The sequence below is a fragment of the Spirillospora sp. NPDC049024 genome, assembly GCF_040649235.1.
Taxonomy (GTDB): Bacteria; Actinomycetota; Actinomycetes; order Streptosporangiales; family Streptosporangiaceae; genus Spirillospora.
This window is the reverse complement of record NZ_JBEZFD010000021.1, coordinates 56,399-111,905: the sequence shown is the minus strand read 5'-3', so window position 1 is coordinate 111,905 and position 55,507 is coordinate 56,399. Positions and strand designations below refer to the sequence as shown.

At 72.1% G+C, this 55,507-nt stretch carries 55 protein-coding genes (2 of these 55 cut by a window edge); 32 read left to right on the top strand and 23 right to left on the bottom strand.

The genetic code is table 11. The annotated features are described in order from the left end of the window. Positions 1-742 carry the 5' portion of a helix-turn-helix domain-containing protein gene (locus tag AB0C21_RS32435; protein WP_500209384.1) on the bottom strand. Its footprint begins 125 nt before the window's first position, so only the first 742 of its 867 coding nucleotides appear in the window; it begins with the start codon at positions 740-742; its stop codon lies off the left edge, out of view. A 318-nt stretch (positions 743-1,060) separates the two neighbouring features. Between AB0C21_RS32435 and AB0C21_RS32430 the strand changes: the two genes are divergently transcribed. Then, positions 1,061-1,678, top strand: coding sequence for a hypothetical protein (locus AB0C21_RS32430; RefSeq protein WP_500209382.1), 618 nt, complete (start codon positions 1,061-1,063; stop codon positions 1,676-1,678). A 67-nt stretch (positions 1,679-1,745) separates the two neighbouring features. Here the strand turns inward: AB0C21_RS32430 and AB0C21_RS32425 are convergent, their stop codons facing one another. Next, positions 1,746-2,519 (bottom strand): GAF and ANTAR domain-containing protein, encoded by a 774-nt coding sequence (locus AB0C21_RS32425; protein WP_500209380.1) that lies wholly within the window; start codon positions 2,517-2,519, stop codon positions 1,746-1,748. 237 nt (positions 2,520-2,756) lie between these two features. On the opposite strand from AB0C21_RS32425, the gene AB0C21_RS32420 reads away from it, so the two are divergent. Then, positions 2,757-3,146, top strand: coding sequence for an STAS domain-containing protein (locus AB0C21_RS32420; protein ID WP_149264984.1), 390 nt, complete (start codon positions 2,757-2,759; stop codon positions 3,144-3,146). 42 nt (positions 3,147-3,188) lie between these two features. Beyond that, positions 3,189-4,001, top strand: a complete 813-nt coding sequence (locus AB0C21_RS32415) for a SigB/SigF/SigG family RNA polymerase sigma factor (protein WP_500209378.1) — start codon at positions 3,189-3,191, stop codon at positions 3,999-4,001. 4 nt (positions 4,002-4,005) lie between these two features. Here AB0C21_RS32415 and AB0C21_RS32410 read toward each other — a convergent pair whose 3' ends face one another. Then, a complete protein-coding gene (locus AB0C21_RS32410) occupies positions 4,006-4,773 on the bottom strand; it encodes an SDR family NAD(P)-dependent oxidoreductase (protein ID WP_500209376.1) in 768 nt (255 codons plus the stop codon). 179 nt (positions 4,774-4,952) lie between these two features. Between AB0C21_RS32410 and AB0C21_RS32405 the strand changes: the two genes are divergently transcribed. Next, the gene (locus AB0C21_RS32405; RefSeq protein WP_500209374.1) at positions 4,953-5,855 is read left to right on the top strand and encodes an RNA polymerase sigma-70 factor; all 903 of its coding nucleotides are present in this window, start codon (positions 4,953-4,955) and stop codon (positions 5,853-5,855) included. Positions 5,856-5,874: 19 nt separating this feature from the next. Here the strand turns inward: AB0C21_RS32405 and AB0C21_RS32400 are convergent, their stop codons facing one another. Further along, the gene (locus AB0C21_RS32400; RefSeq protein ID WP_500209372.1) at positions 5,875-6,390 is read right to left on the bottom strand and encodes an HAD domain-containing protein; all 516 of its coding nucleotides are present in this window, start codon (positions 6,388-6,390) and stop codon (positions 5,875-5,877) included. Positions 6,391-6,419: 29 nt separating this feature from the next. Further along, positions 6,420-7,016, bottom strand: coding sequence for a TetR/AcrR family transcriptional regulator (locus AB0C21_RS32395; protein ID WP_500209370.1), 597 nt, complete (start codon positions 7,014-7,016; stop codon positions 6,420-6,422). Between the two features lie 87 nt (positions 7,017-7,103). On the opposite strand from AB0C21_RS32395, the gene AB0C21_RS32390 reads away from it, so the two are divergent. After that, on the top strand, positions 7,104-7,514 hold the full coding sequence (locus tag AB0C21_RS32390) for an organic hydroperoxide resistance protein (protein ID WP_500209368.1): 411 nt from the start codon (positions 7,104-7,106) through the stop codon (positions 7,512-7,514). Positions 7,515-7,581: 67 nt separating this feature from the next. On the opposite strand, the gene AB0C21_RS32385 is transcribed toward AB0C21_RS32390, so the two are convergent. Next, positions 7,582-8,376: an SAM-dependent methyltransferase gene (locus tag AB0C21_RS32385; protein WP_500209366.1), complete on the bottom strand. Its 795-nt coding sequence runs from the start codon at positions 8,374-8,376 to the stop codon at positions 7,582-7,584. Between the two features lie 142 nt (positions 8,377-8,518). On the opposite strand from AB0C21_RS32385, the gene AB0C21_RS32380 reads away from it, so the two are divergent. From AB0C21_RS32380 to glgX, 4 genes are all read left to right on the top strand, one after another. Continuing rightward, a complete protein-coding gene (locus AB0C21_RS32380; protein WP_500209364.1) occupies positions 8,519-9,319 on the top strand; it encodes a hypothetical protein in 801 nt (266 codons plus the stop codon). 54 nt (positions 9,320-9,373) lie between these two features. Further along, a complete protein-coding gene (locus AB0C21_RS32375; RefSeq protein ID WP_500209362.1) occupies positions 9,374-9,949 on the top strand; it encodes a DUF4262 domain-containing protein in 576 nt (191 codons plus the stop codon). 65 nt (positions 9,950-10,014) lie between these two features. Next, the gene (locus AB0C21_RS32370; protein WP_500209359.1) at positions 10,015-10,596 is read left to right on the top strand and encodes a GNAT family N-acetyltransferase; all 582 of its coding nucleotides are present in this window, start codon (positions 10,015-10,017) and stop codon (positions 10,594-10,596) included. A gap of 90 nt (positions 10,597-10,686) precedes the next feature. Then, on the top strand, positions 10,687-12,795 hold the full coding sequence (gene glgX / locus AB0C21_RS32365) for a glycogen debranching protein GlgX (RefSeq protein WP_500209357.1): 2,109 nt from the start codon (positions 10,687-10,689) through the stop codon (positions 12,793-12,795). A gap of 10 nt (positions 12,796-12,805) precedes the next feature. Here the strand turns inward: glgX and AB0C21_RS32360 are convergent, their stop codons facing one another. Then, complete coding sequence (locus AB0C21_RS32360; RefSeq protein WP_500209355.1) at positions 12,806-13,207, bottom strand: hypothetical protein; 402 nt, start codon at positions 13,205-13,207, stop codon at positions 12,806-12,808. 166 nt (positions 13,208-13,373) lie between these two features. Between AB0C21_RS32360 and AB0C21_RS32355 the strand changes: the two genes are divergently transcribed. Next, entirely contained in the window at positions 13,374-14,093 is a 720-nt protein-coding gene (locus tag AB0C21_RS32355; RefSeq protein WP_500209354.1) for a pyrimidine reductase family protein, read from the top strand. Here AB0C21_RS32355 and AB0C21_RS32350 read toward each other — a convergent pair. After that, a complete protein-coding gene (locus tag AB0C21_RS32350; RefSeq protein WP_500209352.1) occupies positions 14,075-14,770 on the bottom strand; it encodes a dihydrofolate reductase family protein in 696 nt (231 codons plus the stop codon). The two genes, AB0C21_RS32355 and AB0C21_RS32350, sit on opposite strands and share 19 nt — an antisense overlap. Before the next feature lie 64 nt (positions 14,771-14,834). On the opposite strand from AB0C21_RS32350, the gene AB0C21_RS32345 reads away from it, so the two are divergent. Continuing rightward, positions 14,835-15,926: an ATP-dependent DNA ligase gene (locus tag AB0C21_RS32345; protein WP_353819651.1), complete on the top strand. Its 1,092-nt coding sequence runs from the start codon at positions 14,835-14,837 to the stop codon at positions 15,924-15,926. A gap of 86 nt (positions 15,927-16,012) precedes the next feature. On the opposite strand, the gene AB0C21_RS32340 is transcribed toward AB0C21_RS32345, so the two are convergent. Beyond that, positions 16,013-17,704 carry an alkaline phosphatase D family protein gene (locus AB0C21_RS32340; RefSeq protein ID WP_500209350.1) on the bottom strand — a complete coding sequence of 564 codons (1,692 nt, stop codon included), beginning with the start codon at positions 17,702-17,704 and terminating at the stop codon, positions 16,013-16,015. Between the two features lie 216 nt (positions 17,705-17,920). Here AB0C21_RS32340 and AB0C21_RS32335 point away from each other — a divergent pair, with 216 nt between their 5' ends. Next, positions 17,921-20,332: a HelD family protein gene (locus tag AB0C21_RS32335; RefSeq protein WP_500209349.1), complete on the top strand. Its 2,412-nt coding sequence runs from the start codon at positions 17,921-17,923 to the stop codon at positions 20,330-20,332. Here the strand turns inward: AB0C21_RS32335 and AB0C21_RS32330 are convergent. After that, entirely contained in the window at positions 20,315-21,010 is a 696-nt protein-coding gene (locus AB0C21_RS32330; protein ID WP_353819649.1) for a FadR/GntR family transcriptional regulator, read from the bottom strand. The two genes, AB0C21_RS32335 and AB0C21_RS32330, sit on opposite strands and share 18 nt — an antisense overlap. A 307-nt stretch (positions 21,011-21,317) precedes the next feature. Here AB0C21_RS32330 and leuA point away from each other — a divergent pair, with 307 nt between their 5' ends. Then, positions 21,318-22,994 carry a 2-isopropylmalate synthase gene (gene leuA / locus AB0C21_RS32325; RefSeq protein ID WP_500209490.1) on the top strand — a complete coding sequence of 559 codons (1,677 nt, stop codon included), beginning with the start codon at positions 21,318-21,320 and terminating at the stop codon, positions 22,992-22,994. Here the strand turns inward: leuA and AB0C21_RS32320 are convergent. Then, the gene (locus AB0C21_RS32320; RefSeq protein WP_500209347.1) at positions 22,981-23,178 is read right to left on the bottom strand and encodes a DUF4236 domain-containing protein; all 198 of its coding nucleotides are present in this window, start codon (positions 23,176-23,178) and stop codon (positions 22,981-22,983) included. The genes leuA and AB0C21_RS32320 overlap by 14 nt on opposite strands. A 249-nt stretch (positions 23,179-23,427) precedes the next feature. On the opposite strand from AB0C21_RS32320, the gene AB0C21_RS32315 reads away from it, so the two are divergent. Then, a complete protein-coding gene (locus AB0C21_RS32315; protein ID WP_500209345.1) occupies positions 23,428-25,362 on the top strand; it encodes a Xaa-Pro dipeptidyl-peptidase in 1,935 nt (644 codons plus the stop codon). Positions 25,363-25,434: 72 nt separating this feature from the next. Here AB0C21_RS32315 and AB0C21_RS32310 read toward each other — a convergent pair whose 3' ends face one another. After that, on the bottom strand, positions 25,435-26,520 hold the full coding sequence (locus AB0C21_RS32310; RefSeq protein ID WP_149264867.1) for a DNA polymerase domain-containing protein: 1,086 nt from the start codon (positions 26,518-26,520) through the stop codon (positions 25,435-25,437). 64 nt (positions 26,521-26,584) lie between these two features. Here AB0C21_RS32310 and msrB point away from each other — a divergent pair, with 64 nt between their 5' ends. Both msrB and AB0C21_RS32300 read left to right on the top strand, forming a co-directional pair. Further along, positions 26,585-26,986: a peptide-methionine (R)-S-oxide reductase MsrB gene (msrB, locus tag AB0C21_RS32305; RefSeq protein WP_500209342.1), complete on the top strand. Its 402-nt coding sequence runs from the start codon at positions 26,585-26,587 to the stop codon at positions 26,984-26,986. Between the two features lie 45 nt (positions 26,987-27,031). Then, positions 27,032-27,691, top strand: a complete 660-nt coding sequence (locus AB0C21_RS32300; protein WP_500209341.1) for a TIGR04222 domain-containing membrane protein — start codon at positions 27,032-27,034, stop codon at positions 27,689-27,691. Here AB0C21_RS32300 and AB0C21_RS32295 read toward each other — a convergent pair. The 3 genes from AB0C21_RS32295 to hemG are packed head-to-tail and all read right to left on the bottom strand — an operon-like array spanning position 27,688 to position 30,452. Beyond that, positions 27,688-28,263, bottom strand: coding sequence for a hypothetical protein (locus tag AB0C21_RS32295; RefSeq protein WP_500209340.1), 576 nt, complete (start codon positions 28,261-28,263; stop codon positions 27,688-27,690). The genes AB0C21_RS32300 and AB0C21_RS32295 overlap by 4 nt on opposite strands. Positions 28,264-28,323: 60 nt before the next feature. After that, positions 28,324-29,022 (bottom strand): hydrogen peroxide-dependent heme synthase, encoded by a 699-nt coding sequence (hemQ, locus tag AB0C21_RS32290; RefSeq protein ID WP_500209339.1) that lies wholly within the window; start codon positions 29,020-29,022, stop codon positions 28,324-28,326. Beyond that, positions 29,019-30,452 (bottom strand): protoporphyrinogen oxidase, encoded by a 1,434-nt coding sequence (gene hemG, locus AB0C21_RS32285; RefSeq protein WP_500209337.1) that lies wholly within the window; start codon positions 30,450-30,452, stop codon positions 29,019-29,021. The genes hemQ and hemG overlap by 4 nt, the downstream gene beginning before the upstream one ends. Before the next feature lie 129 nt (positions 30,453-30,581). Between hemG and AB0C21_RS32280 the strand changes: the two genes are divergently transcribed. After that, positions 30,582-31,697, top strand: a complete 1,116-nt coding sequence (locus AB0C21_RS32280; protein WP_500209335.1) for a hypothetical protein — start codon at positions 30,582-30,584, stop codon at positions 31,695-31,697. Positions 31,698-31,794: 97 nt separating this feature from the next. Then, complete coding sequence (locus tag AB0C21_RS32275; RefSeq protein ID WP_500209333.1) at positions 31,795-32,772, top strand: DUF4349 domain-containing protein; 978 nt, start codon at positions 31,795-31,797, stop codon at positions 32,770-32,772. On the opposite strand, the gene hemE is transcribed toward AB0C21_RS32275, so the two are convergent. After that, positions 32,769-33,785, bottom strand: coding sequence for a uroporphyrinogen decarboxylase (gene hemE, locus AB0C21_RS32270; RefSeq protein WP_200842458.1), 1,017 nt, complete (start codon positions 33,783-33,785; stop codon positions 32,769-32,771). The two genes, AB0C21_RS32275 and hemE, sit on opposite strands and share 4 nt — an antisense overlap. A gap of 226 nt (positions 33,786-34,011) precedes the next feature. On the opposite strand from hemE, the gene AB0C21_RS32265 reads away from it, so the two are divergent. The 4 genes from AB0C21_RS32265 to efeU all read left to right on the top strand — a co-directional run bounded on the left by AB0C21_RS32265 (position 34,012) and on the right by efeU (position 37,326). Then, complete coding sequence (locus AB0C21_RS32265) at positions 34,012-34,224, top strand: hypothetical protein (protein WP_200842454.1); 213 nt, start codon at positions 34,012-34,014, stop codon at positions 34,222-34,224. 160 nt (positions 34,225-34,384) lie between these two features. Next, a complete protein-coding gene (locus AB0C21_RS32260) occupies positions 34,385-34,951 on the top strand; it encodes a DUF3000 domain-containing protein (protein WP_500209331.1) in 567 nt (188 codons plus the stop codon). A gap of 220 nt (positions 34,952-35,171) precedes the next feature. Beyond that, positions 35,172-36,371 carry an HRDC domain-containing protein gene (locus AB0C21_RS32255; protein ID WP_500209489.1) on the top strand — a complete coding sequence of 400 codons (1,200 nt, stop codon included), beginning with the start codon at positions 35,172-35,174 and terminating at the stop codon, positions 36,369-36,371. 91 nt (positions 36,372-36,462) lie between these two features. After that, the gene (gene efeU, locus AB0C21_RS32250) at positions 36,463-37,326 is read left to right on the top strand and encodes an iron uptake transporter permease EfeU (RefSeq protein ID WP_500209330.1); all 864 of its coding nucleotides are present in this window, start codon (positions 36,463-36,465) and stop codon (positions 37,324-37,326) included. Between the two features lie 6 nt (positions 37,327-37,332). On the opposite strand, the gene AB0C21_RS32245 is transcribed toward efeU, so the two are convergent. The 5 genes from AB0C21_RS32245 to AB0C21_RS32225 form a co-directional block, all read right to left on the bottom strand. Further along, positions 37,333-37,695, bottom strand: a complete 363-nt coding sequence (locus AB0C21_RS32245; protein WP_149264855.1) for a hypothetical protein — start codon at positions 37,693-37,695, stop codon at positions 37,333-37,335. Between the two features lie 79 nt (positions 37,696-37,774). Beyond that, complete coding sequence (locus AB0C21_RS32240) at positions 37,775-38,956, bottom strand: ABC transporter permease (RefSeq protein WP_500209329.1); 1,182 nt, start codon at positions 38,954-38,956, stop codon at positions 37,775-37,777. Beyond that, the gene (locus AB0C21_RS32235) at positions 38,953-39,663 is read right to left on the bottom strand and encodes an ABC transporter ATP-binding protein (RefSeq protein WP_149264853.1); all 711 of its coding nucleotides are present in this window, start codon (positions 39,661-39,663) and stop codon (positions 38,953-38,955) included. The genes AB0C21_RS32240 and AB0C21_RS32235 overlap by 4 nt, the downstream gene beginning before the upstream one ends. Further along, complete coding sequence (locus AB0C21_RS32230) at positions 39,660-40,697, bottom strand: peptidoglycan-binding protein (protein WP_500209326.1); 1,038 nt, start codon at positions 40,695-40,697, stop codon at positions 39,660-39,662. Before AB0C21_RS32230 ends, AB0C21_RS32235 begins: the two co-directional genes overlap by 4 nt. Then, the gene (locus AB0C21_RS32225) at positions 40,694-41,026 is read right to left on the bottom strand and encodes a hypothetical protein (RefSeq protein WP_500209324.1); all 333 of its coding nucleotides are present in this window, start codon (positions 41,024-41,026) and stop codon (positions 40,694-40,696) included. Before AB0C21_RS32225 ends, AB0C21_RS32230 begins: the two co-directional genes overlap by 4 nt. A 482-nt stretch (positions 41,027-41,508) precedes the next feature. Between AB0C21_RS32225 and AB0C21_RS32220 the strand changes: the two genes are divergently transcribed. From AB0C21_RS32220 to AB0C21_RS32210, 3 genes are all read left to right on the top strand, one after another. After that, the gene (locus AB0C21_RS32220; RefSeq protein WP_500209323.1) at positions 41,509-43,119 is read left to right on the top strand and encodes an MACPF domain-containing protein; all 1,611 of its coding nucleotides are present in this window, start codon (positions 41,509-41,511) and stop codon (positions 43,117-43,119) included. Positions 43,120-44,206: 1,087 nt separating this feature from the next. Continuing rightward, positions 44,207-44,581, top strand: a complete 375-nt coding sequence (locus AB0C21_RS32215) for a hypothetical protein (RefSeq protein WP_500209321.1) — start codon at positions 44,207-44,209, stop codon at positions 44,579-44,581. Positions 44,582-44,638: 57 nt separating this feature from the next. Beyond that, positions 44,639-45,343: a hypothetical protein gene (locus tag AB0C21_RS32210; RefSeq protein ID WP_500209320.1), complete on the top strand. Its 705-nt coding sequence runs from the start codon at positions 44,639-44,641 to the stop codon at positions 45,341-45,343. Positions 45,344-45,413: 70 nt separating this feature from the next. On the opposite strand, the gene AB0C21_RS32205 is transcribed toward AB0C21_RS32210, so the two are convergent. After that, positions 45,414-46,088: an HAD family hydrolase gene (locus AB0C21_RS32205; RefSeq protein WP_500209318.1), complete on the bottom strand. Its 675-nt coding sequence runs from the start codon at positions 46,086-46,088 to the stop codon at positions 45,414-45,416. 184 nt (positions 46,089-46,272) lie between these two features. Here AB0C21_RS32205 and AB0C21_RS32200 point away from each other — a divergent pair, with 184 nt between their 5' ends. From AB0C21_RS32200 to AB0C21_RS32185, 4 genes are all read left to right on the top strand, one after another. Continuing rightward, entirely contained in the window at positions 46,273-47,175 is a 903-nt protein-coding gene (locus AB0C21_RS32200) for an NADP-dependent oxidoreductase (protein ID WP_500209316.1), read from the top strand. A 69-nt stretch (positions 47,176-47,244) separates the two neighbouring features. Then, positions 47,245-47,847 carry a TMEM175 family protein gene (locus AB0C21_RS32195; protein WP_500209314.1) on the top strand — a complete coding sequence of 201 codons (603 nt, stop codon included), beginning with the start codon at positions 47,245-47,247 and terminating at the stop codon, positions 47,845-47,847. A 51-nt stretch (positions 47,848-47,898) separates the two neighbouring features. Further along, the gene (locus AB0C21_RS32190; protein WP_500209312.1) at positions 47,899-48,561 is read left to right on the top strand and encodes a response regulator transcription factor; all 663 of its coding nucleotides are present in this window, start codon (positions 47,899-47,901) and stop codon (positions 48,559-48,561) included. After that, positions 48,555-49,739 carry a sensor histidine kinase gene (locus AB0C21_RS32185; RefSeq protein ID WP_500209310.1) on the top strand — a complete coding sequence of 395 codons (1,185 nt, stop codon included), beginning with the start codon at positions 48,555-48,557 and terminating at the stop codon, positions 49,737-49,739. Before AB0C21_RS32190 ends, AB0C21_RS32185 begins: the two co-directional genes overlap by 7 nt. Before the next feature lie 216 nt (positions 49,740-49,955). Here the strand turns inward: AB0C21_RS32185 and AB0C21_RS32180 are convergent, their stop codons facing one another. Continuing rightward, positions 49,956-51,731, bottom strand: coding sequence for an AMP-binding protein (locus AB0C21_RS32180; RefSeq protein WP_500209308.1), 1,776 nt, complete (start codon positions 51,729-51,731; stop codon positions 49,956-49,958). 233 nt (positions 51,732-51,964) lie between these two features. Here AB0C21_RS32180 and AB0C21_RS32175 point away from each other — a divergent pair, with 233 nt between their 5' ends. From AB0C21_RS32175 to AB0C21_RS32165, 3 genes are all read left to right on the top strand, one after another. Beyond that, positions 51,965-53,167 carry a thiolase family protein gene (locus tag AB0C21_RS32175; protein ID WP_500209306.1) on the top strand — a complete coding sequence of 401 codons (1,203 nt, stop codon included), beginning with the start codon at positions 51,965-51,967 and terminating at the stop codon, positions 53,165-53,167. Next, the gene (locus AB0C21_RS32170; protein WP_500209305.1) at positions 53,164-55,245 is read left to right on the top strand and encodes a 3-hydroxyacyl-CoA dehydrogenase NAD-binding domain-containing protein; all 2,082 of its coding nucleotides are present in this window, start codon (positions 53,164-53,166) and stop codon (positions 55,243-55,245) included. Before AB0C21_RS32175 ends, AB0C21_RS32170 begins: the two co-directional genes overlap by 4 nt. Before the next feature lie 210 nt (positions 55,246-55,455). Next, positions 55,456-55,507, top strand: the start of a protein-coding gene (locus AB0C21_RS32165; RefSeq protein WP_500209304.1) for an amino acid permease. The gene runs 1,442 nt beyond the window's last position; 52 of the gene's 1,494 nt are visible here — the first part of the coding sequence; its start codon is at positions 55,456-55,458; its stop codon lies beyond the right edge, outside the window.

Below are 55,507 nucleotides of genomic sequence, written 5' to 3'. Positions count from 1 at the left end.
ACTGGACGCTGTCGATGAAGAGGACTTCCGGAAAATTCACGTCATGGGCGGGCAAGAAGTTGAGGATCGTGAAAGATTCGTTGAAAACCGGTACGTGAGCGGCCTTCAACGGGTGTATGCGTAGTTCGATGTTGGGCCTCTCCGCCAACTCGATCAACTGCGTCAACTGACGTCGCATCGTCCCGCGATTTCCAATAGCGCGCATCAGCACTGATTCATCGAGGACGCTCGAGAAGTGCAGCGGCTGCTCACGATACAAGATCTGCTGGCGACGCATCCTCACTTCGACGAGTCGGTCGGCCTGGGCTTGGGAAATGCCCTGAAACGCACTCCTTCCGCCTTCTATAATGTGATAGGCGTACTCTTCTATTTGCAGAAGCCCCGGGATGTTGTAGGTGACATGGTTCGCCGCGGAGTCGGCCTCGTCTTCGAGCGCGACATAGGCTGCGAACTCCGCGAAGATCAGGTCCTTCGAGTACCGCGCCCACCAGCCCCGCCGGGTGGCGGCATCCGCCAGCGCCAGAAGCTCGCTCTTGTGCTGTCCCGCGACCCCGTAGAGTTCGAGCAGGAGGCGCACGTCGGAGACGCTGATGCCGATCTTGGCCGTCTCCACCCTGCTGATCTTGGACGTGGACCAGTCCAGCAGGGCGGCGACCTGATCGGCGGTGAGGTCACGTTGGGAGCGAAGCCGTCGGAGTTCGGCACCCAGACGACGCCGTCGGACACTCGGTGCCGCTGCCACGATGCTTCCACCCTCCAGTAGCATGCGCTCTTGTCGACTACCTCAATCCTCGTGGGCGGCTTCGGCGATTGCAACGCAAGTTGCACAAATCAGAGAGAGATTCTCAGGCCTCCTCCACAGGGGCTCATTGCCGACATACCAGCACTAAACAGGCATGTTTATGGCTACGGGTGTCAGAAGTCGCAGCCACGTCAGATAGGTGCGCCTTGCCGTCCGGATCCTTCCACGACGTGCATGTTGCACACTCCGGCCTCCGTACGGACACTGGGATCGACGTCCTCTGCCGGGAGGACACGGGGTGTGAATGGGAGCGGCTCAGTGACCAGCCATCCGGTGCACAGGAGCATCCTCGCCCTCGATATCGAGAGTTCGACCGCCCCGCTGCGCACCAACCCGATCAAAAAAGAGTTGCGTGACCTGCTCTACGGGTTCCTGATCCAGGCGATGGAGTACGCGGGCGTGGGCGAGGAGCGCCATGATCCCTTCGACGACCGCGGCGACGGGATCCTCCTGCCGATACACCCGGTGGACGATGTACCCAAGACCTTTCTGCTGTCCCGGCTCGTGCCGGAACTGACTCGGCAGCTCACCGACTACAACCTCGGACTGGCCTCTGTCGAACGCATGCGAAGGGAACTGCGCGTACGTGCGGCCATACACGCCGGAGACATCCTGTGCGACGAAACGGGCTGCATAGGGGAAGCTGTGGACGTCGCATGCCGCATGCTGGATTCCCCGAAACTCAAAGCGGTCTTACGCTCCGTGCCGACGCCGATGGTCTTAGCCGTTTCCAGTGAGATCTACTGGGGGATCGTCAGGCACGAGTACGTTGGCATCGACGCCAGTGACTACCGCCCCCACTACAGCGTCCTGGTCTGCGGCCGGCGCCAACAAGTGTTCGTGCACGTACCGTCACCGCTCGTCCTCGCGTCCTGAAGCCAACGAGGCTCGGGCATGCACCACCGCCGTCGAGCGCGCCGTCCCGAAGCGCGGCTGACGGGGCTCAGAGGTCGTCGGCGGTCTCGGGGGTCGAGACGATGCCCTCCGCCAGGCTGCCGATCCGGACGTTGAGGTTCTGCGACGTGCGGGACAGCAGCTCGAACGCCTTGGCGGCGTCGAGGCCGCGGCGGGCCATCAGGATGCCGGTGGCCTGGCCGATGACGGTCCGGGTGTCGAGCGCCGTGCGCAGGTTCGCCATCTGGTTGTCGGCGTCGGCCCGGTCGCGAGCGCCGTCGGCGGCCGTCCGGACGGCGGCGAGGGCGAGGGAGGCGTGCGTGGCCAGCAGCAGCGCCGTGTCGCAGGCGACGCCGTCCAGCGTCCCGCGCTCCCGCGAGTACATGTTGAGCGCGCCGACGGCCTCGTCCGACTCCGTGGGAAGCAGCAGGGCGGTGGCCAGGACGGACGCGTAGCCGTAGGAGGCGGCGGCCGGGCCGAACTCCGGCCAGGCGGGCTCGGCGGCCAGATCGCCGCTGCGCGCGAACGCGGCGCCGGCGGGGTCGGCGGCGTCCAGGCACGGCCCCTCTCCCAGCCGGTACTGGAGCCGGTCCAGATCGATCGCCGCCTGGTCGCTGTGGAACGGGGTGCGCAGGTCGCCGTCCCGGTCTCGCAGCGTGATGCTGGCCATGTCGGCGTCGGGGACCAGGATCTGGGCGGCCAGCAGGATGCGCCGCAGGACCCCGGCGACCGTCTCCGCGTCCAGAAGCGAGCGGGTCAGCTCGACCATGTGGCCCGCGGAGTCCGGGAAGCGGTCGGAATCCGATTCGAGCCGGTCGGTCACCAGGTTCTCCCTCCACTCGGCGGCTGACGGCCGCAGTGTCCCCGATGAGAGCCACCGCAATCGCATGTATTGCGTAACTCCTGCGTACCGGACGGCCCAAGGCCGAGGCCACGAATAACCACCGCGCCTGTTTGAAGTCGCCTCGGCGGGTAGATGGGAGGGGAAGACCGATTTCTTCCCCCTCGGAGTCCAACAGCGCGGCTCCGCCTTCACTTCGACGTTCCGAGTGAGGTGGTCATGCGCACTCCCTTCACGACCCCGAGCGGCATCTCCGTGGAGTTCACCGGACGGCACGCGCTCCTGCGCCTGCCGCCCGACCCCCGCCCCGACGACTCCGACGACCTGCGCGAGTGCTCGCGGCGGCTGCTGGACGACGGCGTCCCCGCCATGGTCCTCGACCTGACCGGGTGCAGGTCCTGCGACCCCGACACCGCGGGCGCGATCCTGCGCGTCCACGTCCACGCCGCCGAGGTGGACACTCCCCTGACCGTGCGGCTCCCGCCGTCCGGCACGGTGCCGCGCGTCTGCGCCACCACGGGTGTGAGCCGCCGCGTCCCCGTGGAAGAGCCCGAGACCGCCGCCTCCCGCGGCCCCCGTCCGCATCCCCAGAGGCGGTTCCGCCGCTGAACCGCCCACCGCGCCCGCACTCCGCCCCAGGAAGGGGTCTTTGTGACACATGCCCAGGCACCGGTGAGGGACGGCGCGCTCGCCGCCCGCCGCGCGACCGAGCCGCCCCCCGCCGAGGTGCTGCTGGACGAGATGAACCGCCCGGAGACCGCCCCCGGACGGCGGAACCGGCTGAGAGCCGTGCTCGTCGAGAAGCACGCCGCCATGGTCGAATCGATCGCGCGGCGCTACGCGCACCGCGGCGAGCCGCTGGAGGACCTCCGGCAGGTCGCCTACCTCGGCCTGGTGATGGCGATCAACCGCTTCGACCCCGCCCGCGGCGACAGCTTCCACGCCTACGCCTACCCGGTCGTCCTCGGCGAGGTGCGGCGGCACTTCCGGGACAGGACCTGGGGCATCCGGGTCTCCCGCCGCATCCAGGAACTGCGGCCGCGGCTGGTGGACGCCACCCAGCGGTTCTCGCAGGACAACGGCCGCTCCCCCACGCCCCGCGAACTCGCCGACCTGCTCGGGCTCAGCCTGGAGGAGGTCACCGAGGCCATCATCGCGTGGGACTCCTACAACCCGCTGTCCCTGGACGCGCCCGCGGAAAGCGCCTCGGAGACCGACACCAGCCTCGTCGTCGACCACCTCGGCGCCGAGGACCCGGACCTCCAGCACGTGGTCGAGCGGAAAGCCCTGTGGTCCCTGCTCAGCGAGCTGCCCGAACGCCAGCGCACCATCGTCCTGCTGCGCTTCTTCGGGAACCAGACGCAGACGCAGATCGCCGAGCGGTTCGGCATCTCGCAGATGCACGTCTCGCGCCTGCTGAGCAAGTCCCTGCTCCAGCTACGCCACGGCATGCTCCCGGCCTGAGGCCCTACCAGGGCAGCGGGCCGTCCTCGCCGAAGAAGCCGGCGGTCGGCCCGTCCGCGCCGAGCGTGGCCAGGCGCACCACGACGGCGGCGCCCTGCGCGGGGGTGAGATACCCGGTGTGGGCGTTGCTGTCGGTGTCGACGAAGCCGGGGGCGACGGCGTTGACGAGCACTCCGTCCTTCCGCAGCTCGTTGGCGTACTGGACGGTCAGCGCGTTCAGCGCCGCCTTGGACGGCGTGTACGCGGCCGACGGGAGCAGCGCCGTGAAGGGGCCGTCCGGGTCGCTGGTGAGCGACAGCGACCCGGCGTGGCTGCTGACGTTGACGACGCGCGCCGCCGGCGACCTCCGCAGCAGCGGCAGCATGGCGTTCGTCACCGCGATCACGCCGAAGACGTTGGTCGCGAACACCGCGCGGACCATCTCCAGGTCGACCGAGCTGGGGATCTGGTCCACGGCGTCCTGGGGCGCCACCTGCCCCGACCCGGTGATGCCCGCGTTGTTGACCAGGACGTCGAGGCGCCCGTAACGCTCCTCGACCCACTTCGCGGCGTCCTGGACGGTGGCGTCGTCGGTGACGTCCAGGAGGACGGAGTGCACGTCGCCGCCCGCCGCGCGCAGCGCCTCGGCGGCCTCCTCCCCGCGCCGCCGGTCCCGCGCACCGACCAGGACCGTCATGCCCCGGCCCGCGAGGTCCTCGGCGACCGCCCGGCCGATCCCTTTGTTCGCCCCGGTGACCATCGCGACCGTCCGGCGCCCGGCGTCCTCGTTCATGTGGATCTCCCGTTCTCGTGGCCCGCGCGGGCTCTCCACGCGGCTCCGGACACGAGATGACGGCGCCCCCCGCTCCGTGACAGAGCGCGCTTGTGACGTGCGCCACTGCCCCTTGATGTCACACACGGACGGGGCTCGGCGTCCTGTGCACGTCAAGTGACGCGCTACGGGAGAGGGCCATGGACGGACGAACAAAGGACGCGACCGGTGGCCGCATGGACGCCGCCACCGAGGCGTTCGTCGCGCACCGCAACCTGCTCTTCACCGTCGCCTACGAGATGCTCGGCTCGGCCGCGGACGCCGAGGACGTCCTGCAGGAGACCTGGCTGCGGTGGACGGGCGTCGACCTCGAAGGGGTCCGGGAACCCCGGGCGTACCTGGTTCGGACCACCACCCGGCAGGCGCTCACCCGGCTGCGCACGCTGCGCCGGCGCAAGGAGTCCTATGTCGGGCCCTGGCTGCCCGAGCCGCTGCTGACCGCGCCCGACGTGGCCGAGGACGTCGAACTGGCCGAGAGCCTCTCGATGGCGATGCTGCTGGTGCTGGAGACCCTCGCACCGACCGAGCGGGCGGTGTTCGTGCTGCGCGAGGTGTTCGACCTGGACTACACGGAGATCGCCCAGGCCGTCGGCAAGAACCCCGACGCGGTCCGCCAGATAGCCCACCGGGCCCGCAAGCACGTCGCCGCGCGCCGGCCCCGCGAGACCGCCTCCCCCGCCGACACGCGGGCCGCGCTCCGCGCCTTCCAGCAGGCGGTCGAGACGGGCGACCTGCAGAACCTGCTCGACGTCCTCGCGCCGGACGTCGTCCTGCTGACCGACGGCGGCGGCGTCGTCCGCGCCGCGCTGGCGCCGGTCGTCGGGGCGGGCAAGGTCGCCGACCTGCTGGGCAGGCTCTCCGGTGCGGTCTCCCTGCACCCGACGCGCGTCAACGGCCACCCGGCCCTGCTCCTCACCCGCGACGGCGAGCTCGACACCGTCCTGGCGACCCGCATAGACGACGGCCGCGTCACCGGCCTCTACGCCGTCCGCAACCCCGAAAAACTCTCCCGCATGACCCAAGAAACCCTCCTCCACCGCTGACGGAAGGCTCGTCCCGCACTCACACGACGAGCGCGCGCAGCCACTCCCCCAGCACCCGGTAGTCGGCCTCGGTGATTCCCATGGCCGGGTCGACCCGGTGGAGGAGGGCCGGTCCGCGATGCCGTGCGGCGACCCAGGCGCGGTCCCGGTCGGTGATCTCGTCGTCGACCCAGGCGAAGGGGCGTCCCGCCGCGCATGCGACGAGGGTGCGCGTCTTCCAGTGCAAGCCGCGCCGCTGGTCCTGCTCTTCGGCGTCGGGCTCGTCCGGCCATTCCACCGTCGCCAGCCGCGGCAGTCCCAGGAGCGGTGCGACGCACTCGTTCGCGTCGTCCATCCAGGTGGTGGCCCACACCAGCTCGCAGGGCAGCGCCGTCAGCCTGGTTCCGTGCCCGGGATCGAGACGGGCCAGCAGCGGGTTCGACTCGGCGTGCGGCGATGAGGCCGACCGGTAGGTCGGATGCTCCCGTGCCCCGAAAGGGATGAGCGGACCATCGACGTCGAGAAAGAGCAGCGGCCGCTGTGGGGCTCCGTTCACGGGCGCACACTAGCGGGAGTCGCGGGCGGTCAGGGTGCGGCGGGCTCCGGCGGAGGGGGTGGGGCGTCCAGGAGGCGGGTTACGGTTTCTTGGACGGCGGCGCGGACCTGGTGTGGATCGTCCAGGTCGAAGCCGACTGCCAGGCCGTCCTTGAGGAGCATCAGGGCCTGCGCGGTGCGGTCGGGGGTCGGGTGGCCGTCGGCGGCCAGGAGGTCACGGAACAGGGTCCGGAGCCACTCGCGGTGCTCGTCGATGGCGCGGCGCACCGGGTGGGCGGGGTCGGGGTACTCGGCGGCGGCGTTGATGAACGGGCAGCCGCGGAAGGCGGGGTCGGCGCCGACCCGGCACATCCGCTCGAACGCGGTGGTGACGGCCTCACGGGGGGTCGCGGCCTCGGGCACGTCGGCGAGGCCGCGCTGCCGCCGGCTCTGCTCCACGATGTAGGCGCGGACGAGGTCGTCCTTGCTCGGGAAGTGGTGGTAGAAGGTCGCCTTCGCCACCCCGGCCTCGGCGATGATCCGGTCGATGCCCACGGCGTGGACGCCCTCGGCGTAGAACAGGCGCATCGCGGTGTCGAAGACGCGGGTCCAGGCCGCGCTCCGGCGCGGGGGCGAGCTCGTGGTCACGCCTTGACGCTACCAGACAGATCGGTCTAGTCTCCTGGGCACGGAGGCAGACAGAACTGTCTGTCTAGCTAGGAGAAGAGGCAGCTCATGAGGCAGTACACCGCCACCGCGACCGCGACCGGGCGGGACGGGCGCGCGTTCACCCCGGACGGGCGGCTGGACCTCCAGATGGCCCTGCAGAAGGAGCTCGGCGGCAGCGGCGACGGCACGAACCCCGAGGAGCTGTTCGCGGCCGGCTACGCCGCGTGCTTCGCCAGCGCCATGCAACTCGTGGCGCGGAAGCAGAAGGTCGACGTGTCCGGCCTGTCGGTCACCGCCGAGGTCGGCCTCAGCTCGAACGGCGCGGGGGGCTTCCAGCTCGACGCCGTCCTGCGGGTGCAGCTGCCCGACGCCCTCGGCGCGGAGACCAAGGAGCGGCTCATCGAGGCCACCCACCAGGTGTGCCCGTACTCCAACGCCACCCGCGGCAACATCCCGGTGGAGCTGGTGGCGCTCTGACCGCGCGGCCGACCGGGCCGCCGGTGGCCTCATCCGGCCGTCGGCCCGGTCCGGCCGCGCCGCGGGGTCAGGGCTTGCGCGCGACCCCGCAGAGGGTGGAGGTGTTGGGCGTCTCGCCGAACGGGCTCGGCTCGGGGCGCCACTTCTCGCACGCCACCACGCCGGGCTCGATCAGCTCGAAGCCGTCGAAGTACCCGACGATCTGCTCCGGGCGGCGCAGCCGGTACGGGACGGCGCCGGTGTCGTCGTACTCCTGCTGCGCCTTGTTGTGGGCCTCGTCGGTGTCGGTGTCGTCGTAGAGGGCGAGGTAGCTGCCGGAGGGCAGGCCGCCCATCAGCGTCCGGATGATGTGCAGGACCTCGTCGTAGGAGTCGATGTGCCCGAGGACGCCCATCAGCATCAGGGCGATCGGGCGGTCGAAGTCGAGCTTGCCCTGGGCGACCCGGAGGATCTGCTCGGGGTCCCGCATGTCGGACTCGATGTAGCTGGTCTCGCCCTCGGGACGGCTCGTCAGCAGGGCGTGCGCGTGGGAGAGCACGAGCGGGTCGTTGTCGACGTACACGATGCGCGCCTCGGGCGCGACGCGCTGCGCGACCTCGTGGGTGTTGTCGACGGTGGGCAGCCCGGTGCCGACGTCGAGGAACTGGCGGACGCCCGCCTCCCCGGCCAGGTACCGGACGGCGCGGGCGAGGAAGTGCCGGCCGGTCCGCGCGATGTCCACGATCCCCGGATAGATGCTGACGTACTGCTCGCCGGCCTCGCGGTCGACCGGGTAGTTGTCCTTTCCGCCGAGCCAGTAGTTCCATATCCGCGCCGAGTGGGGAACGGAGGTGTCGATCGCGTTGACCGGATCGTCGGCCATGGTCTTCTCCCTACTGTGCTCCACCGGTGGTCGCGCATAAAATAGATCATCTTCCGGCGCCGCGATACCGACCGACGAAGCGAGGCCTCCGGTGTGTTTTCGGCGGCTTGCCGCGATAGGGACGACCCTGCTATTGCTCGCCGTGCTCGCGGCTTGCGGCGGGGCGCCGCCCAGGGAGCAGCGGGCCCGGGTGGAGGTCGTCCTGCTCGTCGACGGCGGCGCGCACGTCGATCTTTACGCGGCGGGGCGGCTGCGGTCGGACGCCGATGCGCGGGCCCTGGCGGGACGGATCGCCAGGGCGATGTTCCCCGGCGCGAAGAGCCTCCGCGTCCGGACGCGGAAAAGCCGCGGGGTGCCGTTCACCCGCGCGGAAACCGATCGCGCTTACCGGACGGGACGGAGTCCGTCCCTGCTAATCGACACTTCCGGCGCGGCGCGCGAACTCGCCGCACGCGGTTTCGACGACACGGCCATGAAATTGCGGCTTCCGCCGGTACCGGCGACGGTGCGGCCCGACAAATCCGGGGCCCGCCTCTGGCACCTGCGCAAAGGCGCCCCGGCGCCCGTCGTCCGCGTCGATATGCGGCCGGAGCCGGGACGCTGGTACGGCGTGATGGTGCTGCCCGTGCTGGGCGCGCTGGGAGTGGGGCTGGCCTTCTTCGTCCGTCGCCGCGCGCTGGCGGTCCCCGCGGCCGCGCTCGCCGTCATCGCCGCCGTCCTGGCGACGCCGCTGGGCGCGGGACGGCGCGGAGCCGATCTCGGCGTCGCCGGCCTGCTCCATGGGACGGCGCTGGACGTGGCGTCCGTCGCGCCGCTCACGGCCATCCCCCTCGGCCTGCCTGCGGCGATGCTGCTGGTCGCCATGGCCGTCCGGGGGCTGCTCGGCCCGCCCGCCCGGCACGAGCACGAGGCGCCGCCGCGCGACACCGGCGTCTTCTGGTGATCTTGAACGGCCGGGCATGCTCGCCCAGGGTCGATTGATCGTAAACTGAGGGTCATGTCCGGCGACCGCCCCTCATGCACATGCGTGATGTGCCGTGACTACGGCGACCGCGACCGCCTGGACAACTTCCAGCTCCGCACGATCGTGCACATCACCCAGTACGGGTGGAGCGTCGTCCTCGTCCAGCCGGACGAGGAGGGGCCCGGCTGGGCCTACACGGTCGGCCTGTGGCACAGCCACCGCGCCCCCGAGCTCGCGATGTTCGGCGGCGACGTGTACGAGACGGAAGAGATCCTCAACATGCTCGGCAGGGAGACCGCCGAGGGGCGCGGCCCCGCGGACGGCGAGCGCCGCGACGGCGTCGTCCGGGGGCAGCAGGCGGCGTTCCGGGACGCCGACCCGCACTGGTTCGACGGCCTGTTCGGCGGCGCCGTGGCGTTCTACCGGCGCCCGCCGCTGCCGATCCTCCAGGTCGTCTGGCCCAACGGGGAGGGCCTGTTCCCATGGCAGCCCGGCACCGACCTGCCGTTCCGGCACTCCCAGCCGTGGCTGTGGCTCCACCCCCGCCAGCATCCGGCCGGCGCCTGGACCCGGCGGCTGTCCGACAAGCGGTCCGACTGGCGGCGGTGACCGGCGGCGCCGCCCCGGCGGCCGCTTCCCCGGCCCGCCGCCCGGCCAGGGCGTACGATCGGCGGGTGTACGGGCCCATCGCCGACACCATCCGCACCCAGCGCCTCGTCCTTGAGCCGCTGGCGGTCCACCACGCGGACGAGATGGCCCCCGTCCTGGACGATCCGCGCCTGCACCGCTACATCGGCGGCGAGCCCCTCACCCTGGAGGAGCTGCGCGCCCGCTACGCGCATCTGGCCGCGGGCCCGGCGCCCTTCCACCAGGAGTACTGGCTGAACTGGATCGTCCGCCGCGCCAGGGACGGCCAGGCCATCGGCTACGTGCAGGCGACGGTCACGCCGGCGGCGCCGGAGTTCACGGTGACCCCCGCCGCGGCCGGGTCGACGGTCACGCCGGGCCCGCCGCGGCTGACCGCGTCGGTCGCCTGGGTGATCGGCATGCCGTACCAGGGCTTCGGGTTCGCCACCGAGGCCGCCCGCGCGCTGCTGGACCGGCTCGCGGAGCACGGCGTCCGCGACGTGGTCGCGACCGTCCACCCGGACAACCGCGCGTCCGCGGCCGTCGCGGCCAGGATCGGGCTGCGCCGGACCGGGGAGACCCGCGACGGCGAGATCGTCTGGCGCCTCCCCCGCCCCGCTCCGCCGTGACACCCTTGGTGGCGGGCCGTGGCGCGCGGGACGTGAGCGGGTAGGCCACAATCGACGGGCCAGAACGAACCGGTCGAGGGGTGGAGGAGCATGCGGGAGGTTTGGCCCGGGGATCCCTATCCGCTGGGCGCCACCTGGGACGGCACGGGCACCAACTTCGCGCTGTTCTCCGAGGTGGCCCGGCGGGTCGAGCTGTGCCTGTTCGACGCCGACGGCCGCGAGACGCGGCGCGACCTGCCCGAGGTCGACGGGTTCGTCTGGCACGGGTACCTGCCGGGGATCGGGCCCGGCCAGCGCTACGGGTACCGGGTGCACGGGCCGTTCGACCCCCGCGAGGGGCACCGCTGCAACCCGTCCAAGCTGCTGCTCGACCCGTACGGCAAGGCCGTCGCGGGCGCCGCCCCGGACGAGCTGATCCGGTGGCACGAGTCGCTGTTCTCCTACCGGTTCGCCGACCCGGACGCGCTCAACGAGGACGACAGCGCCCCCTACATGCCGAAGAACGTGGTGGTGAACCCGTTCTTCGATTGGGGCGACGACCGGCCGCCCCGCGTCCCCTACCACGAGAGCGTCATCTACGAGGCGCACGTGAAGGGGCTGACGAAGCTGCACCCCGGCATCCCGGAGGAGCAGCGCGGGACCTACGCGGGCCTCGCGCACCCGGTGATGGTCGACCACCTGCTCGACCTCGGCGTGACGGCGGTCGAACTGATGCCGGTGCACCAGTCGGTCCCCGAGCACGCGCTGGTGGCGCGGGGCCTCGACAACTACTGGGGCTACAACACGATCGGCTTCTTCGCGCCGCACAACTCCTACAGCTCGTCCGGGCAGTCCGGGGAGCAGGTGCTGGAGTTCAAGGCGATGGTCCGCACCCTGCACGCGGCGGGCATCGAGGTCATCCTGGACGTCGTCTACAACCACACGGCGGAGGGCGACCACCTGGGCCCGACGCTGTCGTTCCGGGGCATCGACAACGCCTCCTACTACCGGCTGCGCGACGACGACAAGCGCTACCACCTCGACTACACCGGCTGCGGCAACTCGCTGAACGTCCGGCACCCGCACGCGCTGCAGCTCATCATGGACTCGCTGCGCTACTGGATCCTGGAGATGCACGTCGACGGGTTCCGCTTCGACCTCGCCTCGGCGCTGGCCCGCGAACTGCACGACGTCGACCGGCTCGCCGCCTTCTTCGACCTCGTCCAGCAGGACCCGGTCGTCTCCCAGGTGAAGCTCATCGCCGAGCCGTGGGACGTGGGCGAGGGCGGCTACCAGGTCGGCAACTTCCCGCCGCTGTGGACGGAGTGGAACGGCAAGTACCGCGACACCGTCCGCGACTTCTGGCGCGGCTCCTACGCGACCATGCCGGAGTTCGCGTCCCGGCTGACCGGCTCCTCCGACCTCTACGAGCACAGCGCGCGCCGCCCGTTCGCCTCCATCAACTTCGTGACCTGCCACGACGGGTTCACCCTCACCGACCTCGTCTCCTACGACCACAAGCACAACGAGGCCAACGGCGAGGACAACCGCGACGGCACCGACGACAACCGGTCGTGGAACTGCGGCGTCGAGGGGCCCTCGCACGACCCCGGCGTCCTCGACCTGCGGGCCAGGCAGCGCCGCAACTTCCTCGCGACGCTGTTCCTGTCGCAGGGCGTGCCGATGCTCTCCCACGGCGACGAGCTCGGCCGCACGCAGCGGGGCAACAACAACGCCTACTGCCAGGACAACGAGATCGCCTGGGTCCACTGGGAGGACTCCGGCGACATGGAGTTCGTCCGGCTCCTGTCGCGGCTGCGGCACGACCACCCGGTGTTCCGGCGCCGCCGCTTCTTCACCGGGACGGGCCGCGGCGCCGCCGCCGACATCGCCTGGCTGACCCCGGCGGGCGAGAGGATGACCGACCACGACTGGAACGTCGGCTTCGCCAAGTCGCTCGGCGTGTTCCTCAACGGCGAGGCCATCACCGAGCCCGACCCGCGCGGCCGGCGCGTCCGGGACGACTCGTTCCTGCTCCTGATCAACGCCGGGTCGGAGCCGGTCGAGTTCACGCTGCCCGGCGCCGAGTTCGGCGAGCGCTGGGAGTTCGCCCTCGACACCGCCGAGCCCGGCACGGTCGGCGAGCGGCCCCGCCTCAAGGCCCGCGACGCCGTGGCGGTCGCGGACCGCGCGCTCGTGGTCCTGCGGCGCGGGGCGTGAGCCGCCGGGCTCACGTCCGGGTGACCTCCATCGCGGTCAGGAAGACCAGGACGAACGTCGTGACCGCCACCGCGCCGTGGACGGCGACCGCCGCGGCGGGGAACGCCTGCTCCGCGCCCCTGGCGTGGCGGCCGCCGCCGCCGACGAGCCAGCGGGTGAACAGCAGCAGCCCCTGGATGATGACGACGAACAGGGCCGCGAAGGCGGTCCAGGCGTAGGCGGCCTCCCCGGTGGCGACGTAGGCGATCCACACGGCCAGGCCCCCGACGGCCGACAGCGGATGCCCTGCCACGACCAGCAGCGGGAACCGCGTCACCTTCGTCGAACGCCCCCCGTTGACCAGCCACACGACCAGCAGGTACCCGCCCGCGACGGCGGCGATGATCCACGCGCCCAATGCGGCGTACTCCACCCCCGCTCCTTTCGTGAGATTCTCCCCCGTCCCCCGACGCCTAGTGTCGCTCCACAGCGCTTCCGGCATGACGGATTCGCACACATTGAAGGACAACCCGTAATTCCACTGGTCAAGTCGGCCGCCGGGCGGCCCGCGAGCGACCGTCGAGTAGCTTGAGACTCCTATGCGGATCCTTTCTCCCGAGCCGGGCGAGGCCGACCTCGCCGAGCGCTACGCCTATCCGGACGGCACCACCTGGCTGCGGGCGAACATGGTCGCCAGCCTGGACGGGGCGGCCCAGCGCGACGAGCGCAGCGGCGGCCTCGGCAACGCCGCCGACCGGCACCTCTTCCTGCTCCTGCGCGGCCTGGCCGACGCGGTCGTCGTCGGCGCCGGCACGGTGCGCGCCGAGGGGTACGGGCCCGTCCGGCCGAGCGAGGGCTGGGACGGCGTCCGCGAGGGCCGGACGCCCGTGCCGCCGCTGGCCATCGCGTCCCGGTCCCTCGACCTGGACTTCGACGCGCCCGTCTTCACCGAGGCGCGGGTCCCGACGATCGTGCTGACGACCGCGACCGCCGACCCGGTGCGGCTGAAGACCGCGCGGGAGCGCGCGGACGTCATCGTCGCCGGGCACGACTCGCTCGACTTCCCCACCGCCGTCGCGGAGCTCGCCGCGCGCGGCCACCGGCGCCTGCTGTGCGAGGGCGGCCCGGCCCTGCTCGCGCAGATCACGGCCGCCGGGCTGCTGGACGAGCTGTGCCTCACGCTGAGCCCGCTGCTGCTCGCCGGGCATCCGGCGGGGATCCTGAACGGGCCGCCCCTCCCCGTCCCGCCGGAGATGACGCTCGCCGACGCCCTGCAGGACGACGACTTCCTCTTCCTGCGCTACACCCGCAGCCGGTAGCGGACGAACAGCACGCCCTCGTCCAGGTAGAGGGCGGACGGTTCGAGCGGCACCTCGGCGCCGAGCCCCTCCAGAAGGCGGGTGTGGCGCGAGCCTCCGACGAGGGTCGGGGCGATGTTGAGGCACAGCTCGTCGACGAGGGACGCCTTGATGAGCGCGGTGGCCAGCGACGGGCCGCCCTCGCAGAGGAGGTGCTCGTAGCCGAGCTCTTCGCGGAGCACCCTGACGGCCGCGGGCAGGTCGACGTCGTCTTCGCCTTCGGCGACCACCTGGAGGTGGCCGGGGACTCCGGTACGGGCGTTCCGGGTCGTCACGACGACGGTGGGCGTCTCGGCCTCGGTGAACAGCGGGAGCGTCCAGTCGAGGTCGAGGGAGCGGCTCACCACGACGATGGGCGCGGGCGGGCCGCCGCGGCGCGCGCGCAGATCGGAGCGCAGGCGCGCCGGGCCGAGGCGTCCGGTGCGGACGGTCCCCGCGCCGACGAGGATCGCGTCGGTCAGGGCGCGCAGGGTCCGGAAGACGCGGAAGTCGGCGTCGCCGCCGAGGCCGTCGGTCCAGCCCTCGGCGTCGGTGACGGAGCCGTCCGCGCTCATGACCATGCCCAGCCGCAGCCGGGGCAGGTCGCCGTACGCCTCGTAGGGGTCGACGGCGGCGGGCTCGGGGAGCAGACGGCGCATGACCTGCACGTTATCGGACCCCCGGGATGTCCTTTTGTCGGTGGCGGGGCGCAAGATGGGGGGCATGGACCTGCCGATCAGCCCGCCGCTGCCGCCGATGCTGGCCAAGGCGGTCAAGACCATGCCCAAGGGCGACCTGCTGTACGAGCCGAAGTGGGACGGGTTCCGCTGCATCGTCTTCCGCGACGGCGACGAGGTGGAGCTGTCCAGCCGCGGCGAGAAGCCGCTCACCCGCTACTTCCCCGAGCTGGTCGAGGCGGCGCGGCGCGAGCTGCCCGAGCGGTGCGTGGTGGACGGCGAGATCGTCCTGCCGAAGGGGACGCGCCTCGACTTCGACGGCCTCCAGCAGCGCATCCATCCGGCCGCGTCGCGGATCAAGCTGCTGTCGGAGCGGACGCCGGCGTCGTTCGTGGCGTTCGACCTGCTCGCCCTCGGAGACGAGTCGCTGATGGAGGTGCCGCTCGGCGAGCGGCGGCAGCGGCTCGTCGACGCCCTGGCCGGCGTCAAGGCGCCCTTCTACGTCACGCCCGCCTCCGACTCCTACGAGCTGGCGCTGCGCTGGTTCGACGAGTTCGAGGGCGCCGGGCTCGACGGCGTCATCGCCAAGCCGCGCGACGTCCCGTACGAGCCCGACAAGCGCGTCCTGTTCAAGGTCAAGCACGAGCGGACGGCCGACTGCGTGGTGGCGGGCTTCCGCTGGCACAAGTCGGGCCCCATCGTGGGTTCGCTGCTGCTCGGCCTGTACAACGCCGAGGGGGGCCTCCAGCACGTCGGCGTCGCGGCCTCGTTCACGATGAAGCGCCGCGCCGAGCTGGTCGAGGAGTTGCAGCCCTACCGGCTGGAGGACCTGTCCGAGCATCCGTGGGCGGAGTGGGCGAACCAGTCCGAGGCGACCGTCGACCGCATGCCCGGCGCGATCTCGCGCTGGACCGGCAAGAAGGACCTCAGCTGGGTGCCGCTGCGCCCCGAGCTGGTGGTCGAGGTGGCCTACGAGGCGATGGAGGGCGACCGGTTCCGGCACACCGCCCGGTTCCGGAACTGGCGTCCCGACCGGACGCCCGACTCCTGCACCTACGAGCAGCTGGAGGTGCCGGTGGCCTACGACCTCGACGACATCTTCGGCGGCCCGGCGACGAGCCCGCGCGTCGACCGCTGAGGGCGGGCCCGGCGCCGAACCGCGTCCGGCACCGGGCCCCGGCCGGGACGCCCCGCTCCGTCGGGGGGCGTCCCGGCCGTCCGCCGTCAGGGCTGGGTCTCGTTCTGGACGGTCTGCCGGATCACTTCCTCGTCCGGCCGCGCCGCCATCTTGGCCGACACGTACGGGCGCAGGTAGGTCTGGTTGACGCCGGGGACGCGGTCCTCGATGACGAACGTCGCCTTGGTGGAGATCGCGGCGCCCGGGGTCCGGACGGTCGGGAGGGTCTTGAAGTCGGCCTTCATCTCCTCCTTGCCGATCGTCGTCATCACGTACCCGCGCTGGTTGTTGTAGAAGCGCAGATGCGGGTTGATCTTGAGGTAGGGGTGCGCGGCGGGGTCGGAGTCGGCGCCGTCGCCGGTGCTGGTGATCGACGTGCACACCAGCTCCGCGCCGACCGTCCGGGAGCCGGGGTCGTCGTAGTCGGCCTTCAGGTCGCTCGCCCAGTGGGCGTGGACGTCGCCGGTGAGCACGACGGGGTTGCGGACCCCGGCGTCCAGCCAGCCCTTGGTGATCCGGTCGCGGGAGGCGACGTAGCCGTCCCAGGCGTCCATCGAGGTCTTCTTGACGGGTCCGGCGGTGTTGTCGCGCTGGGCGAAGAACACCTGCTGGCCGAGGACGTCCCAGCGGGCGTCGGAGCGGCGGAAACCGTCGAGCAGCCACTGCTCCTGCCGGTCCCCGGTGATCGAGCGCTTCGGGTCGACGGCCTCGGGGCAGTCCTTGTAGCCGTCGCCGCAGCCCTGGTCGTCGCGGAACTGGCGGGTGTCGAGCATGTGGAAGTTGGCGAGCCGCCCCCACCGGATCCGCCGGTAGAGCTGCATGTCGGGCCCCGCGGGGACGGACCGGCGGCGCAGCGGCATGTTCTCGTAGTAGGCCTGGAACGCGGCGGCGCGGCGGGCGCGGAAGCTCTCGTAGGAGGGCGTGTCGGAGTTCACCTCGGGGATGTAGCCGGCCCAGTTGTTCTCGACCTCGTGGTCGTCGAACACGACGAGCCAGGGCGCGGCCTCGTGCGCGGCCTGCAGGTCGCGGTCGGACTTGTACTGGGCGTGCCGCAGCCGGTAGTCGGCCAGCGTGACCGTCTCGGGACCCTCGTGGTCGCGGACGTTGCCGCCCGGGATCGTGTAGACGCCCTTCTTGTACTCGTACTGGTAGTCGCCCAGGTGCAGGACGAGGTCGGGGTGCTCCTCGGCGAGCCGCCGGTACGCCGTGAAGTAGCCGTGCTCGAACTGGGAGCACGAGACGAACGCCATGGCGAGCGCCGGACCGAAGACGGCCGGGTGGGGGGCGGTGCGCGTCCGCCCGACCGGGGAGATGTGGCCGTCCACGCGGAAGCGGTACCAGTACTCGCGGCCGGGGCGCAGGCCGCCCAGCTCGACGTGGACGGAGTGGGCGCCCTCGGGGCGGGCGGCGGCGGTCCCGCGCCGGTCGATGCGCCGGAACCGGGGGTCGGAGGAGACCTCCCAGCGGACGGGGACGGTCCGGGCGGGCATGCCGCCGAGGCCGTCCTCGGCGTGCGGGTCCAGGGCCAGGCGGGTCCAGAGGACGAAGCCGTCGGGCTCGGGGTCGCCGGAGGCGACGCCCAGCGTGAACGGGTCGGAGGGCAGGGCGCGCGACCGCGGGGCGGCCAGGGCGGTGCCGGGCACGCCGGTCACGGCGGCGGCGGTGAGGAGTCCGCTGGTGGCGAGCCCGCTGGTGGCGAGGAAGGCGCGCCGGTTCAGCGGGCGGGCGGAGTCGGCCATGGAGGAGTGACCTTTCGGAGGGGTCCGGCAGTGCTCGCCGGAAAGCCTCACGAAGATCGATGACCAGGGGGTACCGCGCGGATGACACCCGCCACAACAAAGACGATCTTTTGGGCGGAGCTAGAAGATCACGCGGAGCACGAAAGGGTGGTAGACTCCGGAGTCGCAAAAGCGCATACAGATACTCCACCCTATGAATAGGAGTGTAGTCCAGGCATGGGACTTCGTCAAGCGGGCGCTGTCAACCCGGAACGGGAAGAAAAAGCGACGCGGGCCGCCGTGCAGGTCGAGCAGGAGTACGTGTCCGGCGTGTACGCGCGCCTCGACGCCGAGCGGGACAAGGCCGCGGCCGCGCTGCGCGAGGGCCCGGCGGCGGGCGGCGGCGCGGCCTTCCAGGCACGGGTGGAGAGCGCCATCGCCACCGACGAGGCGGCCCGGCGCCTCGTCCGGCTGAACGCCGTCGAGCACGGCCTGTGCTTCGGCCGCATCGACCACCGCGCGGACGCCGACGGGCCGGGCGACACCTTCTACATCGGCCGCATCGGCCTGCGCGACGAGGACCACGAGCCCCTCCTGATCGACTGGCGCGCCGCCGCGGCCCGGCCGTTCTACACCGCCACGCCGGGGGCGCCCGGCACGCTCGCGCGCCGCCGCCACCTGCACCTGCGCCACCGCGAGGTCGTCCGGCTGGACGACGAGGTGTTCGACCTGGAGGGCCTGGAGGAGTCCGAGCGCGGCGGCATCGTCGGCGAGGCCGCCCTGCTGGCCACGCTCCGCCGCGGCAGGACGGGCCGGATGAGCGACGTCGTCGCGACCATCCAGGAGGAGCAGGACCTCGTCATCCGCTCCGGCCTCCAGGGGGTGCTGGTCGTCCAGGGCGGTCCCGGCACCGGCAAGACGGTCGCCGCCCTGCACCGGGCCGCGTACCTCCTCTACACGCACCGCGACGTCCTGGAGCGGCGCGGCGTCCTCATCGTGGGGCCGAACGCCACGTTCCTGCGCTACATCGAGCAGGTGCTGCCCGGCCTGGGTGAGACGGACGTCGCCCTGGCCACGGTCGGCGAGCTGTACCCGGGGCTCAAGGCGACGGCCGCCGAGACCCCCGAGGCCGCCGTCGTCAAGGGCGGGCTCCGCATGGCCGACTTCGTGAAGGCCGCCGTCCACGACCGGCAGCGCGTCCCCGCCGGCGGGCTGCACGTCGAGGTCGACGGCCTCACCCTGATCGTGGAGACCGAGAAGTGCGAACAGGTCCGGGAACGCGCCCGGGCCCTGCGCGCGCCGCACAACGTGCAGCGGCGCCGGTTCGTCCACGACATGCTGGAGGCGCTCGCCGTCAACCGGGCCGAGCAGTTCGACCGCATCATGGACGAGCCCCTTGAGGAGATGGCCCGCTCCGGTGGGCTGCCCGGCTGGCTCCAAGAGCTCATCGACGAGGCCGAGGACGAACCCCTTCTGGACGAGACCGACCTCCGCCTGGCCAAGGAGGCCCTCTGGCAGGACCCGGCGGTCAGGTCCGCCCTGGACGAACTCTGGCCCGACCTGACCCCCGAGCGGCTCTTCACCGACCTCTACGCCTCCCCCGAGGCCCTCGCGCGCGTGGGCGCCGAGGCCGGCCTCTCCCCCGACGAGTGGGCACTCCTGCACCGCCCGCCCGGCTCGCCCTGGACGGTCTCGGACGTGCCCCTCCTGGACGAGGCCGCCGAGCTCCTCGGCAAGGACGACTCCGCCGACAAGGCACGGGAGCGCGCGGCGCAGGCCGAGCTCGCCGAGGAGGAGCGCTACGCCCGCGAGGTCATGCAGACGACCGACGGCACGGAGATGATCCTGGCCAGCGATCTGATCTCCGCGAGCGAGCTGGCCGAGCGCCACAACGAAGGCGGCCCGCGCCTCACCACCGCCCAGCGCGCCATGGCCGACCGCGAATGGGCCTACGGCCACGTCATCGTGGACGAGGCGCAGGAGCTCTCGGAGATGGCCTGGCGGACCGTGATGCGCCGCGTCCCGACGCGCTCCCTCACGGTCGTCGGGGACATCGCCCAGACCGGCAGCGCGGCGGGCGCGGCGTCGTGGGGCCAGATGCTCGACCGCTACGTCCCGGGGCGGTGGCGCGAGCAGCGGCTCATGGTCAACTACCGCACCCCGGCCGCCATCATGAAGGTCGCCGCGGACGTCCTGGCCGCCGTCGCCCCGGACCAGACGCCGCCCGAACCGGTCCGCGACGACGGGCCGCCGCCGGCCGCGCTCGCGCTGCCGATCGACGAGCTGCCGTCGCTGGTCCGCTCGGAGCTGGTCCTCGTGACGGGCGGCGAGGACATCGGGGGCGCCTTCAAGGAGGGCCGCCTCGCCGTCATCTCCTCGGCGGCTCGCCACGCCGAGGTCCTGCGGGCCCTCCCGGACGCCGCCGTCGGCGCCACCCCCGAGGCGCTCGACTCGCCCGTCGTCGTCCTGACCGCCGAGGAGGCCAAGGGCCTGGAGTTCGACTCGGTGGTCGTCGTCGACCCGTCCGGCATCCTCGGCGAGTCCGCCAAGGGCGGCCAGGACCTCTACGTCTCGCTCACGAGGGCCACCCGCCGCCTGACCGTCGTCCACGACGGGGACCTGCCGCCCCTGCTATCGGCTCTGGAGTAGGCCGGTCAGGGTCCTGCCGAGCTCGGCCCTGACCACGTCGCTCGCGGCCGCCGGGTCCTGGGCGCGGATCGCCTCGACCAGGGCGGCGTGGGCGGCCCGGCCGTGCGCGGCGTCGGACGCGCGGACGTCGACCAGGGCGGCGAGGTCGAGCAGGCCGTCGCGCAGGACCGGGACGAACCCGGCGAAGAGGTCGGCGAGGACCGGGTTGTGCGCGGCGGCGATGACGGCGGTGTGCAGGGCGATGTCGGCGTCGATGAACCCCTCGACGGCGGGGCCGTCGAGGGCCGCGTCGCGGGCCGCGAGCGCCCGGTCGAGGTCGGCGAGGTCGCCGGAGGTGCGGCGTTCGGCGGCCAGTTCGGCGGCGCGGACCTCCAGCATCTCGCGGATCTCGTAGACCTCTGCGACGGAGGCGCGGCGGAGCCGGGCGGGCCAGTCCTCGGCCGGCTCCGTCGCGATGACGAAGACGCCCGCGCCCTGGCGGGCCTGGACGAGACCGGCTCCGGCCAGGGCGCGCAGGGCCTCGCGGACGGTGGAGCGGCCCACGCCGAGCTCCTTGGCCAGCGTCGTCTCGCCGGGGAGCCGCGTCCCGACCGGCCATGCCCCGCCGGAGATCTGGTCGCGCAGGCGCTGGGCGGCCTGCTCGACGAGCGGGCTGGGACGGAGCGGGCCGAGCGGCATCGGGGTCCTCCGGGACGGTGGCGGGCCTCCAGGGTAGGCCACCTCAGCTTGTCTGAGGAGCTGAGGTGTGGTTGGGTGGGCGGCGTGTCGTGGCAGGGCCTTCTCCTCGGTCGCCGCGGCGGGGCCTGATCCGGACCGGCACCCCGCCGCGGGGTCCGGTGCTGCCGGTCGTCCGGCGATCGAACGGAACAGGCCCGTGAACACCGACACGCGACCGAACGAAGACACGCGATTCCCGACCCTGCGCACCCCGACCGGCCCTGTGGCGGACGGCGCGCCCTTCTGGAACCCCCAGCGCGGCAGTTCCATGCCGTCCCACCGGTACCGGTCCGCCCACGAGCGCGTGCCCTCGCCCGTGCCGGACGTCGAGCGCGGCTGGCCGTCCAGGCGCATCGAGTACGCGCCCCTGTGGGTGCCGGTCGATCTGCGGGACGGCAACCAGGCGCTGGCCGAGCCCATGGACACCGCCCGCAAGCGCCGCATGTTCGACCTGCTCGTGACCATGGGCTTCAAGGAGATCGAGGTCGGCTACCCCTCGGCCAGCCGGACCGACTTCGACTTCGTCCGCCACCTGGCCGAGGCCGGCGTCCCGGACGACGTGACGCCCGTGGTGTTCACGCCCGCGCGCAGGGAGCTGATCGAGCGGACGTTCGCCTCCATCGAAGGGCTGCCCAGGGCGGTCGTCCATCTGTACACGGCGACGGGGCCGGTGTGGCGGGACGTCGTCCTCGGGTCGGACCGGGACGGGGTGCGGCGACTGGTCCTGGACGGCGCGGCCGACGTGGCGCGGCTCGCCGGGCCGGGCGTGCGGTTCGAGTTCTCCCCCGAGACGTTCAACGTCACCGAGCCGGACTACGCGCTGGAGGTGTGCGACGCGGTCACCGCGCTGTGGGACGCCTCGCCCGACCGCCCGGTGATCCTCAACCTGCCCGCCACCGTCGAGATCGCCACCCCGAACGTGTACGCCGACCAGATCGAGTACATGCACCGCAACCTCGCCCGGCGCGACGCGGTCATCCTGTCGGTCCACCCGCACAACGACCGCGGGACGGGCGTCGCGTGCGCGGAACTGGCGATGCTGGCCGGCGCGCAGCGGGTCGAGGGCTGCCTGTTCGGCAACGGGGAGCGGACGGGGAACGTCGACCTCGTCACGCTGGCGCTGAACCTGCACGCCCAGGGCGTCGACCCCAGGATCGACTTCTCCGACATCGACGAGATCCGGCGGACGGTCGAGCACTGCAACCGGCTCCCCGTCCACGAGCGCCACCCGTACGGCGGCGACCTGGTGTACACCGCTTTCTCCGGCACCCACCAGGACGCGATCGGCAAGGGCATGGCCCGGCACGCGCGCCTCGCCGGCGAGCGGGGCGTGCCGCCGGAGCGGCTGCCGTGGGAGGTCCCGTACCTGCCGATCGACCCGGCCGACGTCGGGCGCGGGTACGAGGCGGTCATCCGCGTCAACAGCCAGTCGGGGAAGGGCGGCGTCTCCTACCTGCTGCGGACGGGGTACGGCCTCGCCCTGCCGCGCCGCCTGCAGATCGAGTTCTCCCAGGTCGTGCAGCGGGCGACGGACGGCAGCGGCGAGGAGGTCACGGCGGCCGAGCTGTGGGAGCTGTTCCGCGCCGAGTACCTGGACCGGCCGGGACCGGTCCGCGTGACCGGCTGGCGGACCTCCCACACCGGCCCGGCGCGGCACGACTTCACTGGCGTCGTCCGGGTCGACGGCGACGAGCGCGAGCACACCGGCACCGGCAACGGCCCGCTGGACGCGCTGACCGGCGCGCTCGCGTCCGCCGGGATCAAGGTGGACGTCCTGCAGTACGCCGAGCACTCGACCGAGGCCGGGCAGGGCGCCATGGCCGTCGCCTACGCCGAGTGCCGCGTGGACGGCGTGACCCGCTGGGGCGCGGGGCGCGACACGTCCGTGCTCACCGCGTCCGTGGAGGCCGTCCTGTCGGCGGTCAACCGCGCTAAGAGCGGTTAGACGACTTCAGGGACCGTCTCCACGTCAGGCCGGTTCCGGGGATGCGCAGCGTCATCTGCCGGCGCCCGTCCGCCCCCTTGGTGTAGCGGGCGCCGCGCGCCCCGACGCTGTGCCCGACGCCCTTCTTGGAGAAGTTGAGGCGGAACGGGCCCATCTTGAGTGACTTGCGATAGCTCCAACCCATGCGGCGGGGATGCCCGGCGGGCACGCCGGGCATCCCCGTCACCCGTTCCCGGACATCCATAAAGGGCAATACGGACATCAGCGTCGAGGCAACGGCAGGACGTGACCAAATCCGGACCGACTTCGTCGTGCGCCGCCCTTTACCCGCGGCCCGCGGGCAGGGAGCCTGTGGCCCGTCGGAGATCATTTCCATATTCGGAGGTGCGGGTTGGCCAGGCGATCCCTGAGACGAACCCGGCGGACCGCGGCGGTGGCCGTGCTGACCGGCGCGGCGCTGGCCGGCGCGGGCGGCGGCGCGACGGCGCTGGCGGGGACGTCCCCCAAGATCGTGGTGAAGGACGGGGTCACCCAGCCCGTCTTCTCCTACAAGGACGCCGTCCGGGAGCACGTCTACGTCGAGTCGAGCGTGGACAGCGACCGGGACGGCAAGAAGGACCGCGTCAACGTGGACATCATCCGGCCGAAGGAGACCGAGCACGGTCTCAAGGTGCCGGTGATCATGGACGAGAGCCCCTACTACGACAACGCCGGGCGCGGCAACGAGAGCGAGCGCAAGACCTACGACGCGGCCGGGAACCCGGTGAAGTTCCCGCTGTACTACGACAACTACTTCGTGCCGCGCGGCTACGCGTTCCTCGCGGTGGACATGGTCGGCACGACCCGCTCCGACGGCTGCCCGGTCAGCGGCGGCCCGACCGACGTCCTCGGCGGCAAGGCCGTGGTCGACTGGCTCAACGGGCGCGCCCGGGCGTACCGGCCGGACGGCAGCCCAGTGAAGGCGACCTGGACGACCGGCCGCACCGGCATGATCGGCAAGTCCTACGACGGGACGCTCGCCAACGGCGTGGCGGCGACCGGCGTCGAGGGGCTGGAGACGATCGTCCCGATCTCGGCGATCAGCAGCTGGTACGACTACAGCCGGATGAACGGCGTGAAGTACTGGACCGACGAGCAGCCGTGGCTCGCGGACTACGTCGACACCGACCCGCCCGAGAAGTGCGCCGCGGTCTTCGCCGACCTCGACAAGGGCGAGGACGACGCGACCGGCAACTACAACGCCTACTGGAAGACCGCCGACTACCGGGACGGGACGATCGCCCGCGCCTCCCGCGTGCGCGCGAGCATCTTCGCCACCCACGGCGTCAACGACCTGAACGTGAAGGACAACCACTTCGCCGAATGGTGGAAGGCCCTCGCGAAGCGCGGCGTGCAGCGCAAGGTGTGGCTGAGCCAGCGCGGCCACGTCGACCCGTTCGACACCCGGCGCGACGCCTGGGTGGCGACCCTGCACAAGTGGTTCGACCACGAGCTGCAGCGGATCCCCAACGACATCATGCGGCAGCCGCGCGCCGACATCGAGATCGGCCCGGACCAGTGGATCACCCAGCCTGACTGGCCGTCCCGGGACGCGCGGAACGTCGTCCTGCGCCCCGGCGCGGACGGCTCCCTCGGCCTGAAGCCGGCCGCGGCGGGCGCGACCGCCGCCTTCACCGACGCCGCGGGCCCGCAGGGCGCGGGCTACCCGGAGGACGACATGGTCGCCGACCCGACGGCGGCGCGGCCCTACCGGACCGCGTTCGTGTCGGCCCCGCTGCCGCGGACCGGGCGCCTGTCCGGCACCCCCGACGCGCGCCTGAAGATCAAGCTGGACCGGCCCACGTCGAACCTGACGGCGCTGCTGGTCGACTACGGCGACGACACCCGCGTGGACTACCTCGGCCCGGGCTCCGGCATCCGGACGCTGACCACCGAGGACTGCCACGGTGAGAGCACGCCCTCCGACGACGCCTGCTACAAGCAGACCGAGGTCAGGACCGTGACCTCGCCGGTGAACGTGGTCGCCCGCGGGTGGCTCGACGCACAGAACGACCGGTCGCTGAGCAACCCGTCGCCGCTGGAGCCGGGACGCTACTACGGCGTCCGCTGGCAGACGCTCAGCCAGGAGTACCTGCTGAAGAAGGGCCACCGGCTGGCGCTCGTCCTCGCCGGGACGGACGCCGACTACAACACCGAGACGCCGACGGGCGCCCAGGTGACGGTGGACCTGCGCGGCAGCTCCGTCAGCGTCCCGGTCGTCGCGGCCGAGGACGACGTGACCGCCCTCGTCGCGCCGCCGCGGCCCGCCGAGACCTGGCGCGGCCCGGCCAGGGTCACCCTCCCCGTCCAGGAGCGCAAGCTCTACTGACGGCCCTCACCGAGGCGGACCGGCCCGCCGTCCCTCCCGGGGCGGCGGGCCGCACGCTGGGTGCGCCCGGCTTCAGGCGTGGTTGTCGGTGTCCTTGCTGGGCTGGACGCGCTTCGGCTCGCCGGGCATCTTCGGGTAGTTCGGCGGGTACGGCATGTCGCCGAGGCCGTGGTCCTTCTCGTCGCGGTCGGCCATGTCGAGCAGGGCGTCGAGGGAGAACGACGCGTCGTCGATCGAGGCGTGCAGGTCGCCGAGCTCCTTGAAGCGCGCGGGCATCGTGGCGATGGTGAAGTCGCGCGGGTCGACGTCGGGCAGCTCCTCCCAGGTCACCGGCGCCGAGACCGGGGCGTGCGGGGCCGGCCGGACGCTGTAGGCCGAGGCGATCGTGCGGTCGCGAGCGTTCTGGTTGAAGTCGATGAAGATCTGCTCGCCCCGCTCCTCCTTCCACCACTTCGTGGTGACCTCGGCGGGGGCGCGGCGCTCCACCTCGCGGCCGAACGCGAGGGCGGCCCTGCGGACCTCGGTGAACGTCCAGCGGGGCTCGATGCGGACGTAGATGTGCACCCCGCCCTTGCCGGACGTCTTGACGTACCCGGTGCAACCCAGCTCCGACAGCAGGTCGCGGGCCGGGCCGAGCGCCACCCGGACGGCGTCGGAGAAGTCGGTGCCGGGCTGCGGGTCGAGGTCGATGCGCAGCTCGTCGGGGTGGTCGACGTCGCCCTTGCGGACGGGCCACGGGTGGAAGGTCAGCGTCCCGAGGTTGGCCGCCCAGGCGATCACGGCGACCTCGGTCGGGCAGACCTCGTCGGCCGAGCGCCCGCTGGGGAAGGCGATCCGCGCGGTCCGCACCCAGTCGGGCGCGCCCTTCGGGATGCGCTTCTGGTAGAACGCGTCGGACTTGCCGGCGCCCATGCCCGCCTGGCCGCGCGCGTAGTCCTCGCGGGTGGCCATCCTGGCGCCCTCGAAGACCCCCGCGGGCCAGCGTTCCAGCGTCGTCGGGCGGTCGCGGGTGGCGCGCAGGATCCCCTCCCCCACGGCCAGGTAGTACTCCACGAGCTGCCGCTTGGTGTAGCCGTGCTCGGGGAAATAGACCTTGTCGGGATTGGTCACCTTGACGAGCCGATCCCCGACCGGGATCTCGATGTAGGGCGAGGCCATAACCGCACGTTAACCCACGGCCACGACAGTCCTCCCGGGCGGACGCGCCGGGTACCGTCGAAGCATGGAGAAGATCCGCAAAAGTGAGGACGAGTGGCGGGCGCAGCTCAGCCCCGAGGAGTTCCACGTGCTGCGTGAGGCGGGCACCGAGAAGCCCTTCACCGGCGAGTACACCGACACCAAGACCGTCGGGGTGTACCGGTGCCGCGCGTGCGGCACGGAGCTGTTCCGGTCCGAGACCAAGTTCGAGAGCCACTGCGGGTGGCCGTCGTTCTTCGCGCCGTCCGACTCCGACGCGGTCACGCTGATCGAGGACCGCTCGCTCGGCATGGTCCGCACCGAGGTCCGCTGCGCGGTGTGCGACTCGCACCTGGGCCACGTCTTCCACGGCGAGGGCTACGGCACCCCGACTGACGACCGCTACTGCATCAACTCGATCTCGCTCACCCTCGAACCCGCCGAATGACGCAACCTCCCCGGGCCCTGACGCGTCACATTGACGCCCACAGCAGTGACGGTCAGCCCCCGGGGAGTCGCCGTGGACGAGTTCACCCCCTACGAGATCGCCTTACTCTGCGGCGGGCCCACCCGCGCCGCCCAGTGCGCATTGCTCACCCTCTACGAGGGGCGCCGGGTGCGGGTCTCGCGGGGCACGCGCCGCGTGACCGTCGTCAAGCGGGAGGCGGACGACAAGATCCAGGCCGCGCTTCTCGAAGAGGTCCCCGACACCGGCTTCCAGCTCGGGTACGTCCTGGACGCGGTCGCCGAATCCGATGAGATGGCCGCCATCGCGGGCGGGCTGGTCGAGAGGGGCCTCCTGCGCAGGGGGTTCCGCGGCAAACTACGGAGGACGCGCAAGGGGAGGGCGGCCCGGCGCAGGCTCCGCGCGAACGCCGAGTCCGGCGCTCCGTCCGGGCTCGGCGCGCTGAAGGGCGCCGCGCCGGACGCGGTCACCAGGCTCGCCGCGCTGGGCACGGCCGCCGTCGAGGACGCCAAGCTCCGCCAGGTCATGGAGATGGACAACCCCAAGCCGCTCGACCTGCCCTACGACTGGGCCCTGAACGGGGTCAACCGGAACACCGAGCAGAGCCGCCTGTCCGACACGCAGTACTCCGGCTACGCCTACGACGCCTGGGACACCGGGGGCAACGGCGGGTCGGGCCCCTGCTAGGGGGTGTCGGAGACGCCGCAGTCGTCCTTGTCGCTCTGCTTGTTGGCGAGGACGACGCTGCCGTTGTCGTCGCTCTTGCCGTGGACGAAGACGCGCGGCTCGTCGTCGCCGCCGTCCTTGAGGAACTGGGTCGTCCACTTGCACAGGTCGATGGCCGGCTCGGAGTTCTCGTCGGACTCTCCGAGGTCGGTGTAGACGCGCACGAAGCTGCCGCTGCGCCGGACGTCGGTGACGTGCTTGACGACCTTCTTGCCGGGGTCCTTGGTCTCGAAGTAGGGCACCGCGTCGGTGATCTCGTCCGGGTCGCCGGCGGCCGCGACGCGCTCGTGCGGGGACGGGGCGGCGCCCGTGCGGGCGGCCACGGCGGCGCGGGGGGCGGGGTGCGAGCCGCCGGGCAGCGCCAGCGCGGCTGCCGCGAGCACCGCGGCGGCCGCGGTCAGCGTGCCGGCGGCGGCCGCCCGCCGGCGGCGGGAGCCGGTCAGGGACGCGGTCATGCGGTGCAGGCGGACCGTGAACTCGGACGGCGGCCGGGCGTGCCGGCCGCGGGCGTGCCGGGCGGGAGACTTGGTCACGGACGGCACTTTACTGCCGGCCGCCCCCGCCCGACGCACGATTCGGCGTGATGAGCCCCGCTAGGCCAGCCCGGCGACCAGCTCGGCGACCGGCTTGCGGCGACCTGTGTAGAAAGGCACCTCCTCGCGGGTGTGCAGGCGCGCCCTCGCACCCCGCAGGTGCCGCATCAGGTCGACGATGCGGTGGAGCTCGTCGGCCTCGAACGCCAGCATCCACTCGTAGTCGCCGAGCGCGAACGACGACACCGTGTTGGCCCGGACGTCGGGGTAGTCGCGGGCCATCTTCCCGTGCTCGGCGAGCATCGCGCGGCGCTCGTCGTCCGGCAGCAGGTACCACTCGTACGAGCGGACGAACGGGTACACGCACACGTAGGCGCGCGGCTCCTCGTCGGCGAGGAACGCGGGGATGTGGCTCTTGTTGAACTCCGCCGGGCGGTGCAGCGCCATCTGCGACCACACCGGCTCGCTCGCCCGGCCCAGCGCCGTCCGCCGGAACCGGGTGTAGACCTCCTGGAGGTCGTCGGAGGTGGGCGCGTGCCACCAGAACATGTAGTCGGCGTCCGCGCGCAGGCCGGCGACGTCGTAGGCGCCGCGCGTGGTGACGTCCTTCTGGGCGGCCTGGTCGAGGAGGTCCTGGACCTCCGCCGCCTCCTGCTCGCCGACCGTCCCGGGGTTCGCGACCCGGAACACCGACCACATGGTGTAGCGGATCACGTTGTTGAGTTCGCGCGCCTTCGGCTTGGCCGCCTGCTCCGTCATGGTCCAACTCCTTCTCGACTGCGCAAATGGTCCAGCACCCGGATCGCCGCCGCGCGCGCGGTGGCGATGCACGCGGGGATGCCGAGGCCGTCGTAGGCGGCGCCCGCGACGGCCAGCCCCGGCGCGCCGGCGACCGCGGCCCGGACCTTGGCCACGCGGTCGGCGTGGCCCACGTTGTACTGGGGAAGGCCGCCGCCCCACCGGGTCACCCGGGTCTCGATCGGCAGCTCGGTGACGCCGGACGTCGCGGCGAGCTCGGCCATGGCGGTCGCCGTGAGCTCCTCGTCGGTCCGCTGGAGCGTGTGCTCCTCGCCGTACCGCCCGATGGAGCAGCGCACCGCGATGACGCCCGGGTCGCGGTCGCGCAGGTGCGGCCATTTCAGCGAGCTGAACGTGACGGCCTTGACCCCGCGCCCGCCGCGGGCGGTGTCGCACTCCACGTTCGGGACGAGGTAGCCGCTGCCCTCGGGGAGCCGCGGGAACGCGGTGGCCCGGTAGGCGAGCGTGATGATCGCCATGCTGGCGTACTCGATGCCGGCCAGCTCGCGCGCAGCGGCGGGGACGTCCGGCTCCAGCAGCCGGGCCGCCGGGGCCGCCGGGACCGCCACGACCACCGCGTCGGCGTCGAGGTGCTCGGGGTCGCGGGCCGGGCCGACGGTGAGCCGCCAGCCGCCCTCGCGGCGGCGCAGCCCGCGGACCATGGCGCCGGTCCTGATCGTCCCCCCGGCCTCGGCGATGTCGGCGGCGACCAGGTGCGGGAGCGTGCCGAGCCCGTCCGGCAGCGTGGCGAACACCGGGCCGGGGTTCTGCGGCGCGGCGTCCCTGATGCCCTGGACGGCGTGGATCAGCGACCGGTGGGTGCGCGCGGCGGCGGCGACGGCGGGCAGCGTGGACTCGAACGACAGCAGCTCGGCCCGTCCCGCGTAGACCCCGCCGAGCAGCGGCTCGACGAGCCGGTCGACGACCTCGGCGCCGAGGCGGGCGCCGATGTAGTCGGCGACGGACACGTCCGCGCCCCGCGGGGTCTCCGGCAGCACGAGGTCGAGGGGCACGCGCGCCAGCCCGGCGGGCGAGAGCACGTGCGAGGCGGCGAGCGCCTTCAGGTCGGACGGCACGCCCATGACCTGGCCGGACGGGATCTGCCGCACCGCGCCGCGGCTGAGGATGCCCGAGGAGGTGGTGCCGGGGTTCACGAGGTCGCCGGAGCGGCCGAGGTCGCGCACGAGGTCGAGGCCCTCGGGACGGCGGGCGAGCATCGACTCGGCGCCCTCGTCCACCGGGATCCCGGCGATCTCGCTGACCCGCAGCTTCCCGCCGATCAGGGGGGAGCCCTCCAGGACCGTCACCCGGACGCCCTCCCGGACGAGCACGCGCGCGGCGGCGAGGCCCGCGATGCCGCCCCCGACGACAACCGCATGGGACGTGGTCATGCCTCCAGCCTCCCAGACGCCCCGCCGGATCGCGCACCGGGTCGACGTGAACTGCGGCACTCGCGCCGCCCGGCTTTTTGTCGCCGAGATGACAAGATCTTCGAACCTCGCCAGTGAATACTGGCAGGCATGATCCCTCGGACGACCTCCTCCCGGGCCGCGGCGGTCCTCGCGGCCGGCGCGCTCGCGATCGGCGGGCTCGCGGCCCCCGCCTCGGCCGCGGACCGCGGCGGCTTCACGCCGGTCCCGCTGCCGTTCTTCTGGCCGAACAACAGCCTCTACGACGTCGCCGCCGCCTCACCCGACAGCGTCTGGATCGCCGGGAACCAGGGAGAACTGGTGATCCCCGGCCCGATCCCCGGCACCGGGCAGAGCATCCCCGGCAATCCCGTCGTCCGGCGCTGGAAGGGCGGGGGCTGGGTCGAGTACGACCTCCAGGGCCTGTCCAGCCGCGGCACCATCACCGACGTCGACGCGGTCGCCCCCGAGGACGTGTGGATCAGCGGCCCGAAGTACGGCTCGGGCGACGCGGCGCCGGTCCCCTACGCGGCGCACTTCACCGGCTCGCGGTTCGAGCAGGTGGCGCTGCCGTCCGGAGCCCGCAGCGCGAACCTCCAGGCGAGCGCCGGCGGCGTCCGGGTCGCCACCGACACCGGCGTCTACCGCCGGACGGGCGACACCTGGACGCCCATCACCCCGCTCCCCGACATCCGGCAGCACACGTCCTACATCCGGGCGGACGACGACATCTGGGTCCTCGGCACCGCGTCCGCGACCGACGAGACGCTCGCGGCGCGGCACTGGGACGGGCGGTCCTGGCAGACCGTCCCCGTGCACGAGCCCGTGCCGGGGACCGGCTTCACCGACATGCTCGCCCTCTCCCCCACCGACGCCTGGGCCACCGGCATCAGCTACCGCACGTCCCCGGCCACGCCCGTCCTCATGCACTGGGACGGCACGTCCTGGACGGGCGTCACGCCGCCGCCCGGCCTCAACGCGCTCACCAGGATCGCCCAGGGCGGGGACGGGACGCTGTGGGCCATCGGGCATTCGCTCGACGAGCCGGCGAAGCCGGGCCTGATCCGCTACAGCGGCGGGACCTGGGAGCGGGTCCCGACCACCGCCGTGCCGAACCGGAAGAACTTCTACGCGAGCGCGCTCGCCGTCGTCCCCGGCACGGGCGCCCTGTGGACGCTCGGAACCGTCGACGTCGGCGGGCCCGTCGTCCTCACCGACGGCCCCTGACCGGCACCGGCGACCCGTGATCGGCGCGTGCCCGCTTCGTGCCCGGATCGCGATCCGTCCCGAGGAACGGTGATATGCGGCACATCGTCCAAGCCGCATGCGGAACGTCAGGAGCATCACCTGCGCACTGGTCGTCCTGCCGATGGCCGGGATCGTGGCCGCCTGCGGGGGCGGCGACCACTCGTCCGGGGCGTCGGACTCCGCGCCGCGGGGCGCGGCCACGGCGCCGGCCCTCCCGGGCGGCGCCCAGCGCGCGGAGGGCGCCCCCCAGGGCGGCGCCAAGCAGCGGGCGCAGGCGCCGCTGCCGACCGGGCGCGAGGTCGTCCACACCGCCGACCTGCGGGTCAGGGCCGGGGACGTGGAGGCCGCCGCCGCCAAGGCCAAGCAGCTGGTCGCCGCGGCGGGCGGCTACGTCGAACGCGAGTCGACGTCGAGCGAACCGGCCCGCTCGGAGATCGCGCTCAAGATCCCGAGCGAGCGGTACGCCGAGGTGCTCGGCCGGCTCGGCACCGAGCTCGGCACCAAGCTGTCGCTCAGCCAGGAGGCCGAGGACGTCACCGGCGAGGTCGCCGACGTCGACGCGCGGGTGCGGTCCGCGAAGGCCACGCTCGAGAGGTTCCGCAAGCTGCTCGACCGGGCGGGCTCCGTCAGCGAGATCATGAGCATCGAGCAGGAGATCTCCCAGCGGGAGGCCGACCTGGAGGCGCTCCAGGCCCGCCAGAAGGCGCTCGCCGACCGCACGCGGTTCGCGACGGTGACCGTGACCGTCGTGACCAAGGCCCCGCCGCCTGTGAAGGACGAGCCGCGCGGCGGGTTCGTCGGCGGGCTCCAGAGCGGCTGGCACGCGTTCACCGCGTTCGTCGGCGGCGTCGCCGCCGTGCTGGGCTGGCTGCTGCCGTTCCTCGTCACGGCCGCAGTGATCGGGCTCCCGCTACTGGCCCTCCGGCGCCGGCTGCGCGCCCGCGCCGCGGCCGACGCCGCGCCGGAGCCGGAGAACACCCCGGAGCCGGAGAACGCGAAGGCCGCGGTCGGCGCGGGCGAGGAGCCCCCGGAAGGGCCCCGGCCGCCCGCCTAGCGCGGGTCCTCGGTGCTCGCCTCGTGGACGAGGTCCGCGAGGCGGGCCAGCACGTCCGGATCGATGGACGGCAGGACGCCGTGGCCCAGGTTGAAGATGTGCCCCTCGGCCGTGCGGCCGCGGGCCAGCACGTCGCGGGCCCGGCGCTCCACGGTCTCCCACGGCGCGAAGAGGATCGCCGGGTCGAGGTTGCCCTGCAGCGCCTTGCCCGGCTCGACGCGGCTGACGGCCTCGTCGAGCGGCACCCGCCAGTCGACGCCGACGACGTCGGCCCCGGCCTCGCCCATCAGGCCGAGCAGCTCGCCCGTCCCGACGCCGAAGTGGATGCGCGGGACGCCGAGCGGCTCGATCTCGGCGAAGATGCGGCGGGCGTGCGGCAGGACGGACTCGCGGTAGTCCTGCGCGGCGACCGCGCCCACCCACGAGTCGAAGACCTGCACGGCGCTCGCGCCGGCCGCGATCTGCACCTTCAGGAACGCGATCGTGAGGTCGGCCAGCCGCTCCATGAGCCGGTCCCACAGCTCCGGCTCGCCGTACATCATCGCCTTGGTGCGCTCGTGGTTCTTGGACGGGCCGCCCTCGATCAGGTACGAGGCGAGCGTGAAGGGGCCGCCCGCGAAACCGATCAGCGGCGTGCCGCCCAGCTCGCCGACCAGGCCCTCGACGGCCTCGGTCACGTACGGGACGTCGTCGGGGACGAGGGGGCGCAGGGCGTCCAGGCCCGCCGCGTCCCGGATAGGATCGGCGATGACCGGCCCGACGCCGGGCTTGATGTCGAGGTCGACGCCGACGGCCCTGAGCGGCACCATGATGTCGCTGTAGAAGATCGCCGCGTCCACCGCGTACCGCCGCACCGGCTGCATCGTGATCTCCACGACCATGTCCGGGCGGGTGCACGACTCCAGCATCGGGACGCCCTCGCGGACCCGCAGGTACTCCGGCAGCGAGCGTCCCGCCTGGCGCATGAACCACACGGGCGTGTGCGGCACCGGCCGGCGGCGGCAGGCCAGCAGGAAGGGGCTCTCGGCGAGGCCGCCGTTGTCAGGCGTGCGCGCAGGGTGGTCGTTCGAACGGGCTGCGTCAGCGGTCACGTTGTGATGGTCCCACGAAAAGCGGAGGGGGGAGCACTGGAGTGGCGTGTGAGGCGCAACGAACTTCCGGACACGCCGAGCGAAGTCCCGCATTCTGTCACCGGCGCGTGCGAACGTGATGCGTGTCATAGCCGAGGGAGGTTCCCCCTTGTACTGCTTCACCTGCGGTGATGAACGCGAGTTCGAGCTGCCGCCGTGCGAGGACGGGCACGGCGAGGAGTGCCCCGAGCGGGCCTGCGTCGACTGCGGCTCCGCCGTCCTGGTCGGCCTGCCGCCCGGCGCCGCCGCCCCGGCCCCCGGCCGGACCTCCGAGACCGCCCCGGCGCCCGGCCGCGCCGCCACCGTGCGGGCCGTGGCCTGAACGGCCCGGCCCCCGAAACGAAACCACCTGTGCCGTGCCTGTGTCCCCTCCGCGCCCTCCCGTCGCCCCCTGCGGCGGCACGTCCCAGCAGCACCGACCCGAGCCCGCCGAGCCAGCCCCCCGCGACCCGTCAGTCCCCCGCGATCAGGCCGGTCCACCCATGAACCCACCTGCCTTCCAGCGGGCCGTCGACACGCTGCGCGAGATCCTCGACGGGCCCGCCTTCCGGCGAGAACTCGACCTCGAGGACATGCCCGCCCCGCAGAGCCTCGCGCCGTACGCGGCGGCCATGTCCGGCAGCGTCTACCGCGACGACGACACCGAGGTCGCCATGGGCCGCCTCATCGTGCTGTACGACCCCGAGGGCCGCCCCGGCTGGACGAACGGCTTCCGCGTCGTCGCCTACATCCGCGCCGACCTGGAGCCCGAGATCGCCGCCGACGAGCTGATCGGCTCCGTCGCGTGGGACTGGCTGCTCGAGGCCCTGGAGCCCGCCGGCTACGCCGCGGTGTCCGGGACGATCACCCGCGCGGTGTCGGAGAGCTTCGGCGACAAGCGCGACGAGCCGTCCACCACGGAGCTGGAGCTGCGCGCCTCGTGGTCCCCCACGGGGGAGGATCTGACCGCTCACGTACTGGCCTGGTGCGAGGTGATGTGCACCACGGCGGGGCTGCCGCCGACCGGCGTCGCCGCGCTGCCGGACCGCCCGGGCGGCGCGGGCGGCTGAGCGACGTACGGTAGGGGGCGTGAGCACAGCGTCCGAAACCGAGACGGCGGGGGAGAACACGGAAGAAGTGGGAGTGTCCGAAACGCGCGCGACCGGTCCCGAGCAGGGCGCCGGTGCGGAGAACACGGCGGCGACCCCTACCGGGACCGTTCCCGGGGCGGCCGGGCCCGGCCTCGGCCAGACGAGCACGGAGGCCGACACCGGTCCCCCCGCCGTCCCGCTGCTGGAGCCGCGCGAGGGCGTCCCGCCGGTGCTCACCACCGCCGCCGACCTGGACCGCGTCATCGCGGCGTTCGCCGCGGGCACCGGCCCGGTCGCGGTCGACGCCGAGCGCGCCTCCGGCTACCGCTACGGGCAGCGCGCCTACCTGATCCAGATGCGCCGCGCCGGCGCCGGCACCGCGCTGATCGACCCGGTCGCCCTCCCCGACCTGTCCGCGCTGGACGCCGCGCTCGCCGACACCGAGATGGTGCTGCACGCCGCCAACCAGGACCTGCCGTGCCTGGCCGAAGTCGGCCTCGTGCCGCGCCGGCTCTTCGACACCGAGCTGGCCGGGCGGCTGCTCGGCTACCCGCGGGTCGGCCTCGGCTCCATGGTCGAGAACGTGCTCGGCTTCGTGCTGGAGAAGGGCTACTCGGCCGCCGACTGGTCGACCCGCCCCCTCCCCGAGGACTGGCTGCGCTACGCCGCGCTGGACGTCGAGCTGCTGGTCGAGCTGCGCGACGTCCTCCAGGAGGAGCTGGAGGCGGCGGGCAAGCTGGAGTGGGCGCTGGAGGAGTTCGCCGCCATCCTGTCCACACCGCCGAAGCCGCCGCGCGCCGACCCGTGGCGCCGCACGTCCGGCATCCACCGGGTGCGCAACCGGCGGGCGCTCGCCACCGTCCGCGAGCTCTGGGAGGCGCGCGACAAGATCGCCCGCGAGCGCGACCTGTCCCCCGGCCGGGTGCTCCAGGACGCCGCGATCATCGAGCTGGCGCAGAAAGCCCCGAAGACCCCCGCCGAGCTCCAGGCCCTGCCGACGATGCGGGGCCGCGGCGCCCGCCGGCACCAGTCGGCGTGGCTGCGCGCCGTCGCCCGTGCCCGCGAGCTCGGCGAGCGCGGGCTGCCGGCGTCCAACCTGCCCGGCGACGGGCCGCCGCCCGCGCACCGCTGGGCCGACCGCGACCCGGAGGCCGCCAAGCGGCTCACCGCCGCCCGCGCCGTCGTCGCCGCGCTCGCCGACGAGCACTCGATGCCGTCGGAGAACCTCGTGCAGCCCGACTACGTCCGCCGGCTGGCCTGGACGCCGCCGGCGGAGTCGTCTGCGTCCGCGATCGGCGCCGCCCTGCGCGGCCTCGGCGCCCGCGACTGGCAGGTGGGGCTCATCGCCCAGCCGATCGCCAAGGCGTTCCTCCGCCTCGAAAGCAAGGGCGAGCTCTAGTCGCCACTTGCACGGGGGCGGCCGCGGGGCACACACTGGCTTAGGTTAGCTTTGCCTAAACACGCCCGTGCGATCCCCGAGGAGTGCGTCGATGCTACTGGGCAACTTCCTCATCGGCCTGCGTGAGGGGCTCGAGGCCGCCTTGGTCGTGAGCATCCTGATCGCGTACCTGGTGAAGACCGGCAACCGCCAGGCCCTGCTGCCCGTCTGGACGGGCATCGGCGCCGCCGTCGTCCTGGCGTGCGGCTTCGGGATCGCGCTCAGCGCCGCGTCGTCGGAGATGCAGTTCAAGACCCAGGAGCTCTTCGGCGGCATCCTGTCGATCATCGCGGTGGGCCTGGTCACCTGGATGGTCTTCTGGATGCGCAAGACCGCCCGGTTCATGAAGGCCGAGCTGGAGGGCCGGCTGGAGGGCGCGCTCGACGTCGGGCCGCTCGCCCTCGCCGCCGTCGCGTTCCTCGCGGTCGGGCGCGAGGGGCTGGAGACCGCGCTGTTCCTGTGGACGAACATCTCCAACTCCTCCAGCGGGTCCACCGAGCCGATCATCGGGGCGGTCCTCGGCCTCGCCGTCGCCATCGCGCTCGGCTACCTGCTCTACCGCGGCGGCCTCAAGATCAACCTGAAGCGGTTCTTCACCTGGACGGGCGCCGCGCTCATCGTCGTCGCCGCCGGCGTGTTCGGCTACGGCTTCCACGACCTGCAGGAGGCGGAGGTGTTCCCCGGTATTAACTCGGTCGCGCTGGAGCCGCACGCCTTCTTCGCCAAGTTCGGCGGCGCCGGCGACTGGATGCAGACCGTCTTCCAGGGCGTCCTGAACGTCACCCCGCAGATCACCTGGCTCCAGCTGGTCATGTGGGCGCTCTACCTGGTGCCGGTGATGGTGCTGTTCCTGCGCAGCCCGTCGCCGTCCAAGCCCGCCCCGGCCAAGGCCACCGAGCCGGCGCCGACGTCCTGACGCCGGTCAGAGGTCGGGCAGCGGGTCGCGGGGCAGGCTGTCGCGGGCGAAGATCTCCGCGTCGGCGGCGTTGACGACCGGGACGTACTCGTCGTCCAGCTCGAACACGGCGCCCGCGAACTCGAACGACGCGCCGACCCCCGTCTCCACCGGCCCGATCCTCGTGCCGCGCGGGTAGCTGCCCCAGATGCTCTTCGGGGTGCTGCGGCTCAGCGAGCCGGTGGAGATCACCGCGACCTGGTCGCCGGTGACGACGAAGATGAACCCCGCGCCGCCGCCGTAGGTCATCGCGGGGAAGATGTAGCGGATCTCATCGTCGATTCCGAGGAACTCCCTGCAGCGCTCGCGGAGCGGGCGTGGCACCGGCATGGCGGTTGAGGCACCTCCCCCAGGCGGGTCGACGTCGCCGCCCCAATCATGCACCGATGTGCCGGATCGTGACCAGACTTCACGCGGTCGCCAGCGCCGCCGTCGGCGGCAGCCGCGCCGCCCGCATCGCCGGGTACAGGCCCGCGACCGTCCCGATCGCCAGGGTCGCGGCGAGCGCGCCGCCGAGCGCCCAGACCGGCACGACCGGCGGCCACCCCTTCCACAGCGCGAACCCGGTCGTCACCGCCGCGCCGAGCACGACCCCGGCCGCGCCCCCGAACGCCGACAGCAGCAGCGACTCGGCGACGAACTGGAGGCGGATCTGGCCGCGGGTGGCTCCGAGCGACCGGCGCAGCCCGATCTCGCGGCGCCGCTCCAGCACCGAGATCACCATCGTGTTGGCGACCCCGACCCCGCCGACCAGCAGCGCGACGGCGCCGAGCCCGAGCAGCAGCCCGGTGAACGCGCCGGACGCCGCGGCCCTCGCCTCCAGCGCGTCGGAGGGGCGGCTGACCTCGACCTCCTCAGGGCGCTCGGGGTTGACCGTCCGGGCGAGGACGTCGCGGACGTCGTCGACGGAGGCGTCCGTGGACCGCTCGTAGATCGTCGTGGGGTGCCCGTCGAAGCCGAGGTACCGGCGCGCGGCGTCCCAGCCGACGAGGGCGGAGCGGTCGATCTCCGGCGCCAGCTCCGCGGGCCGCAGCACGCCGAGGACGACGAACCACCGGCCGCCGATCCACACCTGCCCGCCCGCCCGGTCCAGGCCGAGCCGCCGCGCCGCCTCCGAGCCGAGCACCACGACGGGACGCCCTTCGGTGGCCGCGTCGAGCCGGCGCCCGCTCGCCGGCGCCACGTCCAGGGTGCCGAGCAGCCCACTCGTGGCGGCCTGCACGGCGATGCCCTGCGTGACCTCCTCCGGGATCCTGTCGGTGCGGCGGACGGTGGCCTCCACCGACCCGGTCGCACCGACCGCCGTGACCGGCGTGATCCGGCGCACCATCTCCGGGGCCGTCTCGGGCAGCTCCGCCTTCTCGCCGAACAGGGTGTCCCCCGGCTTGGCCGTCAGCAGGTTGGTGCCGAGCCGGTCGAGTCGCTGCATGAGGTCCTCCCTGCTGGAGGATGAGATCCCGATGACGGCGACCATCGTCGCGATGCCGATCGCGATGCCGAGGGCCGACAGCACGACCCGCGCGGGCCGGGCCCTGAGCCCGCCGAGCCCCACGCGCAGGACGTCGCCCGCGCCGAGCCGCGCGGGCCTCATCGGCTCCCCACCCCCGCCCGCTCGTCCGCGACGATCTCGCCGTCCCGGATCCGGACCCGGCGCGGCGCACGGGCCGCGACCTCCGCGTCGTGCGTGATGACCACGACGGTGGTGCCCGCACGGTTCAGCTCGTCCAGCAGCGCGAGCACGCCGGCTCCCGCGGCGGAGTCGAGGTTGCCGGTCGGCTCGTCCGCGAGCAGCAGGTCGGGCTCGCCCACGACCGCCCGCGCGACCGCGACCCGCTGCTGCTCGCCGCCCGACAGCTGGTGCGGCCGGTGCCCGGCCCGCTCCCCCAGCCCGACGCGTTCGAGCGCCGCCCTTGCCCGCTCCCGCCGCTCCCGCAGCCCGACCCCGCTGTAGAGGAGCCCGTCGGCGACGTTGTCGAGGGCGCTCACCCCCGCGGCCAGGTGGAACTGCTGGAACACGAACCCGATGTGCCGCGCCCGCAGCGCCGACAGCTCCCGGTCCGCGAGCTCCGCGACCTCGTGCCCGGCGACCCGCACGCTGCCCCGGGTCGGCCGGTCCAGCGTCCCGATCATGTGCAGCAGCGTCGACTTGCCCGACCCGGACGGCCCGACGATCGCCGCCCGCTCCCCCGGCGCGATCACCAGGTCGACGCCCCGCAGCGCCGCGACGCCGCCCGCGTACTCCTTGGCCACCCCGGCCAGCTCCACGATGTTCGCGCCCCTGTCGTCGAAGCCCTTCATTCGGCGGGCACCCCGACCTTCATGCCCTCGCGGAGCCCGCTCCCGGAGACCTCGACGCGTCCGCCGCCGAACACCCCGACCTTCACGGGCAGCAGGCGCCTCGACCCGTCGGCGACCTCGACCCCGAAGCCGCCCTCCCGCAGCGCCAGCAGCGCCTCGACCGGCACCGACAGCACCCCTTCGCGCCGGTCGCTCTCCAACTCGACGCTGACCGGCGCCTCGTCCAGCCGCCCCGTCCTGGCGTTCCCGAGCGAGATGTCGACCCCGACCGTGGTCTTCTGGTCCTGCCCCGACCCGGTCGTCTCGGCGACACCGCCAACCCTGCTGATCTTCCCCTTCACGGTCGTCCCACCGGGCAGCTCCACCGTCACCCCGGCGCCCTTCTTCGCGAGATCCTGCTTGTCGGCGTCCAGATCGACGTGCACGACCCGCTTCGTCCCGGCGACCGTCAGGACCGGCTGCCCCTGGACGGTCCGCTTCCCTTCGGGGGCCTTGACCTCCCGGACCCGCACGGCCCCGCTCAGGAAGACGACCTGACCGGCGTCGACCACGCCGGTCTCGTCCAGGCCCCGGTCGTCCTGCCACTTCTGGACAGCGTCCGCGGTCGCGCCGGTGAACTCCTCGTCCACGGTCAAGCCGCCGTACCCGAGAGCCTTCAGGTTCTCCTCCAACTGCCGGACGTCCTTGCCGGAGACGCCCTCACGCAACGTCCGGTACATGGGACGGCCGCCGTACATCAGCGTCACAGGCCTGCCCGCGACCGAGAGAAGCGTCTTCCCGCGCTCAACCGTCGCGCCCTCCTCCGGCGCCCAGGTCACGACCCCGGACGCGCCCGTCCACACCTCCCGGACGCCGTCGTAGGTGAGCTTCCCGTCCACCTTCTCGGTGTCGACGAGATCACCCCGACTCACCACCGCCGTCGCCAGCGGGGCCTGCGCCCCCTGCGCCTGGCTACCGTCCCGGTCCCACACCAGGGCACCGCCGCCCACCACCACGACGACGGCGACCCCGCCGGCGACCACGACCCGCCTCACTTCCCGACCCCCGGAAGGCTGGCCCTGCACGCCTCACGCGCCTTCTCCGCCTGCCCCCGGTCGACCCGCGTGGTCGGGATCTTGATCTGCCCGTCCGGCCCCGGATCCGGGATGTCGACCCCGTGCTCCCGCATGCACTGCGCGAACTTGACGTACTGGTCGCGGACCTTCGGGTCCTTGAGGTCGGGCATCTTCCCGCCCGCCTGAAGCCACGACTGGCACTTCCGCAGCGCCGCATCCAACTTGCTGCGGTCCCCGCCCTTCCCCAGCCGCAACGCCCGCCCGTCCCCACTCCCCGGATCGGGAACGTCCACCCCGTTCTCCCGCATGCACTGAGCGAACTTCAGCTGAGCATCCTCCGGAGAAACCGACTTACCAGGAGAAGCAGAAGCCGAAGCACCCCCGGCGCTGGCGACCCCGCTCTTCCCTCCGTCGTCCCCACATCCCGCAACACCCAGCAGGAGCACCGCGGCGACGCCCAGAACCCACACCTTCATGCCGACCCTCTCCCCGAGGCACCCTGCCCCAGCCCGCCCCATAAGAGCCCTTCGAGGGTTAAACCCGCATTAGCCGGGGCGTCGCCGTTCGCAGCATCGCCGGCGCCGGCCGACGCCGCCGAAAAGTCCGCTGCCGCTGACACGAGCCTTTCTGGACCTGGTCTCCAGCAGGTCAGTTCATTACCTTTGACACATTGTGCGGCCGGGGACACGGTAACTACCGTGACAATACGAGGCGCCTCGCGGAGCGCCGCCCTACCGCCGCTTAATCGATGCGCCGACCATGCCAACTGATTTCGGGCGAGGTGACCGGGATGACAGCCGAGAAAAAGAGGGGCGCCGCGGGCGCATCCACTTTCCCCAGCATAATATTCGAAGGTTACGACACGTTCTCTGGAAGGCCGCGATCGACCGCCGTCACAGGCAGCACGGCCTCCACGGGCTCCCGCGTCCGTACGGAATTCCAGGTCTGCGAAACGATGGCGAGACTGGAAAAACACCTCGATATATCAGTGGACGCGTCCGCCAGCTTCGCCTTCGGCAGCGGCGACGCGAAAGGGCGGTTCATCGAGCAAAAAGAGATCAACTCCACACATATAGTCATTTCCATATACGCCTCCAATACGCAGAGCATCGCGGCGACGAACGTAACATTCTCCAACGATGTCGCACCGCCCGCGACAGATGCTGCCTGCAAGGATTTCATCAGGGCGTACGGCGATAGCTATGTCAGCAGCTTGACTCGCGGCGGGGAGTACATCGCACTATATGTCTTCGACACGCACAGTGAAGAGCACCGGACGAAGGTCCTGGGGGAGATCAAGGCGAAATTCAAGGGACTCGGTGGTTCGTACTCGGCCGACGTGCAGGCGGAGATCAATGACTGCTGCACCAGCACGTCCACGAGCTGGCGCTTCGAGCAGATCCTGATCGGTTACCAAGGAATCGCACCTCCCCGACCAAACCCTAAAGAGCAGGACCAGATTTCGAACTTCCTGACCGACCTGTTCAAGGCGCCGGCGAACGACCCGCAGGTGACCAGCTTCGGGACGACAGGATACGAACATGTCCCCAAAATGCCGGAAACGCAGAATTGGGCGCAGATCAGGGACAACGCCGAGGTGTTCCTGCCGAGCTTGTACGACATCGCCAACCCTCTTCGAACCGCACTCCAGCAAGCGGAGACGATAAGCGCCGTTTATAGAGGCTACAACTATGCGGGCGACAGGCAGCTCGTTGACCGCAAAGCCCAGCTCAGGATGGACGCCGACGCACTCAAGACTCTCGTCAGGCAGGTCGCCGGCGCACCCTGGAGCAGCTTTGTAAAACCGCAGCTGGTAAGCATGTCCTGGGGGGTTCCGGAACTTTCCTTCAAGTTGAGCAAGCCGGATGAGGGCTATATCGGAGCGCCCGCACAGCAGGGCGGGCTGCCCGCCTTCAACGATGTCGAGGCCCGGGACATCTATCAGGGCATACGCCTGAACACCGTCAACCTGGGGACAGTGGTCACAGGGAGCACTCCGAAGGCGAGAATGGTCGGCAAAATAGAATGCACCTACCTGTATTGCAGTACCGACAGAGACCCGGAAACTATGTCACATGGCGACAAAAACTGCACCGACGTCAGAAAATTGACAGTGGGCCCGCATATTCCGGTCGCCGAAATATCCGGGTGGATGATGGTGCACCCCGACCAATCAAGCGGAGTACTCAGTGAACTGGGAATGAAGACCTCATCAGGGGAAGAGGCCCGCGCAGGCGGCAAGCTCCCCCTGCCTGACCAGTTCAGCCGCTGGAAGACATGGCAGAGCCCAGCGGGCTCCGTGGTGGTCGGATTCCACGGGTGCGCCAATGATTCCGCCGTCGCCGGAGTCGGTCCGGTCGTTTGCACGCTCGGCCCCGCGCAATGGTGGCAGCAGGATTGACTCTCCAGCCGCACCCGCCGTAGGTGAAGAGCCGGGCGGCCTCGGTGATCGCGTCCGCCACGTCCCCGGTCTCGCTGGAGAACCCGCAGCGCGGTCTCCACGAGCAGTCGATGAGGCTGCGTCACACCGGCTCGCTGAGCCCGGCCATGGCCGGCGGTCGGCTGCGAGCCCGGCGACCACGGGGACCGGTACCGACTCGTCCCGGAGCCGCGAGCGGGCGTTGGGCGGCCGTGGGCTGTGGCGGGCCGGGTTTGGCCTTGGTGTTGCGGTTGTTCGGGGGACTCGTCAGCGTGGTGTCGCGGAGGGCGACGGGCGAGGTGGGTGGCGATGGGGCTGGGGGCGGAAGGGGCGGCGGACGGCGGGCGGGGCGATCTGCTCAGCCGGCTGAGCGCGGTGGACCGGCGGCCGCTGCGGGATCCGGCGACCGCGGCGGAGTTGCGGCGGTTCGCCGAGCAGGGGCACGGGCGCGTCATGGTGGTGCTGCTGGCGAGGGCGGTCGCGCGGGTCTTGCCCGGCCCCATCACGGCGTTCACGGCTACGGTGGGGATCCTGGTCACGGGTGGTTGGCCCTACCTGCTCGCGCTCGTCCTCGGCGGGCTTCTGGAGGACGAGCCGCTGCGCGGCACCACCGGTGCTTTGCTCGTGCTCTCCGCGACCGTCACATCCGTGCTGATGCTGGCCCTCTCGTGGATCGCCTGGCGCTGGACGGCGGTCTTAGCCGAGTGCGTAGCCGACCTGCTGGCCGTGTCAGCCGAGCGGGGTGAGTTCCTGGGCTGGCTCAATGGGCGCTGCCGTCCGGTGCCGCAGTTGATGGCCGGGGTCGCCGGGATGGGTCTCTCCGCGCTTCTCGCCTACGCGATGTCGCACCAGCAGGTCGATTCGGTCTCCGTGAGCGTGTGGATCTACGTGTGCTGTGCCTGGACGGGGTTCATCGGTGGCGGCGTCCTCTACTGGCTCTACACGCTGGCCGAGGTGCCGCTGCGTCTGCACCGGTGCATGGACCTGCAGATGGCCTGGATGGATCCCGCACACACCCGCCGTCGTCCAGCTGTGCCGGGTCTACGGGCGCGTCGCGGTCAGCACGGCAGTGGGTGTCCTCATCGCCGAACTGTCGACCGTCGCCGTCACCAGCGACCGTCCGGGCCCGCTCATGCAGGCGTTCTTCGTGGGGTTCCCCGTCCTGGCTGTCGTCACGGCCCTGTACGTCGGCGTCCAGCCCTACATCACGCTGGCCCACCTGGTCAGGCGCCATATCGACACGATCGTGGACCCGCTGATGGCGCAGACGCACCGCCCGCCCGGACACCTTCTGCTCTCCGAAGACCTGGGCAGTGCCGTCCAGGCCTACACGCATTTCCGGACGCTGCGCCGCCTCCCGGTCAAGACCGCCACCCTTCTGCAGTACGTGACCGGAATCCTCGCCTCCCTGGTCGTCTTCTTCGTCCAACGCCTCCTCGCCTGAGCCTCGTGTCACCCCCAGGCTGTAGAAACGTGGTCGCGAGTGCATTGGAGGGGTGCGGTGGACGGGAACACGACCCTGTCGGCGAAGGATGATCGGATCTGGTTTCCGGGGAATCCGTGGCCTGGCGGGCACAGGATCGAGGAGTTCGCCTGGAAGGGCCGGCTGGACCCCGAGTCCGGCTTGCGGTTCGTCTTGGAGTTGCGGAGTGCCGACTACGACGCGGAGGATCCGCCCGGTCTCGAGGAGGACGAAGATCTCGACTCCAGGCCGAGCTTCGGCTTCGAGCCTTCGAAGGTCGTCTGGTGCAACTACCACAGGTGCACCATCAGCGCCGCCCGGGGTTTCGTCGCGGGATCTCCGGACGACCCGCTGGATTTCGACGCGCTGACCGGCCGTGCCTTCCATGTCGACGGCCTCGACGAAGTGGACGAGATCGAGGACTGGGACGACTTCGCCTTCCACATCTACCTGCTCGGCCATGACTCGGTCGCCGATCATCGGATCCGCTTTCCCACCCGGCATGCACCGTTCGAATTCGGACTCGAATGGGACGGGCGCATAGCACTGACCTACGTGGGCGAGGAGGAGTACAAGCACCGGTTCCGCGCCGGGGTCGGCCGAGTGGCGTTCCAGGGGTTCGAAGTCCCCGATGACCTGGACGATGAGGCGGCGGACGGGCTGCTGAAGGCCTGCGTCCGGGATCCGGGCCGGTTCCGGCTCTCGCAGGAGGGCCGTGGGCGCTGGTACGTGCCGGTCTCCTGAAGGGCCGACTCCAGTGCGGCGAGTCGCCTCGTTTCGGAGAGTGGCGCAACGCTGGCGTGCGGGTGGGGGTTCAGCAGGCGGTCAGAGCCACGGGCAGATCTTCGAGGGTCGAAATGCGATGTATGCCGGTCGGCGCCAGGGTCGCCGTTTCCGCTCGGTCAAGCCAGATGGCGTGGAGGCCTGCGTTGTGGGCGCCTACGGCGTCGATGTCGAGTTTGTCGCCGACGTAGGCGACTGCGGCGGGAGGCAGGTTCAGGGCGGTGCAGGCGGCCTGGAACGCCACGGGGTCCGGTTTCGCGTGGCCGAGCCGGTCGGAGCAGAGAAGCACTTCGAAGTGGTGGCGCAGGCCCAGTGCCGTCAGCCTGCGTTCCTGGTGGACGGTGCTGGAGTTGGAGAGGATCCCCTTCCGGTGAGGAAGCGCGTCCAAGGCCGCGGCCACGTCGGGGAACGCTGACCAGGCCGCTTCGAAAAGCGCCTCGTACCGGTCGTACCAGGCGTCCGCCTCGGTGTCGCTCAGCGGACGGTCCATGAATCTGCGGACACGCGTACGGCGTTGTTGCTCGTAGGTCAGCTCACCGGCCGCGAGGCGCCGGTACTCGCTCGTGGTGATCTGGTGCCACCGGTTCAAGGCTGCCTGGTCGGAGGGAAGGCCCTCCGCCTCGAAGTGGCGCAGCAGTCCGGTGCGTTCCGAGCCGGTGAAGTCGAAGAGCGTGTCGTCGACGTCCCACAGGACGGCCTCGATCATGTCTGGAGACTACGACGCCGAGGGTTCAGGACGCGCTGAGAGCTCCCTCTCAGCAGTTCGCTGACACTGGACGAGCCGCGGCCCCGCCCGGTCTTGTCGTGAGGCCGGATCGTCGGTGGGGTCTGATTCGCTGGTCGACCAGAGCCGACGACGCATGCCCGCGGGGGCTGGGACGGAGCACACGATGAAGGCCGTTCGTTTCGACAGGTTCGGCGGTCCCGAGGTACTGGGGCTCGTCGACCTGCCCGATCCTCACCCGGGGCCCGGGCAGGTCCGGATCGCGGTGCGGGCGGCCGGGGTGAGCGCCAGCGACTGGAAGAAGCGCCAGGGGCAGATGGATCCGGAGCTCCCGCAGACCCTGGGCTACGAGGCGGCGGGGGTCGTCGACGAGATCGGCGAGGGTGTGGCGGACGTGGCCGTCGGCGACCGCGTGTTCGGCTTCTGTGTCGAAGGAGCGGCCCAAGCCGAGATGGCGGTGCTGTCCCACTACGCACCGATTCCGTCCTCGCTCGACTTCGCCGGCGCCGCGGCGCTGCCGGCTGCCATCGAGACGGCCACGCGCGCGCTCGACCAGCTCGGCGTCGGGGACGGCGCGACGCTGCTCGTCAACGGCGCGTCCGGGAGCGTCGGCGGCGCCGCGGTCCAGCTCGCCGTGGTGCGCGGCGCGCGCGTGATCGGCACCGCCGGTCCGGGGAACCAGGAGTACCTGCGTTCTCTGGGGGCCGAGCCGGTCGTCTACGGCGAAGGGCTCGTCGAGCGGGTGCGCGCGCTGGCGCCGGACGGCGTCGACCTGGCGCTCGACGTCGCCGGGAATGGGGTACTGCCCGAGCTGACCGGCCTCGCCGGCGGCGCGGAGCGCGTCGTCACGGTCGCCGACTTCGCCGGCGCCCGGGAGCACGGGGTGCGGTTCAGCCGCGGGGACGCCGGCCGCGCGGTCCACGTGCTCGGCGAGATCGGGCCGCTGATCGAGGCGGGGCGCTTCTCGCCGCCGACCGTACGGACCTTCCCGCTCGCCGATGTCGCGGAGGCGCACCGCGCCGGCGAGGGCGGGAAGGTGCGCGGGAAGCTCGTGCTGCTGGTCGGCTGACGCGGGGACGCGCGCTGAGCTGGGACGACGAAGGCCGCCGCTGTAGGGTCCTGAGTTATGGCGCGGGCGGTGTCTCGGGATCCTGACCGGCTGGTGCTGTTCACCGACGCGGTCGTGGCGATCGCCGTGACGCTGCTGGTGCTGCCGCTGGTCGACGTGGTGCCGCAGGCGGTGGACGCGCACCGGCGGTCAATCGAGGTGATCACCGGGCACTGGGCGCAGATCGGGAGCTTCGCCCTCAGCTTCGTGGTGATCATCCGGCTGTGGTTCGTCCACCACCGGGTGTTCGAGCACATCGGCGGCTACACGCGGGCGCTGATGCTGGTGAACACGGGATGGCTGCTGGCCATCGTGGTCCTGCCGTTCCCGACGGAGATGGCCGCCTCCTATCCGGGGGACGACCGCTTCACCGTGATGCTGTACATCGGGAACATCCTCGTCGCGTGCGTCCTCCAGACCGCGCTGACGGTGATCTCCTACCGGGATCCCGACGTCGCGCTGGAGTCCGATCCGCCGACGATCGAGTCGGTCCGGGGCGCGCTGTCGAACACGGCGCTGCTCGCCGTGGGCCTGGCCGTGGTCGCGGCCTTCCCCGGCGTCTCCTACTTCGCGCTGCTGCTGCTCTTCGCGCAAGCCCCGGTCGACAGGCTGTGGAGACTCGCCGGCGTCTGAAGCCTCCCGGGCTTATCGGGGTTTAACCCTCGGGGCGTCATGCTCGGCGGCATGCGTGTACTGATCGTCGAGGACGAGCGGGTGCTCGCGGACACGATCGCCGAGGGACTGCGGGACGAGGCCATGGCCGTCGACGTGGTCTACGACGGCGACGCCGCGCTGGAGCGGGCCTCGTACAACGAGTACGACGTGGTGGTCCTCGACCGGGACCTGCCCACGGTCCACGGCGACGACGTGTGCCGGGAGCTGGTGGGGCGGCGGAGCCACGCGCGGATCCTCATGCTGACCGCGTCCGGGGACGTCGACGACCGGGTGGACGGGCTGTCGCTCGGCGCCGACGACTACCTGCCGAAGCCGTTCGTGTTCGGCGAGCTGGTGGCGCGGGTGCGGGCGCTGGCGCGCAGGTCGGGGCCGCCGGTGCCGCCCGTCCTGGAGGGGCGGGGCATCCGGCTCGACCCGTACCGGCGGAAGGCCGCGCGGGACGGGCGGGAGCTGCGGCTGACGAACAAGGAGTTCGCCGTGCTGGAGGAGCTGCTGCGGGCGGAGGGCGGCGTGGTGAGCGCCGAGCGGCTGCTGGAGCGGGCGTGGGACGAGAACATCGACCCGTTCAGCAACATCGTCCGGGTCACGATGGCGACGCTGCGGCGCAAGCTCGGGCAGCCGCCGGTGATCGAGACGGTGACCGGGTCCGGGTACCGGCTGGAGGCATGGTGAAGAGGCTGAGCGTCAGGACGCGGCTCACGCTGGTGTACGGGTCGCTGTTCCTCGTCACGTCGGCGGCGCTGGTCGCGGTGACGTACCTGCTGACCGTCAGGACGATGGACAACCGGTTCACGTCGCGGCAGAGCGTGGACGCGACGACGATCACGCGGCTGCGGGCGCTGGCCCTCAACGGCGACGTCAGCGAGCTGGTGAAGCTGAAGGCCGACGCCGACCGGGAGCTGGCCCGGCAGAAGCACGACGTCCTGGAGCAGCTGCTGCAGAGCTCCCTGGTGACGATGCTGGTGCTCGGCGTCCTGGCCGTCGTGATCGGGTACGTGGTGGCGGGGCGGATGCTGCGGCCGCTGCACACGGTGACCGCGACGGCACGGCGGCTGTCGGAGAGCAACCTGCACGAGCGGATCGCGCTGGACGGCCCGCAGGACGAGATCAAGGACCTGGCCGACACCTTCGACCGGATGCTGGACCGGCTGAACCGCGCGTTCGACGCCCAGCGCCGGTTCGTCGCGAACGCCTCGCACGAGCTGCGCACGCCGCTGACCATCAACCGGACGGTGCTGGAGGTCGCGCTGGCGAGCCGCCGGAGCCCACCGGAGACCAGGGCGCTCGCGGACGTCCTGCTCGGCAACACCGCGCGCCACGAGCGGCTCATCGAGGGGCTGCTGCTGCTCGCGAAGTCCGAGCGGGAGCTGGCGACCCGGGCCGAGACGCCGCTGGAGGACGTGGTGCGCAGCGCGCTCGACCAGGTCGAGGGGCAGGCGGAGGAGGCGGCCGTGGACGTCGAGGTGCGGCTCGGCCCGGCCGCGGTGGCCGGCGACCCGGTGCTGCTGGAGCGGTGCGCGGTGAACCTGCTGGAGAACGCCGTGAAGTACAACGTGCGGGACGGGCGGATCTGGGTGAGCACGGGCGTCCGGGACGGCGAGGCGTTCCTCCGGGTGGTCAACACGGGGCGGCCCGTGCCGTCCTACGAGGTGGCGACGATCTTCGAGCCGTTCCGGCGGCTGCGCGCGGACCGGACGGGGTCGAAGGACGGCGCGGGCCTCGGCCTGTCGATCGTGCGGGCGGTCGTCGGCGCGCACGGCGGCGCGGTCGACACCGTCCCGCGGCCGGACGGCGGCCTGTCGATCACGATCCGGCTGCCGGCGTCCGCCGGCCCCCTCCTCGCCGCCTAGGGCCTGCTTCAATCGGCCTCGGCCTCGGCCTCGGCCACGCACGCGAACGCGTGACCTGCCCGGTGGAGCGAAGCCGGAGGCGAGCGGAACCGGGCAGATCGCGAAGCGATGCCGCGTTCGCCCAGGCACGGTCACGCAGCGAGCCGCCAGGCGAGCGAAGTGGGCCGGGACTGTATTAACACAGCCGCAAGGCGAGCGAAGTGGGCCGGGACTGAATCAACACAGCGGGGGCTGCGGCCACGCGACGCGGCCCTCGGGCTCGGGCCGGTCGGGGCGGGCGGTCAGCCAGCGGTGCACGACCTTGCCGGTGGCGTTGCGCGGCAGCTCGGGGATGAAGTACACGTCGCGGGGCACCGCGTACCGGGCGACCTGCGCGTGCACGTAGGCGCGCACGGCGTCGGCGTCGAGCCTGGCGCCGGGCCGCAGGACGATGTACGCGGCGAGGCGCTGCCCCCATTCGGGGTCGGACACGCCGGTGACCGCGACCTCGCGGATCTCCGGCATCCGCAGCAGGGCGTCCTCCACGTCGCGGGGGACGATGTTCTCGCCGCCGGACACGATCATGCCGTCGCTGCGGCCGTCCACGAAGAGCAGGCCGCGGTGGTCGATGTGGCCGAGGTCGCCGGTGGCGAGCAGCCCGTCGCGGACCTCCATCGGCTCGCCGCCGGTGTAGCCCTCGAACAGCAGCTCGTTCGCGGCGAAGATGTGCCCGCGGGTGGAGCGGCCCACCCGGCGGCCCTCGTCGTCGAGGATCGCCAGCGAGGTGTTGCGGGGCGGGCGCCCGGCGGTGCGCGGGTCGAGCCGCAGCTCGCGCGGGGTCGCGATGGACACCCAGGACGCCTCGGTGGAGCCGTAGATGTTGTAGAGCCGGTCGCCGAACGCGTCCATGAACCGGGTGGCGAGGTCGCCGGGCAGCGCGGAGCCGCCCAGCGCCGCGATCCGCAGCGAGGACGTGTCGTACCTGGCGCGGACCTCGGGTGCCAGGTCGAGGACCCGCTGCAGCATGACCGGGACGGCGAACACGGTGACGTCGCGGTAGGAGGCGATCGTCCGCAGCGTCTGCTCGGGGTCGAAGCGGCGGTGCAGGACGACCGGCGCACGCAGCGCCCACGCCATCTGCAGCGCGGCGTAGCCCCAGGTGTGGAACAGCGGCGCCTCGACGATCATGGTCTGCCGGGCGCGCAGCGGGATCCGGGACGTCACCGAGGCCAGCGGCCACAGGCCCGGGCGGGGCGGGCGGCGGGCGCCCTTGGGCCGTCCGGTGGTGCCCGAGCTCAGCATGATCGTCCGGCTCTGGATCTGCGGCGGCGCGGCGGCGGCCGGCGGCGTCGAGCGGATGATCTCCTCGATGCTCGGGCCGCCCTGGTCGGCGGGGACGGGCGCGAGGTCCGGGGAAGTGCGGGGCGGCGGCAGGGTCGCGGCGGGGACGGGCGCCGAGAGCGGGGCCGCGGCCGGCGGCCGGCGGTCGGCCCACAGCACGTTCCGGCGCAGCGCGATCGGGACGTTCGCGAGCAGCGGCGCGAACTCGGCGTCCGCGACGAGCAGGGTGGGGCGCAGCTCGCCGAGCACGGCGCGGATCTGGCCCGTTCCGAAACCGGTGTTGAGCAGCACGACCTCGGCTCCGCGCCGGGAGCACGCGAGGAGGGTGAGAGCCATGCCGCGGTGGTTGCGGCACAGGACGCCGACGCGCGGGCGGGGGCCGTGCAGGGGCAGTCCGGCGGCGAGGCGGGCGGCGCGCTCGTCCAGTTCGGCGAACGTCAGCTCGCCCTCGTCGTCGATCAGTGCGGGGCGGGACGGGGAGCGGGCGGCGGCGGAGGCGACCAGCCCCGCGAGCGAGGTGCCCCAGCGGCGCAGCGTGCCGAGCTGCCGGAGGAGCCGGCGGGGTCCGCCGGAGAACAGCAGGCCGGTGCGCAGCAGCAGCGCCGCGAGGTCGCGGATGTGCCCGATCCGGCGGCGCATCCCCGGCCGGTACGCGGGCCTCGCGTGGGTCACCGTGCCTCCTCCGGTGATTTCGGGTCACGCTACCCATCCGTCATGAACCGAACAAGGGCACCAGGGCCCATGCCGGCGGGCATCCGGCCGCTGAGCACCGCGTCAGTGGTTACTGACGAGTAGCATTAAGGGTTACCAGCGAGTAGCATCGCTGACGCGGGTACTCGTGCCGCCGGCAGGGGCGGCACGAGGCTCGACACCTCCATCAGAGTCCATCCCAGGGAGGACGACCCGTGCCTCGCACCGCACGCGACGTCGTGTTCGTCGACGGCGTCCGCACGCCGTTCGGCAAGGCCGGCCCCAAGGGCCTGTACGCGCAGACCCGCGCCGACGACATGGTCGTCCGCGCGATCCGCGAGCTGATGCGCCGCAACCCGTCCCTCCCGCCCGAGCGGGTGGACGAGGTCGCCATCGCCGCCACCACCCAGACCGGGGACCAGGGCCTGACCATCGGGCGGTCCGCCGCCGTGCTGGCCGGGCTGCCGAAGAGCGTCCCCGGCTTCGCCGTCGACCGGATGTGCGCGGGCGCGATGACCGCCGTGACCACGACCGGCGCCGGCATCTCGTTCGGCTCCTACGACGTCGCCATCGCGGGCGGCGTCGAGCACATGGGCCGGCACCCGATGGGCGAGGGCGTCGACCCGAACCCGCGGTTCCTCGCCGACAAGCTGGTGGACCCGTCCGCCCTGGTCATGGGCTCGACGGCGGAGAACCTGCACGACCGGTTCCCCGGCATCACCAAGGAGCGCGCCGACGCCTACGCGGTGCGCAGCCAGCGCAAGGTCGCCGAGGCGTACGCGGCCGGGAGGATCCAGCCCGACCTGGTGCCCACCGCGGTCCGCTCCGCCGAGCTGGGCTGGGGGCTCGCCACCGAGGACGAGCCGCCGCGCCCCGGCACGACGATGGAGAGCCTGGCCGCGCTGAAGACCCCGTTCCGCGTGCACGGCAACGTCACGGCGGGCAACGCCGCGGGCCTCAACGACGGCGCCACCGCGTGCCTCCTCGCGGCCGAGGACGCCGCGCGCGAGCTCGGCCTCACGCCGCGGATGCGGCTCGTCGACTTCGCGTTCGCCGGCGTGGAGCCCGAGGTCATGGGCGTCGGGCCGGTCCCCGCGACCGAGAAGCTCCTCGCCCGCAACTCGCTGACCATGGACGACATCGGCCTCATCGAGATCAACGAGGCGTTCGCCGTGCAGGTGCTCGCGTTCCTGGAGCACTTCAAGATCGCCGACGACGACGCGCGGGTGAACCCGTGGGGCGGCGCGATCGCCCTCGGCCACCCCCTCGCCTCGTCCGGCGTGCGGCTCATGAACCAGCTGTCCCGCCTTTTCGAGGAGCGCACGGACGTCCGGTTCGGGCTGACGACGATGTGCGTCGGCATGGGCATGGGCGGAACCGTCCTCTGGGAGAACGTGAACTGGGAGGGCGCCAAGTGAACCCTGACATCTTCAAGGACGAGGTCGTCACGCACGCGCACGTCCGCGACGTGACGCTGCCGTACGGCGCGGGCACGCTCGCGCTCATCACGCTCGACAACGGCTTCGACCACACCAAGCCCAACACGTTCGGCCCCGGCGGGCTCGCCGAGCTGAACGCCGCGCTCGACGCCGTCGCCGCGCGCGACGACATCGCGGCCGTCGCCGTCACCGGCAAGCCGTTCATCTTCGCGGTCGGCGCCGACCTCAAGGGCGTCCCGCTGATCCGGCGGCGCGAGGACGCGGCGGCCATCGGCCGGCTCGGCCACGACGTGTTCCGCCGCCTCGGCGAGCTGGACGTCCCGTCCTTCGCCTACTACAACGGCGCGGCCATGGGCGGCGGTGTCGAGGTCGGCCTGCACTGCACCTACCGGACGATCTCGCGCGGCGTCCCGGCGTTCGCGCTGCCCGAGGCGTTCCTCGGCCTCGTCCCCGGGTGGGGCGGCACCTACCTGCTGCCGAACCTGATCGGCGCGGAGAAGGCGCTCAAGGTCGTCATCGAGAACCCCATGTCGCAGAACCGGATGCTCAAGGGCGCGCAGGCCTACGAGCTGGGCATCGCCGACGCGATCTTCGACTCGGCCGACTTCCTGGAGGAGTCCCTGGCCTGGACGGCCCGGGTGCTGAACGGCGAGATCACCGTCCGGCGCCCCGAGGTCGACAAGGGCAAGGCGTGGGACGACGCCGTCGCGATGGCCCGCTGGACCGTGGACGGCAAGCTGCACGGCGCGGCCCCGTCCTACACCAGGGCGCTGGACCTGGTCGCCGCCGCCAAGGACCGCACCCGCGACGAGGGCTTCGCCGCCGAGGACGAGGCCCTGGCCGACCTCATCATGAGCGACGAGCTGCGCGCCGGCCTGTACGCGTTCGACCTCACCCAGAAGCGCGCGAAGCGGCCCGCGGGGGCGCCGGACAAGGAGCTCGCCCGCAAGGTCACCAAGGTCGGCGTCGTCGGCGCCGGCCTGATGGCCTCCCAGCTCGCCCTGCTGTTCGCGCGGCGCCTGGAGGTGCCGGTCGTGCTGACCGACCTCGACCAGGAGCGCCTGGACAAGGGCGTCGGCTACGCGCACGGCGAGATCGACAAGCTGCTCGGCAAGGGCCGGCTGTCCCCCGACAAGGCCAACCGGCTCAAGGGGCTCATCACCGGCTCGCTGACCAAGGACGCGTTCGCCGACGCCGACTTCGTCATCGAGGCCGTCTTCGAGGAGATGTCGGTCAAGCAGAAGGTGTTCGCCGAGGTCGAGGAGTACGTCTCCGCGGAGTGCGTCCTCGCGACCAACACCTCCTCGCTGTCGGTCACCGAGATGGCCTCCGGGCTCGCGCACCCCGAGCGGGTGGTGGGGTTCCACTTCTTCAACCCGGTCGCGGTGCTGCCGCTGCTGGAGATCGTCCGCGGCGAGCGGACCGACGACGCGGCCCTCGCCACGGCGTTCGCCACGGGCAAGGCGCTGAAGAAGTCGTGCGTCCTGGTCAAGGACGCCCCGGCCTTCGTCGTCAACCGCGTCCTGCTGCGGCTGCTCGCCGAGATCGTCAAGACGGTGGACGAGGGCACGCCGATCGAGACGGCCGAGCGCGCCGCCGCCCCGCTCGGCCTGCCGATGCCGCCGTTCGTGCTGATGGGCCTGGTCGGCCCGGCGATCGCGCTGCACGTCAACGAGACCCTGCACGGGGCCTTCCCGGACCGGTTCCCGCTGTCGGACAACCTGGCGAAGATGGTCGCGGCCGGCAAGAGCGGCGTGTACCTGCCCGACTTCACCCTCGACCCCGAGGTCGTGGAGATCTTCTCCGGCGGGACGAGCCCGTCCACCGAGGAGCAGGTCCTCGACCGGGCGCTCGCCGCGCTCGCCGACGAGATCCGGATCATGCTCGACGAGGGCGTGGTCGCGGCGGCGCAGGACATCGACCTGTGCATGATCCTCGGCGCCGGCTGGCCGTTCCACCTCGGCGGCATCACCCCGTACCTGGACAGGTCGGGCGTCGCCGAGCGGGCCGCGGGCGGCCGCTTCCTGGAGCCGGGGGTCGCCTCCCTGCCCGCCTGACCCGCGGCCGACCGGATCCCCGGGCGGATCCGGAGCCGCCATCACGGAGAGAGGCGTTCCGAACACAGTTCGGAACGCCTCTTTTCCGGCGTTTCCCCACGTCACGGACATGCACGGGTTTCGGCGGATCATAACCCGCGCACATATGGGCATACGGCTGTCGGCCTTATGCCGAAAACCGGACACCGGGACGTGAAGGGGCAACGAGACGTGAACGTGCTGCGCACGAAGTCGGTCGAGCAGTCGATCAGGGATACCGAGG

Bases quoted from the DNA above. Each gene is read 5' to 3' on its own strand.
- hemG (WP_500209337.1), bottom strand. From the start codon at position 30,452: ATGACCACGTCCCATGCGGTTGTCGTCGGGGGCGGCATCGCGGGCCTC.
- AB0C21_RS32330 (WP_353819649.1), bottom strand. From the start codon at position 21,010: ATGCCGCTCGGCCCGCTCCGTCCCAGCCCGCTCGTCGAGCAGGCCGCC.
- AB0C21_RS32240 (WP_500209329.1), bottom strand. From the start codon at position 38,956: ATGAGGCCCGCGCGGCTCGGCGCGGGCGACGTCCTGCGCGTGGGGCTC.
- AB0C21_RS32335 (WP_500209349.1), top strand. From the start codon at position 17,921: ATGGGACTTCGTCAAGCGGGCGCTGTCAACCCGGAACGGGAAGAAAAA.
- AB0C21_RS32220 (WP_500209323.1), top strand. From the start codon at position 41,509: ATGACAGCCGAGAAAAAGAGGGGCGCCGCGGGCGCATCCACTTTCCCC.
- leuA (WP_500209490.1), top strand. From the start codon at position 21,318: ATGCCGTCCCACCGGTACCGGTCCGCCCACGAGCGCGTGCCCTCGCCC.
- AB0C21_RS32310 (WP_149264867.1), bottom strand. From the start codon at position 26,520: ATGGCCTCGCCCTACATCGAGATCCCGGTCGGGGATCGGCTCGTCAAG.
- AB0C21_RS32280 (WP_500209335.1), top strand. From the start codon at position 30,582: ATGATCCCTCGGACGACCTCCTCCCGGGCCGCGGCGGTCCTCGCGGCC.
- AB0C21_RS32200 (WP_500209316.1), top strand. From the start codon at position 46,273: ATGAAGGCCGTTCGTTTCGACAGGTTCGGCGGTCCCGAGGTACTGGGG.
- AB0C21_RS32340 (WP_500209350.1), bottom strand. From the start codon at position 17,704: ATGGCCGACTCCGCCCGCCCGCTGAACCGGCGCGCCTTCCTCGCCACC.
- AB0C21_RS32275 (WP_500209333.1), top strand. From the start codon at position 31,795: ATGCGGAACGTCAGGAGCATCACCTGCGCACTGGTCGTCCTGCCGATG.
- AB0C21_RS32345 (WP_353819651.1), top strand. From the start codon at position 14,835: ATGGACCTGCCGATCAGCCCGCCGCTGCCGCCGATGCTGGCCAAGGCG.
- AB0C21_RS32245 (WP_149264855.1), bottom strand. From the start codon at position 37,695: ATGCCGGTGCCACGCCCGCTCCGCGAGCGCTGCAGGGAGTTCCTCGGA.
- glgX (WP_500209357.1), top strand. From the start codon at position 10,687: ATGCGGGAGGTTTGGCCCGGGGATCCCTATCCGCTGGGCGCCACCTGG.
- AB0C21_RS32320 (WP_500209347.1), bottom strand. From the start codon at position 23,178: ATGGGTTGGAGCTATCGCAAGTCACTCAAGATGGGCCCGTTCCGCCTC.
- AB0C21_RS32185 (WP_500209310.1), top strand. From the start codon at position 48,555: ATGGTGAAGAGGCTGAGCGTCAGGACGCGGCTCACGCTGGTGTACGGG.
- AB0C21_RS32225 (WP_500209324.1), bottom strand. From the start codon at position 41,026: ATGCGGGAGAACGGGGTGGACGTTCCCGATCCGGGGAGTGGGGACGGG.
- msrB (WP_500209342.1), top strand. From the start codon at position 26,585: ATGGAGAAGATCCGCAAAAGTGAGGACGAGTGGCGGGCGCAGCTCAGC.
- AB0C21_RS32260 (WP_500209331.1), top strand. From the start codon at position 34,385: ATGAACCCACCTGCCTTCCAGCGGGCCGTCGACACGCTGCGCGAGATC.
- AB0C21_RS32420 (WP_149264984.1), top strand. From the start codon at position 2,757: ATGCGCACTCCCTTCACGACCCCGAGCGGCATCTCCGTGGAGTTCACC.
- AB0C21_RS32390 (WP_500209368.1), top strand. From the start codon at position 7,104: ATGAGGCAGTACACCGCCACCGCGACCGCGACCGGGCGGGACGGGCGC.
- AB0C21_RS32405 (WP_500209374.1), top strand. From the start codon at position 4,953: ATGGACGGACGAACAAAGGACGCGACCGGTGGCCGCATGGACGCCGCC.
- AB0C21_RS32350 (WP_500209352.1), bottom strand. From the start codon at position 14,770: ATGCGCCGTCTGCTCCCCGAGCCCGCCGCCGTCGACCCCTACGAGGCG.
- AB0C21_RS32410 (WP_500209376.1), bottom strand. From the start codon at position 4,773: ATGAACGAGGACGCCGGGCGCCGGACGGTCGCGATGGTCACCGGGGCG.
- efeU (WP_500209330.1), top strand. From the start codon at position 36,463: ATGCTACTGGGCAACTTCCTCATCGGCCTGCGTGAGGGGCTCGAGGCC.
- AB0C21_RS32235 (WP_149264853.1), bottom strand. From the start codon at position 39,663: ATGAAGGGCTTCGACGACAGGGGCGCGAACATCGTGGAGCTGGCCGGG.
- AB0C21_RS32385 (WP_500209366.1), bottom strand. From the start codon at position 8,376: ATGGCCGACGATCCGGTCAACGCGATCGACACCTCCGTTCCCCACTCG.
- hemQ (WP_500209339.1), bottom strand. From the start codon at position 29,022: ATGACGGAGCAGGCGGCCAAGCCGAAGGCGCGCGAACTCAACAACGTG.
- AB0C21_RS32205 (WP_500209318.1), bottom strand. From the start codon at position 46,088: ATGATCGAGGCCGTCCTGTGGGACGTCGACGACACGCTCTTCGACTTC.
- AB0C21_RS32355 (WP_500209354.1), top strand. From the start codon at position 13,374: ATGCGGATCCTTTCTCCCGAGCCGGGCGAGGCCGACCTCGCCGAGCGC.
- AB0C21_RS32190 (WP_500209312.1), top strand. From the start codon at position 47,899: ATGCGTGTACTGATCGTCGAGGACGAGCGGGTGCTCGCGGACACGATC.
- AB0C21_RS32375 (WP_500209362.1), top strand. From the start codon at position 9,374: ATGTCCGGCGACCGCCCCTCATGCACATGCGTGATGTGCCGTGACTAC.